A 56,452-nucleotide genomic window follows, 5' to 3' on the forward strand; every position below is an offset into this window, starting at 1 on the left:
GCCCCGGGGGGGGGGGGGGCGTGGGGGGGCGCGTGGGGGGGGGTGGGGGGGGGGGGGTTGTCGGGGGGGGGGGGGGGGGGGTGGGGGGGCGCGCCCCCCCCCCCCCGCCCCAGGTTTCGCACTCTCCCGCGCTTCGCGCCCTCTCAGCGAGCCTCGAGCAACCCGGTGAGCCGCTCCGCCAGCATGTCCCAGCGCCAAGCGTCGTAGACCCACTTGCGGCCGGCCTCACCCATCTCGCGTCGCAGCTCCGCGTCCCCGAGGAGTCGCACCAGCCGCTCCGCGAGCACCGTCTCCCCGTTCTTCCCGGGCACCACGAACCCGGTCTCCCCCTCGCGGACCGCGTCCGGCGCACCCCCGGAGTCCCCGGCGACGACGGGCAGCCCGGTCGCCGAAGCCTCCAGGTAGACGATCCCGAGCCCCTCCACGTCCAGCCCCCCGCGCCGCGTCCGGCACGGCATCGCGAAGACGTCCCCGGCCCCGTAGTGGGCGGGGAGTTCCTCCCACGGCACGGCGCCGGTGAACACCACCGACGAGCGCACCCCGACCTGGTCCACGAGCTTCTCCAGGTCCGCCCGGTACGGCCCGCCCCCGACGATCAGCAGCACGGCATCAGGATGCGCGGCGAGGACCCGCGGGAAGGAGCGGATCAGCGTGTCCTGCCCCTTCCGCGGCACCAGCCGCGACACGCACACCACGACCGGCCGTTCGGTGAGCCCGAGCCGCGCCCGGACCGCGTCGCCGCCGGAGTCCGGCCGGAAGGTGGACTCGTCGACGCCGGGCGGCAGTTGGACCATCCGCGAGGCGACCCGAGGCCCGACGGCACGGGCGATCCGCGAACGCGTGTACTCGCCGAGGTACGTCAGCACATCGGTGTTGCCGCCGATCCGGCGCAGCAGCTGCGCGGAGCCGGGCAGTTGGGCCCACGCGGCCTCGTGGCCGTGGGTCATGCCGATCATCCGCTCGGCGCCGGCCCGGCGCAGGTGCGGGGCCATCAGGCCGAGCGGCGCGGCGGCACCGAACCAGACGGAGGTGCAGCTCTCGGCGCGCATGATCTCCGCGGCCCGCCGGGTGACCCGGGTGGTGGGGATCATCATTTTGGTGCGGTCGCGGATCACCGGAAAGGGCTGTTCCGCGTCGAACTTGGCGACTTCCCGGCCGTCCCGCCAGGTGGAGGCGTACACGACGATCGACCCGGTCGGCTGGCGCACCGCCATGTTGTGGACGAACGCCTGGATGCCGCCTGGCCTGGGCGGAAAGTCGTTGGTGACGATGAGGGTTCTGTTCATGTGCCGCGGCTCGCTCGGTCAGGGGGTGCTCGGAGTACCCGTGAGTGGTCCGTACGATAGGTCACCGCACCAGTCCGCCGGGAACGCGGCCCGTGCCGCCCGCGGTGGCGGTGCGCGCGGGCCCGGACGGTTCGGACACGGTTCGGAGAAGTTGGAGGACACCGCCGCAACTGATGCTGTGTGCTGGTGGTCCTTACCGGTACCCCGGCGCGCAAGCCCGGTCCCGGTGCGTACGCGACGACCCGAAGGAGCGTAGTGGAGTCAGCCCAGGCCGAACGGCCCGGCAGCTCGGAGGCCCCGGCGCTGCCTGCCCCGTCCGGTTCCGCACCGAGTCGTCGTCCGCTGTGGGCCCTGGCGGCCGGCTGGACGGTCTCCCGGACCCTGCTGGTCCTGGTGGTCGCGGGGGTGCTGCGGATCGCCAACACGGACGTGACAGCGGACGTCTCGGTGATCTACCACAGCTGGTACGAGGTGCTGCGCACCGGCACCTTCCCGCTGGACGACGTGACCTGGCAGTACCCGCCGGGCGCGGCGCTGGTGATCCTGCTGCCGGGCCTGTTGCCGTGGTCGTACCTGGTGTCGTTCTTCGTGATCTGCGTCGTGGTGGACGCGGCGGCGATGGCGCTGCTGATGCGCGCGGGTGTCCGCAAGGGCCGCAGCTATCTGGGTGCCTGGTACTGGGTGGTGGGCGTTCCGCTGCTCGGGCCGACGGTGTACTGCCGGTACGACATCATCGTGACGGCGCTGGCGGTGGCGGGTCTGCTGGTGGTGCTGCGCCGCCCGGCGCTGGGCGGGGTGCTGCTGGGGCTGGGCGGGCTGTTGAAGATCTGGCCGCTGCTGGCGCTGATCGGCACGCCGCGCGGCCGGCGCACCCGGCGGGCCTGGACCTCGGCGGCGACGTTCGCGGGGGCGCTGGGTTTCCTGCTGACGGCGGGCATGAACGGGGCGTTCGAGTTCCTGAAGTTCCAGTCGGAGCGGGGCATCGAGATCGAGTCGCTGGGTGCGCTGCCGCTGCACTTCGCGAAGCTGGCGGGGTCGTGGCACGGCACCGTGACGATGAACTACGGCTCGGTGGAGTTCCTCGGCCCGTGGGTGCCGGTGATCTCCAAGGTGATGGTGGGCATGACGGTGGCCGGTTTCGGCTGGCTGCTCATCTGGCGTCTGCGGGCGACCCGTTGGACTTCGGCGACCACCTTCGACGCGGCGCTGTGCGCGCTGCTGATCTTCACCGCGACCAGTCGGGTGATCAGCCCGCAGTACATGATCTGGGTGGTCGGCCTGGCGGCGGTGTGCCTGACGGTGCGGGGCAGCAGCCAGCGTCCGGTGGCGGTGGTGGTGCTGGTGGCCACGGTGCTGACCACGATCGAGTTCCCGGTGATGTTCGGCACCGTGAACCGCAGCGAGCTATCCGGCGTGCTGGTGCTGACGGCCCGCAACCTGGTGCTGCTGGCGGCCACCGTGCTGTCGGCGTACCGGCTCTGGCGCTCCACCCGGCGGCGCGAGGTGCTGACCACGCTGGTGCTGCCGGCCGGTCAGCTGGGCCCGCAGTACCCGGTGCGGCCGGGTATCGCCTACGAGCAGGATCTGCTGGACGACCTCACTCCGGCGGACCGCGCCTGACGCCCCGTCGCCGCCCTGCAAGTTTCTGAAAGCGCTTGCAGGGCAAGGCTTTTCGCTGCCACCATCGCCGAATGATCGACTACGACATCCTGATCGTCGGCGGCGTCGGCGTGGACACCATCGTCCGGGTGGACCGCCTGGAGATCCCGCCCGGCGTCGACTCGGTGCACGTCCACCCGGTGCGGGACTACCCGGCGCACACCGGGAACGGCGTCGCGCTGGCCTGCCACGCGCTGGGCCTGCGCACCAAGCTCGCCGACTTCCTCGGCGAGGACCCGCAGGGCGCCCTGGTGCTGGCCGAATACGCCCGCCGCGGCCTGGACTTCAGCCACCTGCCCGCCCCCGCCGGCACCCCGCGCAGCGTCAACCTGGTGGACGCGGACGGCCTGCGGTTCTCCTTCTACGACGGCCGCCACCCGGCGGACGCCCGGCTGCCGCGCGAGTTCTGGCTGCCGCTGCTGGAGCGCTCGCAGCACGTCCACCTGTCGATCACGGGCGTCAACCGCGACATGTACCCGGACGTGGAACGGCTGGGCCGCCCCAGCTCCACCGACCTGCACGCCTGGGACGGCGAGAACGAGCACCACCGGTTCTACGCACTCCGCTCGGACGTGGTGTTCCTGTCCGCGGCCGGCCTCGGCAACCGCCCGGAGGCGGCGATGCGTTCGATCCTGGCGCAGGGCCGGGCCGAGCTGGTGGTGGCCACCGCGGGCCCGCACGGCGCGTTCCTGCTCACCCGCGAGGACGAGGCGCCCCGGCACTTCCCGGCGGTGGACCCGGGCGCGCCGATCGTGGACAGCAACGGCGCGGGCGACGCGTTCGTCTCCGGCTTCCTGCAGCGGCGGCTGGCGGGCCGCCCGGTCGAGGAGTGCATGCGGGCCGGTGCGGCGGCCGGCGCGTTCGCCTGCACCACGGCGGGCACCCACACCGCGTTCCTGGACGCGGCCGGCCTGGAGCGGGCACTGGCCGGCTGAGGTCAGTCCCGCAGGGTGGCCACCGCGGCCGTCCAGTCCTTGGTGAACTCGGCGACGCCGAGGCCGAGTTCGGCCCGGAAGGCGCGTTCCAGGCCGCCGGCGCCGTTCTGCCCGACGGCCCGGTAGAGCGCCACCAGCCGGTCCGGCCCGTACCGGTGGGCGATCAAGTCGCAGGCCAGCCAGGACAGTTCGTAGGCCTGCGAGATGCCGGCCGAGCCGGCGGTGAACGCGTCGTCGGTGGGCAGCCCGGTGGGCATCCGCCCGGCCCGGACGTCCTTGGCGAGTTCGGGGACGATCTGCCGGGTGGTCCGCCCGGTGCCCTGGTAGCCGGTGTAGTCGGCGACGCCCTCGGACAGCCACAGCGGGGTGCACGCTTTGGTGTCGGCCCGGGTGGCGACGTGGGTGGCCTCGTGGGTCACCACCACCCGGCGGCCGAGCTCGCTGAGCTGCCGGTACGCGTCGGGGTTGACCACGATCCGGTCCGCGGGGGTGTGCGTCGGCGCGCCGCCGACCGCCAGGGTGACTGCGGCTATCCCCTGGTACGCGTCCGCGGATACGTCCATCCGGCGGGCGAACTGCTGGACGGTGAGCGGCAGTTCGAGCAGCAGCCGGCCGGGCTTCCAGGGACCCCAGACGCCTTCGACGGTGGGCACCGCACGGTCGGCGAGGGCGGCCAGGTCGGCGAGTTCGCCGTCCTCGCCGAGGCCCAGCGCCAGGCTGTGCCGCCCGGTCGCGGTCCGGACGGTGCCCAGGTCCCAGGGCGCCACCGCGCCGGTGGGCACCTCCCGGAGCACTCGCCAGCCGGCCGGCTCGCGCTGCAGGTCGATCTGCCGTTCCAGCAGCGCCGGGTAGTCGTCCACGCCGGAGATCCGGTAGCCGAGTTCGGCGCCGACGGTCAACCGTTCGGCGCCGGGCGCGGGTTCGGTGAAGGTGGTCAGCCGCAGCGTGTACTCGGTGAACCGGATCGCGGCGGTGCGGGTGAGCAGGTCCCGGTCGGCCTCCTCGGCGCCCGCCGCCGTCGGCAGCCCCGCGGGGTCGCGCCGCAGGATCGCGCCCGCCCGCCGCGACAGCACCTGCGCGACGGCGTCCCGGGCCCCGGACGGCGCGCCCGGCCCGGGCGGGGCGGCGGCCGGTCCGGCGGGCCCGGCGGGGAGCACCCGGGGCAGCGAGAGCTGGGCCGCGCACCCGGCGGCGACCAGCAGTGCGGCCCGCCGGGACGGCGAAGCACCGGCCTGCCGCGGCGCCGGCGCCTGCGGCAGGTCGGTGACCAGGGGCTCGTGCTGACTCAGACCCGCACCACCGAGTTGACCGGCATCGCGCTGACGCTCTCGTAGCGGACCCGGGCGCCGGGGTGCGGCGCGTGCACGACGACACCGCCGCCGGCGTACATGCCGACGTGGTGCCTGTCCTTGAAGAAGATCACCAGGTCTCCGGGCCGGGCTTCGGCGAGGCTCACCCGCCGGCCGGCCGAGGCCTGCCCCTGCGAGGTCCGCGGCAGGGTCACTCCGGCCTGCCGCCACGCCCAGTACATCAGACCGGAGCAGTCGAACGTGCTGGGCCCGGTGGATCCGTACACGTACGAGGAGCCGATCTTCGAGACGGCCGCGTTCAGCGCGGCGGCGGCGCGGTCGGACGCGGCGGGCTCGTTGCCGAGGTCGAAGCGGTCGGCGCCGCGGGCGGCCCGGGCGTCGTCGTCGTAGGCGAGCCGGTCGCGCTCGGCGGCGGTGAGGTCGCCGAGCAGCTGCCGGGCCCGGGCGAGGCGGGTGCGGACTTCGTCCTTGGCGGCGGCCAGGCGGTGCCGGGCCTGTTCCAGTTCGTCGAGTTTGGCCGCGGTCTCCTGACGGCGCTGGTCCAGCCGGCGTTGTCGTTCGCGCAGGTCGCGCAGGGTCTCGTTCTGCCGGGCGGTGGCCTGGCCGAGCGAGCGGGCGCCGGCCAGGTAGGACGCCGGGTCGTTGTCGAGCATCAGCCGCAGCGTGGGGTCGAGGCCCTGGGCGCGGTACTGGGCGGCGACCACCGCCCCGAGGTCGGCGCGCAGCCGGTTGAGGTCGTCCTGCCCGGCGGCGACCTGGGTCAGCAGGACGCCGGCCTCGCGCTGCAGCCGTTTCTGCTGTTCCTGGGCGGCGTTGTACTTCTCGGAGGCCTGCTCGGCCTCGTCGTACAGCTGGTCGACCTGCGCCTTGACGTCGGCGCGGTCCGGCGGGTCGGCCGGAGTGGCGGCGGCCGGGGCGACGCCGAGATGGATCACGCCCGTCGCGGCGGCGGTGAGCGCCAGGGCTCGGGCGAGGCGTTGGACACCGGGCAGTGGGGGGCGACGGTGCACTGGCACGTGCGACGACTCCGTTCCTGCGCTCCGGCCTCCGCCGCCGCCCGCGGATCGGACGGCCGTCCGCACGGGGGGCCGGGGCAGAGGTTAGCGAGTCGGACGGATCCAGTCCAAACCCTGACAACTTCGAATATTCGACCGCGAATCGGACACCGGAACGAGAGCGGCCCGGCACCCCCTGTGCGGGGTGCCGAGCCGAAGGCTCCGCGCGGCCGTCAGATCCGGACGATCTTGGTGATCGGCATGACGGTCGCCGACTCGTAGCGGACCTGCGCGCCGGTGTGCGGGGCGTGCACGATCTGCCCGTTTCCGACGTACATGCCGACGTGGTGCTGGTCGCCGTAGTAGATGATCAGGTCACCCGGACGGGCGTTGGCGATGTTGGTGCCGATGCTGGTGCCGGCGCCCGCCTGGGCCTGCGAGGTGCGCGGGATGGAGACACCCGCCTGGGCGTACGCCCACTGCATCAGACCGGAGCAGTCGAAGGTGCTCGGGCCGGCCGCGCCGTAGGAGTACCAGCTGCCCAGCTTGGACAGCGCGGCGTTCATCGCGGCACCCGCGTAGCCGGCCGGTGCCTGCGCCGGCGGGGCGCCGAGGTCGGTGCGGGTGTTGTCGCGGGAGGCGCGCTCGGCCTGGGTGCGGGAGTCGCTGGCGGCCTTGGCCTCGGCCGCCGCGAGATCGTCGCGCTCCTTCTGGGTGAGCGTGTTGAGCAGCTCCTGCGCCTTGGCCAGCTTGGACTGGACGTCTTCCTTGTCGGCCTTGAGGGCCTTCGTGGTGGTGTCCAGTTCGGCGAGCTTCTGCGCGGCCTCCTCGCGCTGCCCGTCGAGCTTGGCCTGCTCGGCCTTGAAGCTCTTGAGCAGGTCGGCCTGGGTGGCGCCGACCGTGTTCAGCGTTCCGGCCTGCCCGAGGAAGCTGTCCGGGTTGCTGGAGAGCATCAGCTGCATGGTCTGCGGCATGCCGCCGTTGCGGTACTGCTCGGCGGCGATCGTCGCCAGGCTGTCCTGAACGGTGGTCACCTGCTCCTGCTGGCGGGCCAGCTGGTCCTGCAGTTGGGTGACCTGCTTCTGCAGGTTCTGCTGCTTCTCGACGGAGGCGTTGAGCGCCTCGGTCTTCACCTCGGCCTGCTCGTTGAGCTGGTCGACCTGCGCCTTGACCTGGTCCTTGGTGGGCGCCGGGTCGGCGTGCGCGCCGGTCTGGGCGGACAGCGCGACGGCGGTGGCGGCAGCGGCAGTGAGAATCGAGACCCGGGCACGGCCGACGGGCTTGGGACGGCGATGGGACGCCACGAAGGCGGACTCCTTCTTCCTCACACCGCCTACCGGGTGAGCTGACGGGTTCGGGCCGGAAGAGACGCCCTACAGCGCCTCACCGGCCGCTCTCGCGGCCGACCTGGCGCCGATTCACCCCGGGGGAACGTGGTTCCCCGGCTCCGTTCGACAGCAACCCCCACAGGGGTATCCCCGTCGGCGGATCTCGTTCTGACGATCCACCCGCTGTGTCACGGACTCGGCGGCGACCTCCGCCGTCGCCCCCCTTGGGCGATCGACTCTGCGGTGGTCGAACTATGACCCTAGTAACCGATCCGTGATCCGTTCAAATCCTTGTCGGAAAAAAATCTGAATCTGAGTCAATTTCGATTACGAAACTGACCGAACGTAAGGGATCCGTTGCGCAGTGCGTAGCATTTCCCGCCGTTCGCCAGGGAAACGCGACGCCCGGACGTGTTCGAGATCACAGCAGGATCTCGACCCGCCCGGGCGTGTCACGGCGTGTCAATTGTCGCCCTGGCGGGCGTATGTCCGGTTTGCCGGACTGTCAGACCCGACGGATGGTCGAGATCGGCATCGCGTCGACCTTCATGGTCTTCACCACGTCACCGGTGTGCGGCGCGTGCACCACCATGCCGTTGCCGATGTACATGCCGACGTGGTGCCGGTCGCCGTAGTAGACCACCAGGTCACCGGGCTGGGCGTTGTGCCAGTCGGTGCCGACGCTGGCGCCGTAGCTGCCCTGCGCCTGCGAGGTGCGCGGCAGCGAGACGCCGGCCTGCGCGTACGCCCACACCATCAGGCCGGAGCAGTCGAAGGTGCTCGGGCCGGTCGCACCCCACACGTACGGCGCACCGCGCTTGTCGAGCGCCCGCTGCACCGCGACCCCGGCGTAGCCGGCGGCCTTCGGCAGGGTGGCCGGGTCGACCCGGTCGGCACTGCGCGAGGCGGCGCCGTCGCCGCGCACGATCGAGGCACGGTCGGCGGCGGAGAGCTGGTTGAGCAGGTTCTGCGCCTGCTCCAGCTTGGTCCTGACCTCGTTCTTGGCGTCGTTGAGCGCCTGGGTGGAGTTGTCCAGCTCCTTCAGGACGTCCGCCGCTTCCTGCTTCTGCTGGTTCAGCCGGCGCTGCTGGTCCTGCAGTGACTTCAGGGTCTCGGCCTGGGTGCTGGCCGCCTGGTCGAAGGAGGACGCCTTGTCCAGGTACTTGTCCGGGTCGGCGGAGAGCATCAGCTGCATCGACGGGTCGACGCCCGCGTGCCGGTACTGGTCGCCGGCCACCGCCGCGAGCCCGGAGGACAGCTCGTTCAGCTGGTCCTGGCTGCGGGCCAGCTGGTCCTGCAGCTGGTCGGCCTGCTTGCGGAGCTGGTCGGCCTGCTCCTTGGCGCCGTTGTACTTCTCGGCCGCCTGCTCCTGCTCCTCCATGAGCTTGTCGACCTGCGCCTTGACTTCGTCCTTGTTCGGCTGAGCCGGCGCGGCGTGCGCACTCACCTGGGCCGACAGGGCGACCGCGGTCGCGGCGGCAGCGGTGAGCACGGTCACCCGGGCGCGACTCGGCTGCTTGGGACGGCGGTGGGAGGCCAAGGCGGTGCTCCTTCTTCCTCTGGACTCACCCGTTAGAGCGATAGTCCGGAATATAGGTTTGACGCCAGACCCTAGTGAAGTCCCTGCCTCCGCGTCCACTCCCGGGGGGCTCCCGGATTCACTTCTCCGCCCCTCTTCACCACACCGACACACTCCGGACGCCCCAACACCGCTGAGTGCCCGTCAACTGCGCGACAGGCGGTTCAGCAGCAGAACCGAGGCCACCGGGCGGGCGCCGGCCTTGCGCACCCCGTCCGCGACCTCCTTGTCGGCGGACACCACCACCACCGGCCGGCCCTGCGGCTCGGCCCGCACCAGGCGGCGGATCAGCTCGTCCGCGGTCTCCCCGGTCCGGCTGAACCGGACCCGGACGCCACGCGGCGGGGCCATGATCACCGGCACGTCCAGGTCCTGGCCGTCGAACACGCAGGTCACCTCGGCCTGGGTCCGCTGGGCCAGCATCGCCAGACCGCCCAGCAGCCTCAACCGCTGCTGCTCCAGCGGCAGTTGCGGGTAGCCGGTCTTGGTCACGTTGTAGCCGTCCACCACCAGGTGGACCTGCGGGATGGCCAGCAGCTGGTCCAGCAGCGCCGGGTCGTCCTCGGCCAGCCCGCGTCGGGCCACGTCGTGCGGCGAGGCCGAACCGGGCTCCACCGCCTCCACCAGGTCGGCCGGGCGCAGCGCCGTCACCGGCAGCGCCAGCTCCCGCTGCAGGCCCTGCGCGGACTGCAGCACGGTGTCCAGCAGCAGCCGCAGCCGCATGTCCTCGACGCTGCGGCCCTCCCGGGCGGTGCGCCGGCCGGTCTCCACGGCCGCCTCCAGTTCGGCGACCCGGTGCCGCAGCCGGCGGGCCTCGATCTCGGCGGCGCCGCGCTCGGCGGCGGCGGCGGCCCGGGCGGCCTCCAGTTCGGCGGCCAGTCGGCGGCTCTCGGCCTGCGCGCGGCGGGTGTCGGCCTCCAGCGAGCGGACCTTCTTGCGCAGCGAGTCCGCCTCCCGGCGCACCCCTTCGGACTCGGCGCGGTGGCGCTCCAGTTCGGCGCGGGCGGTGGTGCGGGCCTCGGCCAGCTCCTCGTGGAGCTTCTCGGCCAGCCGGGCGGCCTCGGCGGCGACGCCCTCGGCGTCGACCCGTTCGGCCTGTTCGCCGGCCTCCTCGACCAGCCGGGCCCAGCCGGTGGGCCGCACCAGGTAGGCGGCGGCGGCCACGTCCATCGGGTCGGCGGCGGCCGGCACGGTGCCCGCCTCCAGGGCACGCACCAGGTCCGGCTGGCCGAGCCGCAGCCGCTCGGCTATCCGCACCCGGAACGCGGGGTCGGACTCCAGCGCGGCGGCCAGCGCGGTGGCCGCGTACTTGGCCCGCCGGGCGGCGGTGAACTTGGCGTACGGGCGCAGCGCGGCGGGCAGTTCGCCGGCGGCGATGCCGCCGAGCGCGTCGGAGGCGATGCCCACCACCCGGCGGCGCACTCCCTCGGGCAGCGCCCGGCCGGCCATGTCGCCGCCGGCCTCGGTGACCGAACCGGCCTCGGTGACCGACCCTGCCTCGACCGGGCCGATTTCCTCATGGACCGGAGCGTGCGCGGTCCCGTCCGTGCCCGCGGGCGCGTTCGCTGCCTCCGCCACTGTTCTCGGCTCCGATCCTGATCCGGGCGGGCCCCGGCGGGTGCCGGGGGCGTTGGTGTCCGCCGCTGCTTGCAATTGTCCCGTCTACCGTGCCGCACCGACAGCACCCCGCCGACGAGTCCGCCCCGCGCCCCGGTCCGGGGCGCGGACGGGGACGCGGGGCGGTGGAAGCGTGTCAGCCCTGCGCGGGGCCGCCGTCCTCGGGCTCCTCGGCGCCCGGGCGGGCGACCAGCTCGACCTGGTCCACGGCGTTGCACCAGCGGCAGCGCACCGACTCGATGGTCTCGGAGAGCACCTGGGTCTCCTCCACCTTGGAGTCGCCGGACAGGTCGAAGTGCACGAAGTCGATCACGCGGGAGGACCGGGTGACGTCGAAGCGGGTGAGGTTGCCGCACAGGGTGCAGCGCCAGCGGGTCTCGGCGGTCGGCGCGGCAATGGTCATCAGTGGTCCCTCTCGGCTGGTCCCCGTTTACGGGCCTCCACCCTATTGCCTGTGCCGCGGCGGCCGGATCACCGGTCCACAGCCCGGACGCTCACCCGTCCGGAGCAGCGCCCGGTGTCGCGAGTGCGCCCCCGAGGAATGCTCACCGGCATGGTGCTCTCCGCCCCCGCCCGGGCCGGTTCGCCGACGGCCGGGGGAACCGCCCGCACCCCGGTCGTCGCCCACCTGCTGATCGCGCTGTCCGCGCTGGTCCTGGTGGCCGGCCCGGCCGGTCTGAACCCGGCGTACGGCAGCGGCGACGCCCGGATCTGCGCCGAGCAGCGCTACGAGCACCGCTGGGGCGCGGTGCCCGCCGAGCTGCTGAGCAGCCACCCCCTGACGGCCTCCCAGCTGTCCTCACTCGCCCCGGCGACCCCGGGCTGCACGCTGCCGCCGACCCCCTCCAAGATCCCCGAACTCTCCGTCCTCACTTCACTGTTCGTCCACGCGGGGTGGCTGCACCTGCTGGGCAACCTGCTGTTCCTGTTCGTCTTCGGCCCGGCCGTGGAGGCCCGGCTGGGCCGGGTGCGCTTCCTGGTCGGCTACCTGGCGATCGGCTACCTGGCCACCTACGGCTACGCGGTGGCCGAGGCGCACACCGCGGACGGGATGCGCGCCCTGGTCGGCGCGTCCGGCGCGATCGCGGGGGTGCTGGGCGCGTACCTGCGGCTGTGGCCGAGAGCCCGCGTGACGGTGCTGGTGCCGGTCCTGCTGTTCCTGCCACTGCGTTTCCCGGCCTGGCTGGTGCTCGGCCTGTGGTTCGCGCTGCAGGGCTGGTCCGTCAGTTCGGGCGGCAGCGGGGTGGCCTATCTGGTGCATGTGATCGGCTTCGTGACGGGCTGGCTGTTCGCCTGGGCCGCCCGTCCGGCGGGCGATACCCTTGGCGCACCTTCTCGAACAGGAGTTGCTCAGTGATCACCGCGATCGTCCTCATCAACACCAGCGTCGACCGGATCCCCGAGATCGCCGAGGCGATCGCGGCCATCGAGGGCGTCAGCGAGGTCTACTCCGTCACCGGCACCTACGACCTGGTCGCGATGGTGCGGGTCCGGGGCCACGAGGATCTGGCCGACGTGATCCCCGGCCGTCTCAACAAGGTCCCGGGCGTCTCCAACACCGAGACCCACATCGCCTTCCGCACCTACTCGCAGCACGACCTGGAGGCCGCGTTCTCGCTCGGCCTGGGCGAGTAGCCGCTCAGCGCTGCCGCGTGTCCGCGACGCAGCGCCCGCCCTCGTTGCGGTAGCTCCACCGCGCGCCGTCGGTCACCAGGTCCCGAACGGCCGTCAGGAACCGGTCCAGGTGCTCGACGGGGGTGCCGGCGCCGAAGCTGACCCGGATCGCGTTCAGGCTGCGCTCCCCGGGCAGCGACGGCTCGGGCGCCCCGCACTGGCTGGGCGCGGCGTCCTCCCCGCCCAGCAGCGTCCGCACCAGCGGGTGCGCGCAGAACAGCCCGTCCCGCACGCCGATGCCGTACTCGGCGGACAGCGCGGCCGAGAAGTGCGAGCTGTTCCAGCCGCGCACCACGAAGGACACCACGCCGACCCGGTCGGAGCCCTCACCGAACAGGCTGAGCACCCGCACCTCGGGGATCGCCGCCAGGCCCTCGGTCAGCTTCGCCACCAGCGCCCGCTCCCGGGCCTCCAGCTCCTCGAAGCCCGCCTCGGTGAGCGCCCGGCAGGCCGAGGCGATCGCGTACGCGCCGATCACGTTCGGCGAACCGGCCTCGTGCCGGGCCGGGCCGGTGTGCCACTCCACCGCCACCGAACCGTCCAGCTCCCGGGCCACCGTCCGGCTCGCCCCGCCACCGGCCAGGTACGGCTCCGCCGCGTCCAGCCAGTCCGACCGCCCGGCCAGCACGCCGGCACCGAACGGCGCGTACAGCTTGTGGCCGGAGAACGCGATCCAGTCGACGTCCAGCTCCCGTACCGAGACCCGGTGGTGCGGCGCCAGCTGGGCCGCGTCCAGCACCACCCGGGCGCCGTACCGGTGCGCGACCTCGGTCAGCTCCTTGACCGGCCACAGCTCGCCGGTGACGTTCGACGCCCCGGTCACGCAGAACAGCTTCGGCCCCCCGGCCGCCCCCAGCAGCGCCTCCTCCAGCGCGGCCACCGCCTCGCCGTGCGAACGCGGCGCCCGCAGGTAACGCACCGTCAATCCCTCACGCCGCCACGGCAGCAGCGAAGCGTGGTGCTCGGTCTCGAACGCGAACACCTCGGTCCCGACGGGCACCGCACCGGCCAGCAGGTTCAACGAGTCGGTGGTCGCCCGGGTGAACACCACCTGGTCGCCGTCCCGCAGGTCCAGGAACTCCTCGACGGTCCGGCGGCTCTGCTCGAACAGGTCCGTCGACAGCTGCGACAGGTATCCGGCCCCCCGGTGCACCGACCCGTAGTACGGCGCGTACGCCGCCACGTCCTCCCACACCCGGGCCAGCGCCGGCGCGCTCGCCGCGTAGTCCAGCGCCGCGTACCCGACCTTCTCGCCCGACGCCAACGGCACCTCGACGTCCTGGCCCAGCACGGCCAGCGGCTCACAGATCTCGGCGGTCACAGACATGGATGCACTCCTCCACAGGGTAAGGACCCCGGGGTGCATCAACCGGAAGTCCGCGCTTGCCGCGCAGACGGATCGCCACGCAGCCCGGTCCTCACCCAGGGCACCCCGCCACGGACGGAGGGTTGCCGGACAGCAAGCTGGGGCTTGGCGCTGCCACTCATGACCTGCGCAAGACCATACACGAGCAGCCCACGACCTCAACCCCCGTCCAGAACGTGGACGCCCCACCTCTGACACCCAGTCACATTGGCCCCATCAGGGGCGCGGGGAACTGCGCGACCAGCCCCCCACAAGCGGAAAGATCCGCCCGGGCAGGAGCAACTCCCCTCCCCGGACGGACCGTTGGTTCAAGGCCCCGCTACTGCGTAGCCTCCGCCCACCGCTTCAGCAACTCCCCCGCCGCCCCGGAATCAATCGCCGCAGCCGTCCGCACCATCCCCGCCGCGAGCTGCTCACTCAGCGGCGCGTCCGTCAGCTCCAGCGCCACCAGCGCGGCCGCGCTGTTGAGCAGCACCGCGTCCCGCACCGGCCCGCGCTCCCCGTTCAGCACCCGCCGCGCGACCGCCGCGTTGAACTCCGCGTCGGCGCCTCGCAGCGCCTCGATCCCGACCAGCTCGATCCCGACCTCGCGCGGGTCGAACTGGGTCTCCGTCACCTGCCCGTCCCGGATCACCCAGACGTGCGACGTGGTGGTGATCGTCAGCTCGTCGAGCCCGTCGTCACCCCGGAACACCAGTCCCTGCCCGCCGCGCCGGGCCAGCACGCCGGCGATCAGTCCGGCCAGCCGGGTGTCGAAGCAGCCGACCGCGTGGGCGCCGACCTTGGCGGGGTTGGTGAGCGGGCCGAGGATGTTGAACACCGTGGGGACGGCGAGTTCGGCGCGGGCCTGCGCGGTGTGCCGCATCGAGGGGTGGAACTTGGCGGCGAAGCAGAAGGTCAGCCCGACCTCCTCGGCCACTGCCGCGACCCGCGGGGCCGACAGGTCCAGGTTGATGCCGAGCCGTCCGAGCACGTCCGAGGAGCCGGACGCCGAGGAGGAGGCCCGGTTGCCGTGCTTGACCACCTTCGCGCCGGCCGCCGCGGCGACCACCGCCGACATGGTGGAGATGTTGACGGTCTTGGCGCGGTCGCCGCCGGTGCCGACGATGTCGACGGCCGGCCCGGGGATGTCCAGCGGCACGGCGTGCGCGTACATCGCCTCGACCAGGCCGGAGATCTCCTCGACCGTCTCGCCCTTGCCGCGCAGCGCGATCAGGAAGCCGGCCACCTGCACGGGGCTGGCCTCGCCGCTCATGATCCGGTCCATCGCCCAGGCGGTGTCGGCCTGCGCGAGGTCCTCGCCGCGCATCAGGGCCATCAGGAGGTCGGGCCAGGAGCGAACCACCTGCGCGGGGTCGCTACCGCCGTTCGCAGAGTGCACGTTCACCATGGCCGTCTCCAGCTCTCGTCTTGTCGCAGAGGAATGGAGTCAGCCTATCGAGCGCGCGGGGACGGCCGCCCTTACTTGCCGTCCCCTTCTCTCCAGTTGAGACGCCGGCTGAGACAGCTGCCGGAAAGCGTCAGCGCGCGGCCGGTGCCCGCCGGGCCACCCGAGCCCGCAGCAGCGTGGTCGCGGCGTCGGCCAGCGCCACCGGGTCGACGGGGTGCGAGATCGCCGCGTCGGCCCGGGACCAGGCGGCCAGCCAGGAGTCCTGCGGGCGGCCGATCAGCACCAGCACCGGCGGGCAGCCGTAGATCTCGTCCTTCAGCTGCCGGGTGAGGCCGAGTCCGCCCGCGGGCACCGCCTCGCCGTCCAGCACGCACAGGTCGACGCCGCCCTTCTCCAGGGCCCGGAGCACCGCGGGGGCGGTGGCGCACTCCACGTACTCCAGGGCGGGGACGTCCCCGGCGGGGCGGGGGCCGAGAGCGAGGGTCACCTGCTCACGGGTGTTGCGGTCGTCGCTGTAGACGAGAACGGTGAGCGTCTCGTCGGAGTGCTGCGCCATGTCCCCTGCTTCCTGGTGCTCGTCCTCTTATATGTGTCCACTGTGTTCGCGCGGACCGCGACTGCGCGCGGCCCCCGGCCGAACGGCCCAGTGTGACCCGGACCACGTCCTGGGACGGATGCTACTCCGGCGGGCCCGTCCTGAAGAGACCCCGACGCGATCTCGCTCAAGCCGCCGCGCCACCGGCTCACCCCGGCAGCCCAGTTCGCTCACCCGGCCCGAACAACCATCAGAAAACGGACCGGGGTCGAGGCGGGCATACCGCACGCACCGGACACTCCGAGGGAGACCCCCCGGCGTGAAGACGGAATAAGGGACCGACATAATGTCCGTCGTGGCGACAGCAACAGCAACAGAAACCGGACACGCGCACGGAGCGGTCAACAGGCCGAACCTGGTCAGCGTGGGAACCATTGTCTGGCTGAGCTCGGAGCTGATGTTCTTCGCGGCCCTGTTCGCGATGTACTTCACCCTCCGCTCGGTCAAGGGCGCCGAGTTCTGGCACGAGAAGGCCCATGCCCTCAACGTGCCCTTCTCCTCGGTCAACACCACGATCCTGGTGCTCTCCTCGCTCACCTGCCAGCTCGGCGTGTTCGCCGCCGAGCGCGGTGACGTGAAGAAGCTGCGTTCCTGGTTCGTGGTCACCTTCGTGATGGGCGCCATCTTCATCGGCGGCCAGATCTTCGAGTACACCGAGCTGGTCAAGAAGGACGGCCTTTCGCTGTCCTCCGACCCGTACGGCACGGTGTTCTACCTGACCACCGGCTTCCACGGACTCCACGTGACGGGTGGTCTGATCGCCTTCCTGCTGGTCCTCGGCCGGACCTACGCGGCGCGGCGCTTCACCCACGAGCAGGCCACTGCGGCGATCGTGGTGTCGTACTACTGGCACTTCGTCGACGTTGTGTGGATCGGCCTGTTCGCGACCATCTACCTGATCAAGTAACAGCCGCCCCGCCCCTGACCCGGCGTCGTTCCGACGCATGGGAGTCGGGGGCAGGCTGCTGCCGACCAGATCCTGACACCGGGGTTATTCCGTGAAAAAGCTCTCCGCACGACGGCGCCACCCACTGGCGGCGGTCGTCGTTCTACTTCTCGCCCTGGCGGCCACCGGGGGGCTGTACGCCGCTTTCGCGCCCGCCGAGAAGGCGCAGGCCGACAGCTCCTCGCAGTCGCTCGCCATCGACGAGGGCAAGAAGCTCTTCGCCGTCGGCTGCTCCTCCTGCCACGGCCTGAACGGCCAGGGCACTTCTGACGGTCCGTCGCTGGTCGGCGTCGGCTCTGCTGCTGTCGACTTCCAGGTCGGCACCGGCCGCATGCCGGCCCAGCAGCCGGGCGCGCAGGTCCCGCGCAAGAAGACCGTCTACGCCCAGTCCGAGATCGACCAGCTGGCCGCCTACGTGGCCTCGCTGGGCCCGGGCCCGGTCACTCCGACCACGGAGCAGTACCAGCCGTCCGAGGACAAGGTCACCAACGCCGAGCAGGTCGCCAAGGGTGGCGAGCTGTTCCGCACCAACTGCGCCCAGTGCCACAACTTCGCCGGCAAGGGCGGCGCGCTGAGCGAGGGCAAGTACGCCCCGTCCCTTGAGGGCGTGGACTCCAAGCACATCTACGAGGCCATGCAGACCGGCCCGCAGAACATGCCTTCGTTCCCCGACACCACCATGCCGGAGGAGCAGAAGCGCGAGATCATCGCGTACGTCCAGAACACCAACAACGCGCCGAACCCCGGTGGTCTGGCCCTGGGTAGCCTCGGCCCCTTCACCGAGGGCCTGTTCGCCTGGATCTTCGGTATCGGCGTGCTGATCGCGATCGCGATCTGGGTCGCCGCCCACACCACCAAGGCCAAGAAGTCATGAGCCACGACATGTCAGAGAACCTGCCGGAGGCGCACGACGCCTCCCACGGCGCTGAGGTCGTCTCCCACGACGACCCGTTCGCCGACCCGGGCCTGCCGGCCCACGAGCCGCGTCGGACCGACATCGACGAGCGGGCCGCCAAGCGGGCCGAGCGCCAGGTGTCGCTGATGTTCGTGGTGTCGATGCTGGCGACCATCGGCTTCATCGCGTCCTACGCCGCGATCGACGCCGACAAGCTCGTCTACATCTTCCCGCTGGGTCACGTCAGCGCCCTCAACTTCGCCCTGGGCATGACCCTCGGCGTGGCGCTGTTCTGCATCGGCGCGGGCGCGGTCCACTGGGCCCGCACCCTGATGTCGGACCACGAGCTGCCGGCCGAGCGTCACCCGATCGAGGCCTCCGACGAGGTCCGCAACGACGTCATCGAGCAGTTCAAGACCGGTGCCGCGGAGTCCGGCTTCGGCCGCCGCAAGATGATCCGCAACACCCTGATCGGCTCGATGGCCCTGGTGCCGCTGTCCGGTGTGGTGCTGCTGCGCGACCTCGGCCCGCTGCCGGAGAAGAAGCTCCTCGACACCGGCTGGGTCGAGGCGACCCCGGCCAAGCCGATCCGCCTGGTCAACATGAACACCGACCAGCCGATGAAGCCCGAGGACATCATTCAGGGCTCGCTGACCTTCGCCAAGCCGCACGGCCTGGAGGAGTCGGACGAGGCCTTCCAGCAGCAGATCGCCAAGGACGCCCTGATGCTCGTCCGGATCGCTCCGGAGGACATCAAGGACGCCAAGTCCGCCGGCCTGGGCTTCGAGGGCATCCTCGCCTACTCGAAGATCTGCACCCACGTCGGCTGCCCGATCTCGCTGTACGAGCAGCAGACCCACCACGCGCTCTGCCCCTGCCACCAGTCGACCTTCGACCTGGCGGACGGCGCTCGCGTCATCTTCGGCCCGGCCGGCCACCCGCTGCCCCAGCTGAAGATCACCACCGATGAGCAGGGCTTCCTGATCGCCACCGGCGACTTCGACGAGCCCGTCGGCCCGAGTTACTGGGAGCGCAAGCGATGAGCACCGCGAGCGGCACCACCACTGGTGCCTCCAAGCCGGCCAGCACGCGCGCCAAGCCCGCCAACAAGGCCGAGGCGACCGCGGACTGGGTCGACGGCCGGCTGGGGATCTACTCCCTGGCCAAGGCCAACCTGCGCAAGATCTTCCCGGACCACTGGTCCTTCATGCTCGGTGAGATCTGCCTCTACAGCTTCATCATCATCATCCTCACGGGTGTGTACCTGACGCTGTTCTTCAAGCCGAGCATGGCGGAGACCGTCTACCACGGTTCCTACCTGCCGCTGAACGGCATCCGGATGTCGGAGGCCTACGCCTCCACGGTCGACATCAGCTTCGAGATCCGCGGCGGTCTGCTGATCCGCCAGATCCACCACTGGGCCGCGCTGGTCTTCGTCGCCGCGATGTTCGTGCACATGATGCGCGTCTTCTTCACCGGCGCGTTCCGCAAGCCCCGCGAGATCAACTGGCTGTTCGGCTTCCTGCTGCTGTGCCTGGGCTTCTTCGACGGCTTCTTCGGCTACTCGCTGCCGGACGACCTGCTGTCGGGTACCGGTATCCGCTTCATGGAAGGCGCGATCCTGGCGGTGCCGATCGTCGGCACCTACATCCAGATGTTCCTGTTCGGCGGCGAGTTCCCGGGCACCGACATCATCCCGCGCTTCTTCACCATCCACGTGCTGCTCATCCCGGGCATCATGCTGGGCCTGCTGGTCGCGCACCTGATCCTGGTCTTCTACCACAAGCACACCCAGTGGGCGGGCCCGGGCAAGACCGAGAAGAACGTCGTCGGCATGCCGCTGATGCCGGTCTACATGGCCAAGGCCGGTGGCTTCTTCTTCCTGGTGTTCGGCATCATCGCGGTGATGTCGGCGGTCGCCACCATCAACCCGGTGTGGGCGTACGGCCCGTACCGTCCGGACCAGGTGTCGACCGACGCCCAGCCCGACTGGTACATGGGCTTCGCCGAAGGCCTGATCCGCTTCATGCCGGGCTGGGAGATCTCCGTCTGGGGCGGCCACACCCTGAACCTGGGTGTGTTCATCCCGCTGATGATCTTCCCGCTGGTCCTGGTCGCGATCGCGGTCTACCCGTTCATCGAGTCCTGGATCACCGGCGACAAGCGCGAGCACCACATCCTGGACCGCCCGCGCAACGCTCCGGTCCGTACCGGGCTCGGCGCGGCCTGGATCTCGCTGTACCTGGTCCTGCTGGTCGGCGGTGGCAACGACCTGTTCGCCACGCACCTGCACATGTCGATCAACACGATCACCTACATGGTCCGTGTCGGCTTCTTCGTGGTGCCGGTCATCACCTTCTTCGTCACCAAGCGCTGGTGCCTCGGCCTGCAGCGCCGCGACAAGGAGAAGGTGCTGCACGGCCGCGAGTCGGGCATCATCAAGCGCCTGCCGCACGGTGAGTTCGTCGAGGTCCACACGCCGCTGTCGCAGAAGGACCTGCACACCCTCACCTCGCACGAGCAGCCCCAGCCGCTGGAGCTGCCCGCCGAGACCGACGAGAACGGTGTGGCCCGCAAGGCCGGCCTGGTCGCCAAGACCCGGACGAAGCTCTCCGAGGGCTACTACGGCGAGGGCAACCAGATCGCCAAGCCCACCTCCGAGGAGTACCTGGAGATCACCAGCGGCCACGGCCACCACTGATCCCTAGCTGTCACGCCACGTCAGAACCCCCATCGGCTTCGGCCGGTGGGGGTTCTGGCATATTTCTCCGGCACCGGCCCGGCGCCCTGTTATGTTGACCGGGTGCACGTGGCGATCGACCCTCTCTCCTCCACGCCGCCCTACGAGCAGGTGCGCTCGCAGATCGCGGCCCAGGCCCGTACGGGTGAACTCCCGACCGGTCTGAAGCTCCCCACCGTCCGCGCGCTGGCCGAGCAACTCGGCCTGGCCGCCAACACGGTGGCCCGCGCCTACCGCGAACTCGAGGCGGACGGCGTGGTCGAGACCCGCGGCCGGGCCGGCACCACCATCGCCCCCACCGGCGACACCTCGCACCGCCTGGCGGCCGACGCCGCCGCCGAGTACGCCGCCCGCACCGCCCGCCTCGGCCTCACCCGCGACGAGGCGCTGGCCGCCGTCCTGACCGCGCTGGACGCCGTCCACCGCTGACGGGCACAACGAGGTCCGCCCGGCAGGAGCCTGTGCTCCTGCCGGGCGGACCTCGCCGCGGTGCCGCTACCGCCCCGCGCCCGGGGCGCTGAGGTCGGGGACGGGTGCGGTGTTCGTCCCGCCCGCCGGCTCCGCCGTGTTCACCGGCTTGCCGAGGGCGCTGTGCTTGACCCACTCGTCCCAGTCCACGTTCCAGTCGCCGAAGCCGTTGCCGAACGGCTCCATCTCATGGCCCATGCTGTTGACCACCTGTACGAGGTCGCCGACCCGGGTGTTGTCGAAGAACCACTTCGCGTCGTCGGTGCTCATGCCGGTGCAGCCGTGGCTGACGTTCTCCCGGCCCTGCGCCCAGGTCGACCAGGGCGCCGCGTGGACGTACTCACCGCTCCAGGTGACCCGGGTCGCCCACTTCACGTCCAGGTCGTAGGACTCGCTGCTGCCGTTCGGTATGCCTATGGTCTCGCCGCTCATTCGGACGTCGGCCTCCTGTCCGAGCACGACCTTGACGCCGTTGCGGGTGTCGAAGCCCGGCTTGCCGGTGGTGACCGGGATGGTCCTGACCACCTCGCCGTTGCGCTTGTACGTCAGCTCGTCGCTGTCCGCGTCGATGACCGCCTCGATCCGGTCGCCGGTCCGCAGCGCCAGACTCTTCTCCTCGCCGCCGTAGATGCCGTCGGCTATCCGGATGCCGGGCAGGTCGTAGGCGAGCTTGACGGTGGTGTTGGACGGCCAGTAGTCCTCCGGGCGGAAGTGCAGGTTCTGGTCGTCCACCCAGTACCAGGCGCCGGTCACGGCGGGCTGCGAGGTGACGGTCAGACCGCGTTCTATCTGCTGCCGGGCCGCCGGGTCGGTGACCTTCTCGGACAGCGTCACGGTGAGCGGCTGGCCGACGCCGTAGACGCCGCTGCCGGAGCTGTCGGGGCCGAGTTCGGCGCTGACGACGTGCTCCGCGGGCGTGGTGGTGAAGGTGGAGTCCGCCTCGCCGTGGCCACCCTTGCCGTCCTCGGCGGTCACCTTGACGGTGTATCCGGCGCCGGCCCGGAGCGGATCGGTGGTCTCCCAGTGCTGCTGGTCGGCCGAGAGCTGTCCGGCGACGGGCTTTCCGTCGGGGCCGGTGACGGTGATCTCGCCGAGCTTGGCGGCGCCCTCCGTGGTGATGCTGAACGCCTTCGCAGGGTCGGCCTTCTCCCCGGCGGCCGACGTGTGGATCAGCGGTGCCACGTCGATCTGGTGGGGCGAGTGCTTCGCGGACGAGCCGCTGGTGGAACAGGCCGCGGCCGGTGTGATCATCAGCAGGGCGACCAGCGTGGTCCGGGTACTGACTATCCGAGAGCCCTTCAACGGAACCTCCCAGGTTGGAACCTGCCTCGAAGCGTAGGAAGGCGTCACCCCGGCGGCACTCCGGGTAACCCGCGCGGGGGAATTTCAGGAAGGACGCCCCAACGCCGGCGGGCCGGGCACTCCCCGAGGGGAGTACCCGGCCCGCCGTACGGCTTGCTCGATCCGGAACCCTTACTGGTTCTGGTTCTCGCCGCGGTAGAACTCGAAGACCCAGCCGAACAGGCCGATCAGGATGACCGGGATCGACCAGAACAGCAGCCACCAGCCGAAGATGACGCCCAGGAAGGCCAGCGCGCCACCGAGGGCCAGGGAGAGCGGCTGCCAGCTGTGCGGGGCGAAGAAGCCCAGCTCGCCGGCGTCGTCCGAGACCTCGGCCTCGGGGTTGTCACCCGCACCGGTGTCCACCCGCTTGGCGGTGAACGCCAGGTAGAAGCCGATGAAGGCGCACAGGCCGAAGGCCAGGAACAGCGCGGTCGTACCGGCGGCCTCCAGGCCGTGGTCCGACTTGGTCGTCCACACGAAGTACGTGATGGCGATGGCCAGCGTGAAGACGGCCAGACCCGCGAAGATCTTTCCCTGTTCCTTCATCGGGCGTCACTCTCCTTGCCCTTGCCCAGGGACGGGCGGTCGTACTGCGCGGGCGTGACACCCTCGAAGTGCTTCGCCGTCTCGCCGTGGTTCTCGAGGTAGTCCAGCGCGGCGATCTCCGGGTGGTGCAGGTCGAACGCCGGGGATTCCGAGCGGACACGCGGCAGCGTGGTGAAGTTGTGCCGCGGCGGCGGGCAGGAGGTCGCCCACTCCAGCGAACGGCCGTAGCCCCACGGGTCGTCGGTGGTGACCTTCTCGCCGTACTTGGCGGTCTTCCACACGTTGTAGAGGAACGGCAGCATCGACAGGCCGAGCAGGAACGAGCCGACGGTCGACACCGTGTTCAGCGTGGTGAAGCCGTCCGAGGCCAGGTAGTCGGCGTAGCGGCGGGGCATGCCCTCCGCGCCGAGCCAGTGCTGGACCAGGAAGGTGGTGTGGAAGCCGAAGAACAGCGTCCAGAAGGTGATCTTGCCGAGGCGCTCGTCCAGCATCTTGCCGGTCATCTTCGGCCACCAGAAGTGGAAGCCGGCGAACATCGCGAAGACGACGGTGCCGAACACCACGTAGTGGAAGTGCGCGACGACGAAGTACGAGTCCGAGACGTGGAAGTCGATCGGCGGGGAGGCGAGCAGCACACCCGTCAGACCACCGAACAGGAAGGTGACCAGGAAGCCGACCGTCCAGAGCATCGGGGTCTCGAAGCTCAGCGAGCCCTTCCACATGGTGCCGACCCAGTTGAAGAACTTCACACCGGTCGGGACCGCGATCAGGAAGGTCATGAACGAGAAGAACGGCAACAGAACCTGGCCGGTCACGTACATGTGGTGCGCCCACACCGTCACCGAGAGGCCGGCGATGGCGATGGTCGCGGCGATCAGGCCGGAGTAGCCGAACATCGGCTTGCGGCTGAAGACCGGAATGATCTCCGAGACGATGCCGAAGAACGGCAGCGCGATGATGTAGACCTCGGGGTGACCGAAGAACCAGAACAGGTGCTGCCACAGCATGGCGCCACCGTTGGTCGGGTCGAAGACATGTGCCCCGAACTTGCGGTCCGCCTCCAGGGCGAACAGCGCGGCGGCCAGCACCGGGAAGGCCAGCAGGATCAGCACGGCGGTCAGCAGGGTGTTCCAGACGAAGATCGACATCCGGAACATCGTCATGCCGGGGGCGCGCATGCAGATGATGGTGGTGATGAAGTTGACCGCACCGAGGATGGTGCCGAAGCCGGAGAAGGCCAGGCCCATGATCCACATGTCGGCGCCGATGCCGGGCGAGCGGACGGCGTCCGACAGCGGCGAGTAGGCGAACCAGCCGAAGTCGGCGGCACCCTGCGGGGTCAGGAAGCCCGCCACCGCGATGATCGAGCCGAACAGGTACAGCCAGTAGGCGAACATGTTCAGACGCGGGAACGCGACGTCGGGGGCACCGATCTGGAGCGGCATGATCCAGTTGGCGAAGCCCGAGAACAGCGGGGTGGCGAACATCAGCAGCATGATCGTGCCATGCATGGTGAACGCCTGGTTGAACTGCTCGTTCGACAGGATCTGGGTACCCGGCCGGGCGAGCTCGGCGCGCATGATCAGGGCGAGCACGCCACCGATCAGGAAGAACGCGAACGAGGTCAGCAGGTACAGGCTGCCGATCGTCTTGTGGTCAGTGGTGGTGAGCCACTTGATGATCGTGTTGCCCGGCTTGCGCACACGCGGAGTCCCCGAGGTGACTGCCCCGGCTCCCCCAGCTGCCGCGGCGGGCTCGTTGAGGATGGTCACTTCACTTCACTACTTCCCGTGGGGAGGATGCCTGCGGGAACCGCGCCGGCCTGGCCCTTGTCGCGGAGTTCCTTCAGGTGCGCCTCGTACGCGTCGTGCGAGACGACCTTCACGTTGAAGAGCATCCGCGAGTGGTCGACACCACAGAGCTCGGCGCACTTGCCGCGGTAGGTGCCGTACGCGGTCGGGGTCACCTCGAACTCGTTGACCACACCCGGGACGACGTCCATCTTCATCAAGAAGTTGACGGGCCAGAAGTCGTGGATGACGTCGTTGGAGGTCAGCTTGAACTTCACCGACTCGTTGATCGGCAGGTAGAGGGTCGGAGCCTCCTTGGTGCTGCCGACCTCGTACGCCGCCGTGGTGCTCGACGGGTCAGGGATCTCGCTGTTCTCGTAGTTGAACGCCCAACTCCACTGGAAGCCCACCACGTTGATGGTGTGCTGGGGCTTCTCGGAGACCTTCGTCAGGGTGGACTCGTCGCGCGCGACGAAGTAGAACAGCACCGAGACGATGACGAGGGGGACCGCGGTGTACAGCGCCTCGATGGGCACGTTGTACCGGGTCTGAGCAGGGACCTCCACCTTGGTGCGGCTGCGCCGGTGGAAGATCACGCTCCAGAGGATCAGACCCCACATCAATGCACCAACAACCAGAGCCGCGATCCACGAGCCCTGCCACATGTGAAGGACCAGCGGGCCTTCCTTGGTGACGGGACTGGGGAGGCCAAGCCTGGGCAGGTCGTTGGCCGAGCAGCCGGTGGCGGTCGCGATGACGAGGCCCAGTGCCAGCGCCTGAGGCAGCTTCCGCCGCATCGTGCGCCGCGGCGAGCGGTCGGAGCCGTTGGGACTCACGTAGCGCCTTCCCGAAGTCTCGCCCGCGAACGCACCACCCTCAGGAGTCCTTGTCTGGTCTCCCCGGCGGTCCGGCCACGGGCACGGTTTGAATGCTTATGCGGGCCAAACGCTACTCCATCCTTATGCGGCACTCACGGGCAGCCCCCGCTAACGCGCCGCCCGGCTACCCGATCAGCCCCCGAGGGGTGAAGCGCCCCGGAAGGGCGGACGGAGTCGCAGGTCATGGCGGACTTCTGAGCCTCCCACGACCGAACGGGCGACCGCACTGCGACACGCGGGTGACGGGCCGTCGGCTCCCTCGGAAGCCGGGAGGAATCCCCCCGTATGGGGCGTCGTCTACGGTGGCCCCGTGCCCTACTTCGACGCCGCTTCCACCGCTCCGCCGCACCCCGTCGCCCGGCAGGCGCTGCTCGCCGCCCTCGACGAAGGCTGGGCCGACCCGGCCCGGCTGCACCGCTCCGGCCGGCAGGCCCGCATGCTGCTCGACGCCGCCCGGGAGACCGTCGCCGAGGTCCTCGGCGCCCGGGCCGACGAGATCGTCTTCACCGCATCCGGCACCCAGGCCGTCCAGTTGGGCATCCTCGGGACCCTGCGCGGCAACCGCCGTCGCGGCGCCCACCTGGTGCACTCCGCGGTCGAGCACTCCGCCGTGCTGCACACCGCCGAACGCTGGGAGGCCGACGGCGGCAGCGCCACTGCCGTCCCGGTCGACCGTCACGGCCGCGTCGACGCAGCCGAGTTCGCCGCCGCGCTGCGGCCGGACACCGCGCTGGCCGTCCTGCAGTCCGCCAACCACGAGGTCGGCACCCTGCAGCCGGTCGCCGAGACCGCCGCACTCAGCGGGGACGTCCCGCTGCTGGTGGACGCCGCGCAGAGCGCCGGCCGGCTGCCGGTGCCCGCCGGCTGGTCGGTGCTGACGGCCAGCGCCCACAAGTGGGGCGGCCCGGCCGGCGTCGGGGTGCTGGCCGTCCGCAAGGGCGTCCGGTACGTCTCGCCGCTGCCCGCCGACGACCGGGAGAACGGCCGGGTGCCGGGCTACGTCAACGTCCCCGCGATCGTGGCCGCCGCCGCGTCGCTGCGGGCGGTCCGGGCCGAGGCCGAGGCCGAGAACGCCCGGCTGCGCGCCCTGGTCGAACTGATCCGGCACCGGGTCCCGCAGCTGATCCCCGAGGTCGAGGTGGTCGGCCACCCCGAACTCCGCCTCCCCCACCTGGTCACCTTCTCCTGCCTGTACGTGGACGGCGAGGTGCTGCTCGGCGAACTCGACAGGGCCGGCTTCGCCGTCAACTCCGGCTCCTCCTGCACCTCGAGCACGCTGACGCCCAGCCACGTCCTGGCCGCGATGGGCGTCCTCACCGAAGGCAACGTCCGCGTCTCGCTCCCGCCCGGCACCGCCACCGCGGACGTGGAGCACTTCCTCGACGTACTCCCCCGCGTCGTCGCCGACATCCGCGCCCCGCTCGGCCTGGACCTCCCCGCCCCGGCCACCACCAGCGACGCGCTGGTCCTCGACACCCTCGGCAAGCGCTGCCCGCTGCCGATCATCGAACTCGCCAAGCGCATCCCCGCCGTCGCCCCCGGCGGCCGCATCGCCGTCCTCTCCGACGACGAAGCGGCCCGCCACGACATCCCCGCCTGGTGCGACATGTGTGGCCACACCTACGAGGGCGAAACCCCGGCCACCGAATACGGTGCCGACCACGGCACCGCATACCTGGTGGTCAAAGCGACGGAGGCATAAAAAGGGGCTCGGGGAACGGCGAGGCCATGACTGCTGGCGGTCGGAGCCCATCGGGAGGTCGTGCTGCGTCGGGTCAAAGACAGGAACCCGAAACAACCCGACGCTCTACGCCCCGTTGCTCACCAGCAGTCTCGGCCCCGCCGTTCCCCGGGCCCCTGAAAGACAGACTTACAGGTTGCCGCGGATCTCGGCCGCCGCGTCCGCCCCGTAGGCCGCCTCGAAGCGCTCCAAGAAGTGGCCGCCGCGCAGCTCGTACTCCTGGGTGCCGACGGTCTCGATGACCAGGGTCGCCAGCATGCAGCCGACCTGCGCGGCGCGCTCGAGGCCGAGGCCCCAGGAGAGGCCCGCGAGGAAGCCGGCCCGGAAGCCGTCGCCGACGCCGGTGGGGTCGGCCTTGCGCTCCTCGGCGGCGCAGCCGACCACAATGTCGGGCTCGCCCTCGCGCTGGATGCGGACGCCCTTCGGGCCGAGGGTGGTGACCCGGGTGCCGACGCGGCTCAGGATCTCGTCCGAGGACCAGCCGGTCTTGGACTCGATCAGCGCAGCTTCGTACTCGTTCGTGAACAGGTAGGCCGCGCCGTTGACGATCTCCCGGATGTCGTCGCCCTCGAGGCGGGCGAGCTGCTGGGAGGGGTCGGCGGCGAAGGCGTAGCCGCGGGTGCGGCACTCCTGGGTGTGCCGCACCATCGCGGCGGGGTCGTCCGCGCCGATCAGGACCAGGTCGAGGCCGCCGACCCGGTCGGCGATCGGCTTGAGCTCGATGTTGCGGGCCTCGGCCATCGCGCCGGTGTAGAAGGACGCGATCTGGTTGTGGTCCTGGTCGGTGGTGCACATGAACCGGGCGGTGTGCCGGGTCTCGGAGATGTGCACGGACTCGGTGTCGACGCCGTGGCGGTCGAGCCAGCTGCGGTACTCGGTGAAGTCCGCGCCGGCCGCGCCGACCAGGATCGGGTGCAGGCCGAGGACGCCCATGCCGAAGGCGATGTTCGGGCCGACGCCGCCGCGCCGGATGTCCAGGGTGTCGACCAGGAACGACAGGGACACCGTGTGCAGCTGTTCGGGGACCAGCTGGTCGGAGAAGCGTCCGGGGAAGGTCGTCAGGTGGTCGGTGGCGATCGAGCCGGCGACGGCGATGCGCACGGGGTTCTCCTCGGGCTGCCCGGCGGTGGCCGGAGCGGCGGACATCAACTCACCTAAGGTACCCGCCCGATCCGGTACTACCCATGGGTAGGCCTGTTGCGGGTGGCCGGAGCGTCCTAGGGTCGCGAGTACGGGGGCCGGACGCGGCCCCCGTCCAGTCCGCGGTGCCGTGGCCGCGGCGCGGCGATCGGAGCTGGTTCCGCATGGTGATCGATCACTCCCCCCGCCAGCTGTTCACCGGCGCGTACGACGTCGATGCCGAGTCGCTGGCCGATCTGCTGGACTCCTCGCGCCGGCTGGGCCGGTTCTGGCCGGCCACCGGTCCGGGTCCGGTGCGGTCGGTGCCGACGGTGTTGGGCGTCGAGGTACCGGTGGAGGCCCGCCGGGTGGTGGCGGGGATGCCGGAGTTCGGCGAGTAGCGGGAACCGGTTTCCTCCCGGGCACGTCAAAGCGACGCGGTGCCGCTCCAGCGGCGCCGCGTGACCCCCGGGAGGAACGCAGATCATGGACGACAGGACCGCAGCCGTCTCCGCCAAGCCCTCGCACGCGCGCCGGACCGTCCTGGCGCTGGCCGCCGCGTCCCTCGCCGCCGGGCTGCTGACCGCGTGCGGCAGTTCCGGCACCCCGGCGATCGCGACCGGATCCGGCCCGACCGCGGCCACCGACGCGACTCCCGGCCCGGGCACCGCGGCCCCGGACTCGCCGTCCGCCACCCCGTCCGCCGGTACCGGCAGCAGCCCGCAGTCCTCGCCGACCAGCCCGGGGATCGCCGTCGGCGAGCACCCGCCGACCGCGGTGAAGATCCCCGTGACGGGTTACCGGCAGGACAGCCCCACCCAGTTGACGGTGTTCTACACCGCCGGGGTGTGCGACAAGTACGGGGTGCGTCTGGAGGAGGACGCCCCGCCGACCGTGAAGCTGCGGATCGTGGTCACCAAGACCGCCGAACCCGGCAAGGCCTGCCCGCAGCTGATGAAGGAGCAGGAGGCGACGGTCACCCTGCCCCGGCCGATGAACGGCGGCGGCGTGGTGGACACCGCGACCGGCGACCAGGTGCCGCCGCAGACCGGCGGGGTGGGAGCCGGCGGCCCGCGCTGACCCCGGAAAGCCCCGAGGGCGGCCCCCCTGGTGGGGAGCCGCCCTCGTCGTTCGCGCCGTAATAGGGCTTAGCTGAACGAGTCGCCGCAGGCGCAGGAGCCGGTGGCGTTCGGGTTGTCGATGGTGAAGCCCTGCTTCTCGATGGTGTCGACGAAGTCGACGGTGGCGCCGCCCAGGTACGGGGCGCTCATCCGGTCGGTGACGACCTTGACACCGTTGAAGTCCTTGACGACGTCGCCGTCCAGCGAACGCTCGTCGAAGAACAGCTGGTAACGCAGGCCCGAGCAGCCGCCGGGCTGCACGGCGACGCGCAGAGCGAGGTCCTCGCGGCCCTCCTGCTCCAGCAGGCCCTTGACCTTGGCCGCGGCGGCATCGGTGAGGAGGATGCCACTCTCGACGGTGGTCTCGTCCTGGACGGTCATGCTTACTCCCGGTCTGTGACGACTGTGATCCGCCAGTGCCAACCAGCGGCCTCCCGGATTCATTTCCGGAAGGTGGTGCGTTCGGGGGACATTTTTCGTCGCCCACTCCCCCACGTATCCCATGCTCGCACACCGGGCGGGGGCGGTCACCGGTCGCTCGGCCAAACCGCTACCGCCCGCACGGCGGGCACAGCAGGATGTGACGGTGATCATTCGTCAGCTGAGAGACACCGCCGAGGACGCCGAAGCAGTGAACCGGGTCTCCCGGGCGGCGTTCCGCGACCTGGACGGCCGGCCGGCGGACGCCGAGCCGGAGCCGGCGGACGCGCCGTCCCGGATCCGCCGGCTCGCGCGTTCGCGGCACCTGGCCGTCACCGACCCGCAGGGGTGCTGGATCGCCGAGCAGGACGGTGAGCCGGTGGGGGCGGCGCTGTCGCTGCGCCGTGAGGGCGTGTGGGTGCTGGCGCTGTTCGTGGTGCTGCCGTCCGCGCAGGGGCAGGGCGTGGGGCGGCTGCTGCTGGAACGGGCCGCCGCGTACGGGCGGGGCTGTCTGCGCGGGATGCTGTGCGCCTCGCCGTCGCCCGCGGCCGCGCGCCGCTACCGGGCGGCCGGGTTCACGCTGCACCCGACGATGCGGCTGACCGGCCGGGTGGACCGGGAGCGGCTGCTGGACCCGGGGGACATTCCGGTGCACGCGGGCAACGCCTCGCACCTGCACCTGCTGGACTCGGTGGACCGGCGGCTGCGGGGCGCGGCGCACGGCCCGGACCACGCGTTCATGCTGGCGCACTTCGAGGAGCTGCTGATCGCGGACACCCTGGCCGGCACCGGCTACTGCTACCGGGACGGCGGCACCGTCCAGCTGGTGGCCGCCACCTCGAAGCGGATCGCCGCCCGGCTGCTGCGGGAGGCACTGGCCCGGGTGCCGGAGGGCACCGACGCGGACGTGGAGTTCCTGACCGCCGAGCAGGAGTGGGCGGTGGACGTGGGCCTGGACCTGGGGCTGTCGCTGACCACCCGCGGCTACCTGGCGGTCCGCGGGATGCGCCCACCGGCCCCGTACATCCCGAACGGCGGCTACCTGTAGCCGCCGTTCGGTCCGCCGACCGGTCAGCGCATGGTGTCGAGGATCTCCTGGACCATCTCCATGGTGGTGCCGGGGTGCAGGAAGGCGAACCGGGCGACCGTCTCGCCGTCCCAGCCGGTGGGGGTGACGAAGCCGATCTGGTCGGCGAGCAGCTGCCGGGACCAGCGGTAGTAGTCGTCGTGGGTCCAGCCGGTGCGGCGGAAGCAGACCGCGGACAGCTGCGGGTCGTGGAGCAGTTCGAGGTGCTCGGTGTCGCGGATCAGCTGCGCGGTGTCCTGGGCCAGCCGCAGGCCGGTCTCGATGGCGTCGGTGTATGCCTGGACGCCGTGGACGGCGAGCGAGAACCAGAGCGGGAGGCCGCGGGCGCGCCGGGTGAGGTGGTAGGCGTAGTCGGTGGGGTTCCACTCGTCGCCCTCGGTGTGCAGGACGTCCAGGTAGCCGGCGTCCTGGGTGTGCACGGCGCGGGCCAGGCGCGGGTCGCGGTAGAGCAGCGCGGCGCAGTCGAACGGGGCGAACAGCCACTTGTGCGGGTCGACCACGAAGGAGTCGGCGTGCTCGATGCCGTTGTAGCGCTCGCGCACCGAGGGGGCGAACAGTCCGGCGCCGCCGTACGCGCCGTCCACGTGGAACCAGAGCTCGCGTTCGCGGGCGACCTCGGCGATGCCCTCGAGGTCGTCGATGATGCCTTCGTTGGTGGTGCCGGCGGTGCCGACCACGGCGATGACGGTCTCGGGGTGCGGGTCGGCGTCGAGGGCGGCGCGCAGGGCGGCGCCGGTGAGGCGGCGGTCGACGGCGGGGACGGGGAAGGCCTCGACGCCGATGATGTTGAAGGTGTTCTTGACCGAGGAGTGCACCTGGTCGGCGACGGCAATCCGCAGCCGGGCGTCCGGACCGACGCCCAAGCGGCGGCGGGCGGTGTCGCGGGCGACCACCAGCGCGGACAGGTTGCCGGCCGAGCCGCCGGAGACGAAGACGCCACCGGCGGTGGCGGGCAGGCCGGCCCGGTCGGCTATCAGCCGCAGCACCTGGTTCTCGGCGGCGATCGCGCCGGCCGCCTCCAGCCAGGAGATGCCCTGCAGGGAGGCGCAGGAGACCACCATGTCGAACAGCAGGGCGGCCTTGGTGGGGGCGCACGGGATGAAGGACAGGTAGCGCGGGCTGTCGGCGGAGATGACGGCGCGGGACAGCTCGTGGTCGTACAGCTTGAGCACGTCGGCGGGGTTGTTGCCGTGGTCGTTGAGCAGTCCGGCAAGGACTTCCCGCAGGTGGGCGCCGTCGCCGGGGTGGTCGAGCGGCACGGGGTCGTACTGCAGCCGTTCGCGCATGTAGTCGAAGACCAGCTCGACCAGTTCGGCGTCCGGCTTGTGCATGCGGTCGGGGGCTGCGTACACGGGTGTCCTCTTCGCTGCTGCGGTGCGTGGGGGTCATGATCAGCGTAGGCAGCGGTGCCGGGCGGGCGCGCGTCGGAACGGGGCCGGTCAGGGCCGGTTTCGTGCGTGTTCGAGGGGGGCCGCGCAGGATTCCTGCGTCAGATCAACTGAGAGAGCACGACCGAGGAACGGCTGCGCTGGACGCCGGGCTCCTTGCGGATGCGTTCGATGACGGCTTCCAGGTGGCGGGTGTCGGCGGCCCGCAGGTGGACCAGGGCGTCGGGGTCGCCGGTGACCGTCCAGGCGGCGGCGACCTCGGGAAACTGGCGCAGCGAGGCGAGCAGTTCCTCGGGCGAGGTGCGGGCCCGGCAGTAGACCTCGACGAACGCCTCGGTGCCCCAGCCGAGCAGCGCGGGGTCGAGCACCACGGTGAAGCCGCGGACCACGCCGCGCGCCCGCAGCCGGTCGATGCGGCGGCGGACGGCGGTGGCGGACAGGTTGGTGAGCAGCCCGATCTCGGCGTAGGAGGCGCGGCCGTCGCGGCTGAGGTGCTCCAGCAGCAGGCGGTCGGTGTCGTCGAAACCCGCCTGGCCGAGGTCGGGCGGCCGGTGGGTGCTCATGGCGGGGCTCCACGGGTGGTACGGGTGTGAGGGTGGGTCGAGCCGCGGCCCCCGCACAGGGGCGGACTCTGCGGGCCCATTCTCGCCGACGCCGGGTGTCCGTTCAGTCCACCAGCAGAACGATCTTGCCGCGGGTGCGCCCTTCCGCGTTGAGGGCCTGGGCGGAGGCGGCCTGGCCGAGCGGGAAGGTGGAGGCGACCGGGACGGTGAGCAGCCCGTCGTCGGCGAGCCGGGCGACGGCGGCGAGGTCGTCGGGGTCGGGGCGGGTCCAGATGTAGTGGCCGCCGAGCCCGGTGACCCGGTAGTCGACGGTGGAGGCGATCCGGGCCGGGTCCTTGACCAGGGCGGTGGAGACGTCGAGGGCGTCGCCGCCGACCAGGTCGAGCACCGCGTCCACCCCGTCGGGGGCGAGGGCGCGGACGCGTTCGGCCAGGCCCTGGCCGTACTCGACGGGTTCGGCGCCGAGGCCGCGCAGGTAGGTGTGGTTGTGCGGCCCGGCGGTGCCGATCACCCGGGCCCCGAGGGCGGTGGCGATCTGGACGGCGAGCGAGCCGACGCCGCCCGCCGCGGCGTGGATCAGCACGCTCTCGCCGCGGCGCAGCCGCAGTGCGTTCACCAGCGCCTGTTGCGCGGTGAGCCCGGCGGTGGGCAGGCCGCCGGCCTCGGCCCAGCCGAGCGCGGCGGGTTTGCGGGCCAGCGTGCGGACGGGGGCGGCGACGAGTTCGGCGTAGGTGCCGTAGCCGATGACGTCCTTGCGGACGTAGCCGATCACCTCGTCCCCGGGCCGGAACTCGGTGACGGCCCCGCCGACCGCCTGCACCACGCCGGCCAGGTCGAAGCCCATGATCAGCGGGAAGCACACGTCGAGGATGCCGTCGAGGTGCCCTTCGCGGATCTTCCAGTCGACGGGGTTGACGCCGACCGCGCGGGTGCGGACGAGTACGGAGTCGGGGCCGACCTTGGGGTCCGGGAGCTCGGTGTACTCGACCACGTCGGGTCCGCCGTAGCGGTTGATCGCGATTGCCTTCATGGGTCCAGCCAACCGGGGGCACGGCAGGTTCTCGCGCGGGAAGCATCCATCCCGGTGAGCGGTTCTCGTCACATCGACAGAATGGCCATCGTCAGGCTGACGAGAACCGGTTATCATAGATAGCGTCAGATAGACGAGAAGGCTGTGTTCGGGAACGATCCGGCCGCATCAGGAGGGCAGCCGCCCGTGACCACCACCACCGAGACCTACGGCGTCGACCCCACCGCCTCGCCGCTCGCCCTGCTGCTGCTCGGCCGGGAGGCCGACCCGAACAGCGAGCGCGGCGTGGAGTGCCCCGGCGATCTGCCCGCCGCCTCCGACCCGGACCTGGTGGCGCGCGCCCGCGCCGCCAAGGAGAAGCTGGGCGACCGGGTCTTCATCCTGGGCCACCACTACCAGCGCGACGAGGTCATCGAGTTCGCCGACGTCACCGGCGACTCCTTCAAGCTGGCCCGGGACGCCGCGGCCCGCCCGGAGGCCGAGTACATCGTCTTCTGCGGCGTGCACTTCATGGCCGAGTCCGCCGACATCCTCACCTCCGAGCGCCAGCAGGTCGTGCTGCCGGACCTCGCCGCGGGCTGCTCGATGGCCGACATGGCCACCGCCGAGCAGGTCGCCGAGTGCTGGGACGTGCTCACCGACGCGGGCATCGCGGACGTCACCGTCCCGGTCTCGTACATGAACTCCTCCGCCGACATCAAGGCCTTCACCGGCAAGCACGGCGGCACCATCTGCACCTCCTCCAACGCCAAGCGGGCGCTGGAGTGGGCGTTCGAGCAGGGAGAGAAGGTGCTGTTCCTGCCGGACCAGCACCTGGGCCGCAACACCGCGGTGCTGGAGATGGGCTTCGCGCTGGAGGACTGCGTCCTCTACAACCCGCACAAGCCGAACGGCGGCCTGACCGCCGAGCAGCTGCGGGACGCGAAGATGATCCTGTGGCGCGGCCACTGCTCGGTGCACGGCCGGTTCAACCTGGACTCGGTCAACGAGGTCCGCGAGCGGATCCCCGGCGTCAACGTCCTGGTGCACCCCGAGTGCCGGCACGAGGTGGTCACCGCCGCCGACCAGGTCGGCTCGACCGAGTACATCATCAAGGCGCTGGACGCCGCCGAGCCCGGCTCCAAGTGGGCCATCGGCACCGAGCTGAACCTGGTCCGCCGCCTGGCCAAGGCGCACCCGGACAAGGAGGTCGTCTTCCTCGACCGCACCGTGTGCTTCTGCTCCACCATGAACCGGATCGACCTGCCGCACCTGGTGTGGGCGCTGGAGTCGCTCGCCGAGGGCCGGGTCCCGAACGTGATCACGGTGGACGCGGAGACCGAGAAGTACGCCAAGGCCGCGCTGGACCGCATGCTGGCCCTGCCGTAACGGTTCGCCGCAAGCCGGCTTCGGGCACGCGAGAGGGCGGGCACCCCCTGGGGGGTGCCCGCCCTCTCGTCACGAACGGCGCCCGAACTACTCCGGGATGCCCGGGATCAGACCGTCACCCTCGGCACGCAGCAGCTCGCGAACCTGCTCCAGGGACGCCTCGGCGTCCGGCAGGATCAGGTCCGACGGCTCCAACGACTCCGCCGGCACCGGCGTACCGACCTCCCGGACGGCCGCCAGCAGGCTGCCGAGAGCGGCCTTGAAGGCCTCCTCGTCGCCCGCCTCGACGGCCTGAAGCAGATCGTCGTCCAGCTGGTTCAGCCGGTTCAGGTCGCCCTCCGCGACCTCGAACTGCCCCTCACCCAAGACCCGCATGATCATGCTGGTGCGTCTCCCCTGCTCGCGGGCTTACTTGCGGTAGTTGATGGTGGGCGGCGGCGGGGTGTCGTTCTTCCCCTGCTCGATCGCCTGCGGCTGCGAGGCGGGGGTGCCGCCCGTCAGCTCGGCCTTCATCCGGGCCAGCTCCAGCTCGACGTCGCTGCCGCCGGCCACCCGCTCCAGCTCGGCCTCGATGTCGTCCTTGCGGCCGAGGCCGCTGGCGTCGTCGAGCGCGCCGGAGGCCAGCAGCTCGTCGATCGCGCCCGCGCGGGCCTGCATCTGCGCGGTCTTGTCCTCGGCCCGCTGGATCGCCAGGCCGACATCGCCCATCTCCTCCGAGATGCCGGAGAAGGACTCGGCGATCCGGGTCTGCGCCTGGGCGGCGGTGTAGGTGGCCTTGATGGTCTCCTTCTTGGTGCGGAAGGCGTCCACCTTGGCCTGGAGGCGCTGGGAGGCGAGCGTGAGCTTCTCCTCCTCGGCCTGCAGGGCCTGGTACTGCGTCTCCAGGTCGGTGATCTGGGACTGCAGGTTGGCCTTGCGGCTGAGCGCCTCGCGCGCCAGGTCCTCACGGCCGAGGGACAGCGCCTTGCGGCCCTGGTCCTCGTACTTGGAGGACTGCTGCTGCAGCTGCGTCAGCTGGAGCTCCAGGCGCTTGCGGGAGGTGGCCACGTCGGCGACGCCCCTGCGCACCTTCTGCAGCAGTTCCAGCTGCTTCTGGTAGGAGTAGTCGAGCGTTTCGCGCGGGTCCTCCGCCCGGTCCAAGGCCTTGTTCGCCTTGGAGCGGAAGATCAGCCCCATACGCTTCATGATTCCGTCGCTCATGGGCCTCGATAGCCCCCTTCTTCGGGCCTGGGTTTGCGTCTCGTGACAGGTCGAGTGTATGCGCGACGGGGTCCCCGGCGCAGTCCACCAGCCAGCAACAATGCTGCTACAGCGAGCGGCCGTTCGGCATCGTCCTCACGATCGATATCGGTTCGCATCCGGGGCCGGGCCGGAAAGCGGCCGGTCAACCCGTACGCTGGGAGTGTGTTTCGACGCCGCTCCGATGACTCCGCCGCCTCCTCGTCCGTCACGTTGACGAAGGAGGAAGAGCGGCTGCCCCGCGACCCGCAGGCCCCGAAGGGCCGGCCCACGCCCAAGCGCAGTGAGGCCGAGGCCCACCGGAAGACCCGGGTCTCCGTTCCCAAGGACCGCAAGGAGGCCGCCAGGCAGGCCCGCGAGCGGATGCGCGCCGAGCGCGAGAAGCAGCGCACCGCGCTGCTCGAGGGTGACGAGCGCGCCCTGCCGGCCCGCGACAAGGGCCCGGTGCGGCGCTACGTCCGCGACTTCGTGGACTCCCGCTGGGCCGCGGCCGAGTTCTTCCTGCCGTACGCCGTCGTGGTGCTGGTGCTCAGCATCACCAAGGTGCAGTCCCTGCAGCTGATGTCCACGCTGCTGTTCATGATCTTCTTCGTGGTGGTCATCCTCGACTTCGTCCGGCTCGGCTTCACGCTGCGCAAGGGCCTCGCCGAGCGCTTCCCGAACGACAACACCCGCGGCGCCGTGATGTACGGCCTGATGCGCACCCTGCAGATGCGCCGCCTGCGGCTGCCCAAGCCCATGGTCAAGCGGGGCGAGCGGCCCTGACCGCGGAAGCGGTTCCGCCGTACTGGGCCCCGCCGGCGCAGCAGCCGGTCGGGGCCTTCGGCACGCCGGGCATCCCCGCCCAGCACGGGCTGCCGCGCGGCCGGCACGGCCGGCTGCCCGCCCGCGGCGGGCCGTACCACAGCGGGGCCGGCGAATGGCTGGAGCGGCACGGCGGACTGCACAACCTGGTCCGCCAGGAACTGGTGACCCGTCAGCTCGCCGAACAGCTCACCCGCGGCACCGCGCTGCGAGTGCTGGACGTCGGCTGCGCCGAGGGCACCCAGGCGCTGCGCCTGGCCCGCGCCGGGCACTTCGTCACCGGCATCGACCCGGACCCGGAGATGCTCGCCGTCGTCCACGAGGCGCTGGCCGCCGAACCGCCCGAGGTCCGCGACCGGGTCCAGCTGCTCACCGGCGACGGCCACCAGGTCGGCCGCTGGTTCGGACCGCGCAGCTTCGACCTGGTGCTCTGCCACGGCACCCTGATGTACCTGCCCGACCCGGACCCGATGCTCGCCTCGGTGGCCCGCATCCTGGCCCCCGGCGGGCTGCTCTCCCTGTTGGTCCGCAACGGCGACGCGCTGGCCATGCGGGCCGGGCTGACCGGCGACTGGCGGGCCTGCCAGGAAGCCTTCGACAGCACCCGCTACACCAACCGCCTCGGCCTGCCCGCCCGCGCCGACCGGCTCGCCGAACTCTCCACCACGCTCGCCGAGTTCGCCGTCCCCGTCCGCCACTGGTACGGGGTGCGGGTGTTCACCGACACCATGCCGGACGAGGCCGCCCCGGTGGACGGCCGCCAGCTCGGCCAGCTGCTCGACGCCGAGGAACGGGCCGGCAAGCAGGACCCGTACCGGCACGTCGCGGCGCTGCTGCACGTGGTCGGCGCCAAGTAGCGCGACGGGCGTCAGCCTTCGTGCAGGCTCATCGGGTAGATGTCGCGGCCGTCCTCGACCAGCACCACCCGGTCGACGCCGTCGTCCAGCAGCGTCTTCCACTCCTCGCCGATCCAGGTCTCCGCGTCGCCCTGGCTGGAGAACTCCTCGGCGCCGTCCTGGGCCACCACGGCGCCGTCGCTCTTCTCGTACCGCCAGGTCCACACCATGCCGGGCTCCTCTGGGTCAACGCTGCTGCTGAAGGGTTGCGACAGTAGCGTGCCCAGCTGGGATACGGGCATGCGCCGTCCGGCAGGATGATCGCATGGCACTCCCCCGCACCCTGCTGCTCGGCGGCGCCCGCTCCGGCAAGTCCACCCACGCCGAACAGCTGCTCGCCCCGCATCCCGACGTCCTGTACGTCGCCACCTCCGGCACCCGCGACGGCGACACCGACTGGGCACACCGCGTCGCACTGCACCGCTCCCGCCGACCCGACGGCTGGCGCACCGCGGAGACCTGCGAGCTGGAAGCCGTGCTCGCCGACGACACCGACCCCGCACCGGTACTGATCGACTGCCTGGCGCTGTGGCTGACCGCCGTGATGGACGAGCACGACGCCTGGGACGACGAACGGTGGACGGCCGGCGGCCGGGAGGCCGTCGAAACGCGCTGCGCGGCACTGGCCGCGGCCTGGGCCGCCACCCGGCGAACCGTCGTCGCGGTCTCCAACGAGGTCGGCATGGGCGTCGTCCCCGCCACCGCCTCCGGGCGGCGCTTCCGGGACACCCTCGGACGACTCAACATGGCCGTCGCCGACGCCTCCGAGCAGGTGCTGCTGGTGGTCGCCGGACAGGTGCTGACCATCAAAGCGGTGGCCGTGTAGATTGCCGAGCGATGGACACCACCGTGGATCTCGACACTTTCTCCTCGCTCGTCGAACGGCCTGACGAGAGTGCGCGGCGCGGCGCCGAGGAGCGCTGGCAGCAGTTGGCCATGCCGCGCGGCGGCCTGGGCCGGCTCCAGGAGCTGGCGGCCTGGCTGGCGTCCGCGCAGGGCGAGGCACCGACCCGCCCGCTGCGCAACAGCCGGGTCCTGCTGTTCGCCGCCGACCACGGCGTCGCCTCGCTCGGCATCTCCACCCTCGACGCCCGCGGCGGCACCGCCGACCGGGTCCGCGCCGTGCTCGACGGCACCGCGCCGGTCGCCGTACTGGCCCGCCGCTACGGCGCGGACGTCCGGGTGGTCGACATCGCGGTGGACGCCGACCCCGCCGAGTTCCCCGAAGAGGTCGTCCGCCACCGCGTCCGGCGCGGCTCCGGCCGGATCGACATCGAGAACGCGCTCAGCCTCGACGAAGCCACCCGGGCCTTCCGGGCCGGCATGGCCGTCGCCGACGAAGAGGCCGACGCCGGAACCGACCTGGTCCTGCTCGGCGACCTCGGCGTCGGCTCCACCACCGTCGCCGCCGTCCTGATCGGCGCCCTCTGCGGCACCGACGCCGCCGCCGTCACCGGCCGCGGCTCCGGCATCGACGACCGGGTCTGGATGGTCAAGTGCGCCACCATCCGCGACGCGCTGCGCCGGGCCCGCCCCGTACTCGGCGACCAGCTCGCGCTGCTCGCCGCGACCGGCGGCGCGGACTTCGCGGCGATCACCGGGTTCCTGCTGCAGGCCGCCGTTCGCAAGCTCCCCGTCGTCCTCGACGGGGTGGTCACCGCGGCCTGCGCGCTGGTCGCCCAGCGGATCGCCTTCCGCGCCCCCGAGTGGTGGCAGGCCGCCGCGCTCACGGGCGAGCCCGCCCAGGCCAAGGCGTACGACCGCCTCACCCTGACCCCGCTCCAGGACACCGGCGTCACCATGGGCGAGGGCATCTCCGCGGTGCTGGCACTGCCGCTCCTGCAGGCCGCGACCGACACCCTCGCCGAGCCGACGGCCGTCCCGAGCGCGAAGCCGCTGCCGCCGCGGGCACCGGCGAAGCTGCCTACGGCGGCGGAGCTGCTGGGCCGGTACTAGCGCAGGCGGGCGCGAGAACAGGGGCGCGTGGGGGTACCTCCCGGCCCGCCAGGGCTGGGGGAGAACTGCGCGAAGCGGGAGAGAGCCGTCGAAGAGCCCTTCGCCGATGAGAACTTGCACGTGAGAGGCCCTGGCTGGTGAGCAACGAGAACGCGCAGCCGGGGGCCGAGCGCGCAGAGAGCCTCTCGGCGGGGCGTGTGGGGGCAGTTGACGGGCTCAGGTTCGCGTTCGGGACGTTGACGGTGTTTCGGGTGCGGGTGCACCGGTGGGACCGGGCGGCCGGTGGGGTGGCCATGGTGGTGGCGCCGGTGGTCGGGGTTGTGGTCGGGGTGTTGGCGGGCGCGGTGGGGGCGCTGGTCGCGTGGCGGGGCGGGGCGTTGTCGGGGGCGGTCGCGGTGGTGGCTGTCGGGGCGGTGGTGACGCGGGGGCTCCATCTGGACGGGGTCGCGGATGTCGCGGACGGGCTGGGGAGTGGCAAGCCTGCCGAGGACGCGTTGCGGATCATGAAGCAGTCGGACATCGGCCCGTTCGGCGTGCTGACGCTGGTGCTGCTGATGTTCGCTCAAGTCGCTGTGCTAGCAGGCCAGTTCGGGGTCTCGCTGTGGCGCGGGGCGCTCGCCGCGGCCGTCGCGGCGACGGCGGGGCGGGTCGCGTTGGCGTGGGGGTGTCTGCGGTCGGTTCCGGCCGCCCGGCCCGGGGGGCTGGGGGCGATGGTGGCCGGCACGGTGCGTCCGGTGTCGGCGGTCGTGGTGACGCTGCTGGTGGCGGGTGCGGCGGCGGCGTTGCGGTGGCAGTGCGGGGTGGCCGTGCTGCTCGGATCGGTGGTCGCGGCGGGCCTGTTGCGGCGGTGTGTGCGGCGCTTCGGCGGGGTGACGGGTGACGTGCTGGGGGCGCTGGTGGAGACCTCGGCGACGGCGGCGCTGGTGGCACTCGCGCTGGCATGACGGCGCGTCCGCGCGGGAACTCACGCACCGTCACGAGTTGCGGCGGTTCGTGCACGGGGGTAGGCGGGGCGGCGAGATCCCAATATGCGGACTACCATGCGGTGAGCACCCTGGCCCCATGCCCCGTTTTGCCGCGGAGTCTGCCTGGGTTTGCCGGTCGGCAATGGAGCCGTCACCGGCCGTGGACCGCGAAAGAACAGGACGCATTTGCCGTGACTGCACTGTCTGTGAGCACCTCCTCCGCCGCGAGCCTGCGCGCGGATGCCCTGGTGATCGGTGTCGCGAAGGGCCCCAAGGGCCTGATCGTGGCAGCCGGCGCCGAGGCGGTCGTCGAGGCGTTCGAGGGCAAGCTGGCCGAGGTCCTCACCACCCTGGGCGCCACCGGCGCCGAGGGTGAGGCGGTCAAGCTTGCCGCTCCGGCCGGGCTGAAGGCGCCGCTGGTGCTGGCCGTCGGCCTGGGCGACGCCGCCGACGGCGCGTTCGGCGCCGAGGAGCTGCGCAAGGCCGCCGGTACGGCCGCCCGCACCCTGGCCGGTTCGAAGAAGGTCGCGCTGGCGCTGCCGGCCGCCTCCGCCGAGGACGTCGAGGCGGTCGCGCTGGGCGCCCTGCTCGGCTCGTACGCGTTCGGCACCTACAAGGCCGAGGTGGCGAAGGCCCCCGTCGCCGAGCTGGTCGTGCTGGCCGACCGCAAGGGCTCGAAGGACGCCAAGGCCGCCGTCGAGCGCGCCACGGCGCTCGGCGAGGAGATGAACCGGGCCCGTGACCTGGTCAACACCGCCCCGAACGACCTGAACCCGAAGTCCTTCGCCGCGATCGCCCAGGCGGCCGGCAAGGAGCACGGCCTGAAGGTCGAGGTGCTGGACGAGAAGGCGCTGACCAAGGGCGGCTTCGGCGGCATCCTCGGCGTCGGCACCGGCTCGGCCAACCCGCCGCGGCTGGTGAAGGTGGCCTACACCCACCCGAAGGCGCAGGCCTCGCTGGCGTTCGTCGGCAAGGGCATCACCTACGACTCGGGCGGCATCTCGCTGAAGCCGGCCGGTCACAACGAGACCATGAAGTGCGACATGGCCGGTGCCGCCGCGGTGTTCGCCGCCGTGGTCGCCGCCAAGCGCCTGGGTCTGCAGGTCAACGTGACGGCGTGGCTGGCGCTGGCGGAGAACATGCCGTCCGGCACCGCGACCCGCCCCGGCGACGTGCTGCGGATGTACGGCGGCAAGACCGTCGAGGTGCTGAACACCGACGCCGAGGGCCGCCTGGTGCTGGCCGACGCGATCGTCCGGGCCGGCGAGGAGCAGCCCGACGTGATCATCGACGTGGCGACCCTGACCGGCGCCATGATGGTGGCGCTGGGCAGCCGCACCTTCGGTGTGATGGCCAACGACGACGAGCTGCGCACCAAGCTGCACGAGACCGCGGGCGCGGTGGGCGAGGCCTCCTGGCCGATGCCGCTGCCGGCCGACCTGCGCAAGGGCATGGTCGAGTCGACCGTCGCGGACCTGGCGAACATGGGCGAGCGGATGGGCGGCGGCCTGGTGGCCGGTCTGTTCCTGAAGGAGTTCGTCGCCGAGGGCATCGACTGGGCGCACCTGGACATCGCCGGCCCGGCGTTCAACGAGGGTGCCGCGTCCGGCTACACCCCGAAGGGCGGCACCGCCAGCGCGGTGCGCACCCTGGTCCGCTTCGCGGAGGACACCGCCGCGGGCAAGTGACCCGTTGATCGACGCGTGGGGCCCGGCACCGATGGTGCCGGGCCCCACGTGCATTACCAGCCAGTAGCAGCCGCGCCAACCCGGCCGACTGTTCGCCTCCGGCGAAACTTGATTCCGCAGAGCGGAACTGCTACGGCGAAGCCCCCCGAACGGACTACCTCCGATTGCCGATTTCACGCCCGTGAGCTGGGACGATACCTCCGGGAGCGGGTCACCCCACCGCTCCGCGCGCCGCACCGGGCCCGGGCCGGGGCACCCTCCGACGCCACCCGCCGCCAACAAGTGCAAAGATGTATTTCCGGCACGACTGGGCGCCCTTACAAGGGCTCTCACCCACCGGACCGCGACCGGCCCGGCGATCCGCACCTTTTGCATGGAGGACGTGACGTGGCGAACGACGCCAGCACCGTTTTCGACGTAGTCATTCTCGGCGGCGGAAGCGGCGGCTACGCCGCGGCCCTCCGCGGCGCTCAGCTGGGCCTGAGCGTCGCGCTGATCGAGAAGGGTGAGCTGGGCGGCACCTGCCTGCACCGCGGCTGCATCCCGACCAAGGCGCTGCTGCACGCCGCCGAGGTCGCCGACGAGACCCGCGAGGCCGCCGACTTCGGCGTCCTGGCCACCTTCCAGGGCATCGACATCAAGGGCGTCCACAAGTACAAGGACGACGTCGTCGCCGGCCTGTACAAGGGCCTGCAGGGCCTGGTCGCCTCCCGCAAGGTCACCTTCATCCAGGGCGAGGGCCGGCTGTCCTCGCAGACCTCGGTGGACGTCAACGGCCAGCGCATCGAGGGCCGCCACATCGTCCTCGCCACCGGCTCCGTGCCGCGCTCGATCCCGGGCCTGGACATCGACGGCGACCGGATCATCTCGTCCGACCACGCGCTGAAGCTGGACTACATCCCGAAGTCGGCGATCATCCTCGGCGGCGGCGTCATCGGCTGCGAGTTCGCCTCGGTCTGGAAGTCCTTCGGCGTCGACGTCACCATCGTCGAGGGCCTGCCGCACCTGGTGCCGCTGGAGGACGAGAACTCCTCCAAGCTGCTGGAGCGCGCGTTCCGCAAGCGTGGCATCAAGTTCGAGCTGAAGTCCCGCTTCTCCGGCGTGGAGTACACCGCCGAGGGCGTCAAGGTCTCCACCGAGAACGGCAAGACCATCGAGGCCGACGTGCTGCTCGTCGCCATCGGCCGCGGCCCGGTCTCGACCGGCCTGGGCTACGAGGAGCAGGGCGTCGCGATGGACCGCGGCTACGTCCTGGTCGACGAGTACCTGCGCACCAACGTGCCGACCATCTCCGCCGTCGGCGACCTGGTCCCGACCCTGCAGCTGGCCCACGTCGGCTTCGCCGAGGGCATCCTGGTGGCCGAGCGGATCGCCGGCCTCAAGGTCGTCCCGATCGACTACGACGGCATCCCGCGGGTGACGTACTCCAACCCGGAGGTCGCCTCCGTCGGCCTGACCGAGGCCAAGGCCGTCGAGCAGTACGGCAAGGAGAAGGTCGTCACCCTCAAGTACAACCTGGCGGGCAACGGCAAGAGCAAGATCCTCAAGACCGCCGGCGAGATCAAGCTGGTCCAGGTCAAGGACGGCGCCGTCGTGGGTGTCCACATGGTCGGCGCCCGCATGGGCGAGCAGGTCGGCGAAGCCCAGCTGATCTACAACTGGGAGGCCCTGCCCGCCGAGGTCGCGCAGCTGATCCACGCGCACCCGAGCCAGTCCGAGGCCCTGGGCGAGGCCCACCTCGCGCTGGCCGGCAAGCCGCTGCACGCGCACGACTGATCGCGCCCCCGTCCCCCTTCATTCCTGAACGCAAGACTTGATAGGAGTCGCTGGAACCATGGCGGTCTCAGTAACACTGCCCGCGCTGGGCGAGAGCGTGACCGAAGGCACCGTCACCCGCTGGCTGAAGGCCGAGGGTGAGCGCGTGGAGATGGACGAGCCGCTGCTCGAGGTCTCCACCGACAAGGTCGACACCGAGATCCCGGCGCCGGCCTCCGGCATCCTGGCCTCGATCAAGGTCGGCGAGGACGAGACCGTCGAGGTGGGCGCCGAGCTGGCGGTCATCGACGACGGCTCCGGCGCCCCGGCTGCCGCTCCGGCCCCGGCCGCCGCCGAGGCCCCGGCCGCGCCGGTTGCCGAGGCCGCTCCGGTTGCTCCGGTTGCGGAGGCCCCCGCGGCTCCCGCGCCGGTCGCCGAGGCCCCGGCCGCCGCTCCGGTTGCCGCCGCTCCGGCCGCCGACGCCACCCCGGTGGTGCTGCCCGCGCTGGGCGAGTCGGTCACCGAGGGCACCGTCACCCGCTGGCTGAAGGCCGAGGGTGACACCGTCGAGGTCGACGAGCCGCTGCTCGAGGTCTCCACCGACAAGGTCGACACCGAGATCCCCTCCCCCGTGGCGGGCACCCTGGTGAAGATCCTGGTCGGCGAGGACGAGACCGCCGAGGTCGGCGCCCAGCTGGCGCTGATCGGCGCCGCGGGTGCGGTCGCCGCTGCCCCGGCCGCCGCTCCGGCCGCTCCCGCTGCCCCGGCCCCGGCCGCCGCTCCGGCCGCTCCGGCTCCGGTGGCTGCTGCTCCGGCTCCGGTCGCTGCCCCGGCCCCCGCGCCGGTCGCGCCCGCCGCCCCGGTCGCCCCGGCTCCGGCCGCTCCGGTCGCCGCTCCGGCTCCGGTTGCCGCCGCCCCGGCCGCTGCCGCTCCGGTCGCGGACGCCGGTGACGCCTACGTCACCCCGCTGGTGCGCAAGCTCGCCGCCGAGCACGGTGTCGCGCTGGCCTCGGTCGCCGGTACCGGCGTCGGTGGCCGCATCCGCAAGCAGGACGTGATCGCCGCCGCCGAGGCCGCGAAGGCCGCGCCGGCTCCGGTCGCCGCCGCCCCCGCTGCCGCCGCTGCCCCGGCGAAGGCCGCCGCCGCGCCGTCCGCGCTGCGTGGCCAGACCGTCAAGATGACCCGCATGCGCAAGGTCATCGGCGACAACATGATGAAGGCCCTGCACGAGCAGGCGCAGCTGACCAGCGTGGTCGAGGTGGACGTCACCAAGATCATGTCGCTGCGCGCGAAGGCGAAGGACTCTTTCCTGGCCCGCGAGGGCGTGAAGCTGTCCCCGATGCCGTTCTTCGTGAAGGCCGCCGCCCAGGCGCTGAAGGCCCACGCGGGCATCAACGCCCGGATCAACGAGGCCGAGGGCACCATCACCTACTTCGACACCGAGAACATCGGTATCGCGGTGGACTCCGAGAAGGGTCTGATGACCCCGGTCATCAAGGGTGCGGGCGACCTGAACATCGCCGGTATCTCGAAGAAGACCGCGGAGCTGGCGTCGAAGGTCCGCGGCAACAAGATCACCCCGGACGAGCTGTCCGGTGCGACCTTCACCATCTCCAACACCGGTTCGCGCGGTGCGCTGTTCGACACCGTCATCGTTCCGCCGAACCAGGCCGCCATCCTGGGCATCGGCGCGACCGTGAAGCGCCCCGTGGTGATCGAGGCCGACGGCGGCACCGCCATCGGCATCCGCGACATGACCTACCTGTCGCTCTCCTACGACCACCGCCTGGTGGACGGCGCGGACGCCGCCCGCTACCTGGTCGCGGTCAAGGAGATCCTGGAGGCCGGCGAGTTCGAGGTCGAGCTCGGCCTGTAAGGCATCCCCGGTTTCGTCCGGAAGCCCCGCACCGTCCCCGGACGGTGCGGGGCTTCGGCGTGTCCGGGCACTTGTCGGGCTGTGCCGTCAGCGGTGCGATCGGGTGCGGGCGCGGTGCGGATTGTGGATGCTGGAGCGGTGATGGACGAGACGGCATTCTGGCAGCTGATCGACGACTCCCGGGACGCGGCCGGGGGTGACCCGGACGAGCAGGCGCAGTCCCTGGTGGAGCGGCTGATGGGGCTGACCCCGGACGATGTGCTGGACTTCGCCCGGCAGTTCGAGGCGCGGTTCCAGCGGGCGTACACGGTTGAGCTGTGGGGCGCCGCGTACCTGCTGCTGGGCGGGGCCTCCGAGGACAGCTTCGACTACTTCCGCTGCTGGCTGATCGGCCAGGGCCGGGAGGTGTTCGAGGGCGGGGTGCACGAGCCGGACCAACTCGCGGGCCTGCTACCGGACTTCGACGACGAGGAGGACGGCGACGCGGAGGAGCTCGGGTACGCCGCCGACGAGGCGTACGAGCGGCTGACCGGGCTGCCGCTGCCGGACCTGGGGGTGCGTCAGCCCCCCGCGCCGCAGGGCGTCCCGTTCGACTTCGCGGACAAGGCGGCGATGGCGGCCCGTTACCCGCGGCTGTGGGAGCTGTACGGGGACTGACGGCCTGTTGGGCGGGGCGGGTGGCGGCCGTCCGGGTGCGGGCCCGCCACCGGCTCCGTGCCGTCAGTGCAGGGCGCGGCCCATCCAGACGTCGTCCACGTAGGCGCCGTCCAGCAGGAAGTGCTCGGGCAGCACGCCGAGCACCTGGAAGCCGTTGCGCTCGTACAGGCGGCGGGCGGGCGCGTTGTGGCTGAGCACCCGCAGGGTCATCCGGCGGGCGCCTGCGGTGCGGGCGGCGTCGCAGGCGGCGGTGATCAGGGCGTCGCCGATGCCCCGGCCGCGGGCCTCCGGGTGCACCGCCAGGCCCTGGATCTGGCGGACGTGGGCGCTGGAGGCCAGCGGGATCTCCTGCAACTGACGGATGTAGCCGACGATGCGGCCGTCGAGTTCGGCGAGCAGGTACTGCTCGGGCGGGTGCTGCTGGTCGAAGACCGGCGCGTCGGCGGCGCCCTTCGGGGCGACCTCGCTGAGCGTGGACCAGGTGGCGTGGTCGAGGGCGCGGATCGCCTGCTCGTCCTGCTCCGCAGCGGGTCGGATGATCGGATTGGTCGATGGCATGGCGGCCATGCTAGGCGCTCGCCCGCGGATCCTGCCGGGAATTGTCGCCCCGCTCGCGGGCGGGCGGCCCGGCTGCCCGGGCGGGCCGGTAAGGGCTGCGAGGATGGCCGGTATGCGTATCGCGGTGACAGGTTCCACGGGGTTGATCGGGTCCGCGCTGGTGGGCTCCTTGGTCGGGGACGGGCACGAGGTGCTGCGGCTGGTGCGGCGGCGTTCGCGCACCGGCCCGCAGCCGGACGGGACGGTCGGGGTGGGGTGGAACCCGCTCCTGATGCAGATCGACGACGCCGCGCTGGAGGGCGTCGACGCGGTGGTGCACCTGGCCGGGGCGGGCGTCGGGGACCGGCGCTGGTCGGACGCCTACCGGCGGGAGATCCGGGACAGCCGGGTGCTCGGCACCGAGACGCTGGCCGCCGCGCTGGCCCGGCTGAAGACCCCGCCGAAGGTGCTGGTCAGCGCCTCCGCGGTCGGCTGGTACGGGCAGACCGGGGACCAGCTGATCGACGAACAGGCGCCCAGCGGCAGCGACTTCCTGTCCGAGGTGTGCCAGGAGTGGGAGCGGGCCGCGCAGCCCGCCGCGGCGGCCGGGATCCGGGTGGTGCACCCGCGCACCGGGCTGGTGCTCGACCCGAAGGGCGGCGCGGGGGCCCGGCTGCTGCCGCTGTTCAAACTCGGCCTGGGCGGTCGGCTCGGCAACGGCAAGCAGTACTGGAGCCTGATCTCGCTGGCCGACGAGGTGGCCGCGCTCCGTTTCCTGATCGACCACCAGGACATCAGCGGCCCTGTCAACCTTGCCGGGCCCGATCCCGTCACCAACGGTGAGCTGACCGCAGAGCTGGCCAGGCAACTGGGGCGACCCGCGGTGTTCGCGGTGCCGGAGTGGACACTGCGCGCAGTGCTCGGGGAGATGGCGGTCGAGGTGGTCGGCAGTCACCGGGTGGTACCGAAAGCCCTGGTGGAGGCGGGATTCGAGTTCCGTCACCCGGATCTGGCGTCGATCGTGGCGGCGGCGCTCGGGCGGCCCGGGCACTGACGGAGCGTCGAGGGGGCGCACGGGTGCACAGGGACGGCGCGTGGGGCGTGAACGGTGACCGTGCGCGCCCACTCCCGCCTCGCGCGCCCCGTTTGGCGCACGGTGGGTGACGGAGCCGCCCCACCGTGTCTCCCCCGCCAGTGGTATGAACCGATTGGGTGGCGGCCGGCGGTCTGGGTGGCCGGGTGACGGGGCATCACCTTCGACGGACCAAGTTGTCCTCGCTCCCCGCTGCCCGCCCCGGCACCCACCCGCTCACTCGCGGGCGCTGCCGCGCGCGGCGGCAGCGGAGGGCTCCGCCAGGGAGGGAGCACCCACTCGTGCCCGCACATGACTTCATCAGCCGTGTCCACGCCACCGACCCCGACGCGATCGTGGTCGGCGCCAGCGTCGCCGGGCTGACCGCCGCCACCGCGCTCACCGCCCAGGGCCTGCACGTCCAGGTCCTGGAGGCCACCGAACGCGTCGGCGGCCGCACGGCCACCCGGGAACTCGACGGCTTCCGCCTCGACCTCGGCGGCCACCTGTTGAACTCCGCGTTCCCCGAACTCGGCCGCCACCTGGACGTCGACCGGCTGGACCTGCGCCCGCTCGCCCCCGGCGTCCTGATGCACAGCAGCGGCCGCACCTACCGGGTCGGCGACCCCCAGCTCACCCCCGCCCGGCAGGCCGCCACCCGCAGCCCGCTCGGCACCCCACTGGACCGGGCCCGGCTGGCCGGCGCGCTCGCCCGGCTCGCCGCCACCCCCACCCCCCGGCTGCTGACCCGTCACGAGACCACCGCCGCCCGGGCGCTGGCCGACCGCGGCCTGCCCGGCCGCACCGTGGACGGCTTCCTGCGGCCGCTGCTCGCCGCGCTGCTCTCCGACCCGGCACTCGGCACCTCCAGCCGGGTCGCCGACCTGGTGCTCCGCGCCTACGCCCGCGGCCGGCTGTGCGTCCCCGCCGCCGGGATCGGCGCCGTCGCCACCGAGTTGGCGGCGAGGCTCCCGGAGGGCACCCTGCGTACCGGCGTCACCGTCACCTCGGTCGGCACGGACGGCGTGGAGACCGCCGCGCACGGCCGGATCCGGGCCCGCGCGGTGATCGTCGCCACCGACGCCGCGACCGCCACCACGTTCCTCCCCGGCCTGCGGCAGCCCGGGTTCCACCCCGTCACCACCTACTACCACGCCGCCAACCGCTCGCCGCTGGGCGAAGCACTGCTGCTTTTGGACGCCGAACGCACCGGCATCTCCCACTCACTGGTCCTCAGCGACGCCGACCCGTCCTACGCCCCCGACGGCCGGGCCCTGATCGCCACCACCGTCCTCGGCCGCCGCGCCTTCGACTCCGGCGGCCCGTCCGGCGACGAGCCGGTGGTGCGGCGGCGGCTGGCCGAGCTGTACGGCACCTCCACCGCCGGCTGGGAGTTCCTGACCGTCCGCCACGTCCCCGACGCGGTGGTCTCGATGCCCCCGCCGCACCACTTCCGCCGCTCAGTCCGGCTCCTGGCCGGCCTCTACGTGTGCGGCGACCACCGGGACACCGGGACCATCCAGGGCGCACTTGCCTCCGGCCGGCGGGCCGCGAGCGCGGTGCTGCGCGACCTGGGGGTACGGGCGGAACCCTCGGTGGTGGAGGCGGCAGCGTAGTCAGGGGCTCGGGGGACTGGAGGTCGAGGCGGGGACCAGAAACGGCGGAACGCTCAGCGCCCCGTTGCTCATCCGCAGACTCGGCCCCGCCGTTCCCCGGGCCCCTGGATTCGCACCCCCTCGAGTCAGATCACTCCCGCCTGCCGGGTTGCCTCCTCGAAGGCGCGCGCCGCAGGCGTAGTGCGGTACGGGGCCAGGCGGCGGTGGAAGTCGCGGAGGTATTCGACGGTGCGGGCGGAGCGCATTTCGCCGGCGGCGCGGAGGCTGTCGGTGGCCATCGAGCAGGATTCGTCGACGTCTCCCATGCCGAGGCGGGCGGAGGCGAGGACGAGGCGGCACAGGATGCGGCTGCGGGCGTAGGCGGGGGCGCGCAGGCGCAGGGACTTTTCGGCGTGCTGGGCGGCGGGGCGCCACTGCTGGAGGTCGCGGTAGCAGTGGGCGAACTCGTCGGCGAGTTGGGCGTCGTCGAAGTAGCGGGCCCAGGACGGGACGTCGTCGCCGCTGCGGGCGGTGGCGAGGGCCCGTTCGCAGCGGACCAGGGCGGTGGTGCAGGCACGGACGTCGCCGGCCAGGGCGTGGCCTCGGGCCTCGGCGGCGTGCATCAGGGCCTGGACGACGGGTGCGGCGGTGGTGCCGACGCCCTGTTGGGCGACCCGGGCGAGCTGGATGGCTTCCCGGGCGTGGCCGAGGTGGACGGCCTGCTGGCTCATGGTGGTCAGGACGAAGCCGCCGAGGATCCGGTCTCCGGCCGCCTGGGAGAGGCGCAGGGCCTGGACGAAGTAGCGCTGGGCGAGGCCGTGCGCGGCGATGTCGAAGGACGTCCAGCCGGCCAGCCTGGTCAGGTCGGCGACGGCACCGAACAGGGCGCGGCCGATCTGTTCGCCGTAGCGGCCGCGGAGCATGGGTTCGGCCTCGCTCTCCAGGTAGCGGACCAGCGCCTGCCGGGCGTGGCCGCCGCCGTAGGCGTGGTCGAGGGCCCGGAAGAGGTCTCCGACGGCGCGGATGGCGGCGATGTCGCCGCGGCCGACCCGGACGGGGGGACGGGCCTCGCGGGGGTCTGCGGCGGCGGGTTCGAGCGTGCCGCCGGTGGGGCGGCGGGCGCCCTGCTGGGGGACGCGGGGGCCCGGCGGGGGTGTGCGCAGTTCCTCGGCGCTGAGGGTGGTGCCGTCCCGGGCGACGCGTTCGTCGGTGCGGCCGATCAGCCAGTCGCGGCTGGGGACGACCAGTCCGGCGGGGGTGAAGGCGATCTTGCGCAGTTCGGCGTAGGGGCCGTTGTCCTTGCGCCACATGGAGGCGACGATGTCGACGGCCTCCTGCGGGGTCTCGGCGAACTCCAGCCCGGCGTAGACCGGGGCGCAGGCGTCCAGGCCGACGTCCTGGGCGGTGAGGCGGCGGCCGAGGCGGCGGGTGAAGACCTCGGCGATCAGCGCCGGGGTGGCGCCGCGCGGCTGCTGGCCGCGCAGCCAGCGCGTCACGGAGGTCTTGTCGTACCGCAGGTCGAGGCCGTGTTCCAGGCCGAGTTGGTCGACCCGGCGGGCGAGGCCGGCGTGCGAGAAGCCGGACTCCTCGATGAGTGCCGCGAGTTGGGGGTTCTGGGCGCGCCCGCCCGACGCTGCGTCGGCCGGCTCGGCGGCGCGCGAAGGGGTCTCGGCCGCTCCGGTTTGACGCGGGTCGAGCGGGTCGAGCGGTCGGTACGCCGGGCTGTCGATTACTGGCCGTTGGGGCATAGCAGTCCACACCTCTCAGGCACCGTTCCGGCCCCTCCTGCCCGGGACAGCGCCCCCTGATCGGGAATCGGCGCGAATGTAGCGAGCATTGGGGCGCTATGGGTGGATTCGGCCCATCGATCCTCCGAACGGGTGAACCAGGCCCGCCCGTTCTGAGGAAGCCCGGGTGCCGCGTGTTTGAGTTCGAGGGCCGTTGCCCGCGTTCGGACGGCATGGCGTGCGCCACCATGCATGGCAGGGATGCTGTGGTGTTCGCCCACATCGTTGCGGGGGCCGCGGATTCCTACCGTTCTCGGCCATGGACACCACTTCTGCCCCCCTCCCCCAGCCCCCGCTGCTCGGCCGCACCGCGCTGGTCACCGGCGCCGCCTCCGGCATCGGCAAGGCTTGCGCGGAGGCGTTCGCCGCGGCCGGCGCGCGCGTGTACGTCGTCGACCTGGCCGCCGCGCCCGCCGAGGAGCTGGCGGAGCGGATCGGCGGGGTCGCGCACGTGACCGACCTGTCGGACCCGGAGGCGGTGGACGCGCTGCCCGCCGACGCGGACATCGTGGTCAACAACGCCGGCCTGCAGCACGTCGCGCCGGTGCACGAGTTCCCGATGGAGCGGTTCACGCTGATCCAGCGGGTCATGGTGGAGGCCCCGTTCCGGATCCTGCGCCGCACCCTGCCGCACATGTACGCGCGCGAGTGGGGCCGGGTGGTCAACATCTCCTCGGTGCACGGCCTGCGCGCCAGCGCCTTCAAGTCGGCGTACGTGACGGCCAAGCACGGGCTGGAGGGCCTGAGCAAGACGGTCGCGCTGGAGGGCGCCCCGTACGGGGTGACCAGCAACTGCATCAACCCGGCGTACGTGCGCACCGCGCTGGTGGAGAAGCAGATCGCCGCGCAGGCGCTGGCGCACGGCATCCACGAGGACGAGGTGGTGGAGCAGATCATGCTCGACCGCACCGCCGTGAAGCGACTGATCGAACCGGAGGAGGTGGCGCAGCTGGCGGTGTGGCTGTGCACGCCGAACGCCTCCTACATCACCGGCGCGAGCCTGCCGGTGGACGGCGGCTGGACCGCGCACTGAGTCCGGCCGAAACGGGCCGATAGGGTCCTGACTCTCCCTCACCCCCCACCTCCTGCAAGGGGAAATCACTGATGGCTGCCTCTCCCGACGTCGCGAGACCCGCCTCCCTGCCCCGGGTGGTCGCCGCCTCGCTGATCGGCACCACGATCGAGTGGTACGACTACTTCTTGTACGGATCGGCGGCGGCGCTGGTCTTCGGGCACGTGTTCTTCCCGAAGTCGGATCCGCTGACGGGCACTCTGCTGTCCTTCCTCACCTACGCGATCGGGTTCGCCGCCCGGCCGCTGGGCGCGCTGGTGTTCGGGCACTTCGGCGACCGAATAGGCCGCAAGAAGCTGCTGGTGCTGTCCCTGCTGCTGATGGGCGGCGCGACCACCCTGATCGGCTGTCTGCCGACGTACAACCAGATCGGCGTGGCGGCGCCGGTGCTGTTGACGGTGCTGCGGCTGGTGCAGGGCTTCGCGCTGGGCGGCGAGTGGGGCGGGGCGGTGCTGCTGGTCTCCGAGCACGGCGACCAGAAGCGGCGCGGTTTCTGGGCGTCCTGGCCGCAGGGCGGCGCGCCGGCGGGCAACCTGCTGGCGGCCGGCGTGCTGTCGGTGATGACGTCCGTCCAGTCGGACGCGGCGTTCCTGGCCTGGGGCTGGCGGGTGCCGTTCCTGCTGTCGGCGGTGCTGGTGATGGTGGGCCTGTGGATCCGGCTGGCGGTGGACGAGTCGCCGCTGTTCAAGGCGGCGCTGGCGGCCGCCGAGCAGCGCGCCGAGAAGGAGAAGCCGCCGCTGGTGGCGGTGCTGCGCGACCACTGGCGGGACGTGCTGGTCGCGATGGGCGCCCGAATGGCGGAGAACATCTCGTACTACGTGATGACCACCTTCGTCCTGGCGTACGCCGTCGGCCACGCCCACCTGCCCAAGCAGACCGCGCTGAACGCCGTACTGATCGGCTCGGCGATCCAGTTCGCGCTGATCCCGCTGTTCGGGGCGCTCTCCGACCGGGTCGGCCGCAAGCCGGTCTACCTGGTCGGCGCGGTCGGCGTCGGCATCTGGGCCTTCGTGTTCTTCGGCATGGTCGACACGAAGAACTTCACCTCGCTGGTCACCGCCATCACCGTCGGCCTGTTCTTCCACAGCATGATGTACGCCCCGCAGGCCGCGTTCTTCGCCGAACTGTTCGCCACCCGCACCCGCTACTCCGGCGCATCCATCGGCGCCCAGTTCTCCTCCGTCGCGGCCGGCGCCCCTGCCCCGCTGATCGCCACCGCGCTGCTGAAGGACTACGACAGCGCCACCCCGATCGCCGTGTATGTGGCGATCGCCGCCGCGATCACCGTCCTCGCCGTGCTGTGCGGCCGGGAGACCCGCGGCGCCGACCTCGCCGAGGCGGACGACGCTCGGGTGGACTCCGTGAAGGCCGCTACGACGGCCTGAGCACTTCCGACAAAATCAGGGCCGCGTCACCGGGCAATCCGCCCGGCGGCGCGGCCCCGGCCCGTTTCGCGACAGCGCGACAGCACGACAGCGCGACAGGCCGCGGGCAACGGGGGCCACGGGGGGCACGAGTGACAGGGAAGACCGAATGGACCGCCACACCACCGCCGCACCGGCGCTGCGCCGACTCCTCGACCTGCTGGCGACCGGCGCCGCCACCGAGGACTTCGGCGAAGTCCTCGCCGACGCCCGCCGGCAGGGCGCACCCGCCCAGGTCCTGACCGAGATCGACGACGCCACCTGGCAGGCCCTGCGGGTGCACCGGACGATGCGTCAGCACCGCCGCCGCGAAGCCGAACTGACCGCGCTGTTCGACACCGCCGGCGACCTCGCCGCCTCCCGCGACCTCGACGCCGTACTGCAGGCCATCGTCCGCCGCGCCCGGATGCTGCTCGGCACCGACACCGCGTACCTCACGCTCCCCGACGAGCAGGCCGGTGACACCTACATGCGGGTCACCGACGGCTCCGTCTCGCCGCTCTTCCAAACCCTGCGGCTCAGCCTCGGCGACGGCCTCGGCGGCCTGGTCGCGCAGACCGCCCGCCCCTACGCCAGCCACGACTACCGCATCGACGAGCGCTTCCGGCACACCGGCCAGATCGACGCCGGCGTGCTCGACGAGGGCCTGGTCGCCATCATCGGCGTGCCGCTGCTGCTCGGCGGCACCGTGATCGGCGTGCTGTTCGCCGCCGACCGCACCCCCCGGGCCTTCTCCCCCGACGAGGTCGCGCTGCTGTGCACCCTCGCCGCGCACGCCGCGATCGCCCTGGACACCGCCAAGTCGCTGGCCGACACCCGCGCCGCGCTCGCCGAACTCGCCACCGCCAATGCCGTCATCCGCGCCCACGCGGGCTCCGTCCAGCGCGCCGAACAGGCCCACGACCGGCTCACCGACCTCGTCCTGCGCGGCGCGGAGGTCGGTGACGTGGCCGCCGAGGTCGCCGCGCTGCTCGACGGCGAGGCCTCCGTCCACGACGCGGAGGGCGCCCCGCTCACCGGCCCCGGCGGCGCCCCCGACGGCCTCTCCGACGCCGTCGCCGCCTCCCGGGCCGGCGGCCACGCCGTGCGGCACGGCGCCGAGTGGGTGTGCGCGGTGCTGGCCGGCCAGGAACTGCTCGGCTCGCTCGTCCTGCACGGCAGACCCGAACTCGACGACGCCGACCGGCGGGTGTTCGAACGCGCGAGCGTGGTCACCGCGCTGCTGCTCCTGCTGCGGCGCTCGGTCGCCGAGACCGAGAACCGCGTCCGCGGCGAACTGCTGGCCGACCTGCTCACCGCCCCCGACCGCGACCCGGCCGGCCTCACCGCCCGCGGCCGCCGTCTCGGCGTCGACCTGGGCCGCCCGCACCTGGTGCTGGTCGCGGTCGCCGCGGACGTCAGTGCCCGGGAACGGCTGGCCGGTGCCGCGGCCCGGTACCTGTTCGGCTCGCGCGGTATCAGCGCCGAGTTCGGCGACGGCGTGGTGCTGCTCGTCCCGCACGACGGCACCGGCGACGGCGCGGTCGCCGCCCTCGCCGCGGAACGCCTCGCCCGGCTGGTAGGGGTGCCCGTCACCGTCGGCACCGGCCGCGCCGCCAGCGGGCCCGTCCCGCTGGCCGCGGCCTACGCGGAGGGCGTGCGCTGCGTCCGGGCCCTGCGCGTGCTCGGCCGCGAGGGCGACGGCGCGTGCGCGACCGACCTCGGCTTCCTCGGCGTCCTGCTCGGCGACGGCCACGATGTCGAGGGCTTCGTCCGCGCGACGCTCGCCCCGCTCCTCGACTACGACGCCAAGCGCGGCACCGAACTCGTCCGCACCCTCCGCGCCTACTTCGACTGCGGCGGCAGCCTGACCCGGGCCAAGGACCTGCTGCACGTCCACGTGAACACGGTCGTCCAGCGGCTCGACCGGGTCGAGGTGCTGCTCGGCCGCGACTGGAACCAGCCGGAGCGG

At 72.0% G+C, this 56,452-nt stretch carries 51 protein-coding genes, 1 pseudogene and 2 riboswitches (1 of these 54 only partly in view); of the genes and pseudogenes, 28 read left to right on the forward strand and 24 right to left on the reverse strand.

The genetic code is table 11. The features are described from left to right. Positions 1–143: 143 nt before the first annotated feature. On the reverse strand, positions 144–1,286 hold the full coding sequence (locus ACFYST_RS09795; protein ID WP_387861173.1) for a glycosyltransferase family 4 protein: 1,143 nt from the start codon (positions 1,284–1,286) through the stop codon (positions 144–146). A gap of 255 nt (positions 1,287–1,541) precedes the next feature. Here ACFYST_RS09795 and ACFYST_RS09800 point away from each other — a divergent pair, with 255 nt between their 5' ends. Both ACFYST_RS09800 and ACFYST_RS09805 read left to right on the forward strand, forming a co-directional pair. Continuing rightward, the gene (locus ACFYST_RS09800) at positions 1,542–2,906 is read left to right on the forward strand and encodes a glycosyltransferase 87 family protein (RefSeq protein WP_387643678.1); all 1,365 of its coding nucleotides are present in this window, start codon (positions 1,542–1,544) and stop codon (positions 2,904–2,906) included. A 71-nt stretch (positions 2,907–2,977) separates the two neighbouring features. Then, positions 2,978–3,880, forward strand: a complete 903-nt coding sequence (locus tag ACFYST_RS09805; protein ID WP_387861175.1) for a carbohydrate kinase family protein — start codon at positions 2,978–2,980, stop codon at positions 3,878–3,880. 2 nt (positions 3,881–3,882) lie between these two features. Here the strand turns inward: ACFYST_RS09805 and ACFYST_RS09810 are convergent, their stop codons facing one another. The 6 genes from ACFYST_RS09810 to ACFYST_RS09835 all read right to left on the reverse strand — a co-directional run bounded on the left by ACFYST_RS09810 (position 3,883) and on the right by ACFYST_RS09835 (position 11,112). Continuing rightward, positions 3,883–5,037, reverse strand: a complete 1,155-nt coding sequence (locus tag ACFYST_RS09810) for a hypothetical protein (RefSeq protein ID WP_387643673.1) — start codon at positions 5,035–5,037, stop codon at positions 3,883–3,885. 128 nt (positions 5,038–5,165) lie between these two features. Beyond that, positions 5,166–6,206, reverse strand: coding sequence for an NlpC/P60 family protein (locus ACFYST_RS09815; RefSeq protein ID WP_387643671.1), 1,041 nt, complete (start codon positions 6,204–6,206; stop codon positions 5,166–5,168). A 212-nt stretch (positions 6,207–6,418) separates the two neighbouring features. Further along, positions 6,419–7,489 (reverse strand): NlpC/P60 family protein, encoded by a 1,071-nt coding sequence (locus tag ACFYST_RS09820; protein ID WP_387643670.1) that lies wholly within the window; start codon positions 7,487–7,489, stop codon positions 6,419–6,421. Between the two features lie 10 nt (positions 7,490–7,499). After that, positions 7,500–7,682, reverse strand: a riboswitch (cyclic di-AMP (ydaO/yuaA leader). Between the two features lie 336 nt (positions 7,683–8,018). Next, entirely contained in the window at positions 8,019–9,053 is a 1,035-nt protein-coding gene (locus ACFYST_RS09825; RefSeq protein WP_387643667.1) for an NlpC/P60 family protein, read from the reverse strand. A gap of 183 nt (positions 9,054–9,236) precedes the next feature. Beyond that, positions 9,237–10,541: an NYN domain-containing protein gene (locus tag ACFYST_RS09830; RefSeq protein ID WP_387643863.1), complete on the reverse strand. Its 1,305-nt coding sequence runs from the start codon at positions 10,539–10,541 to the stop codon at positions 9,237–9,239. A gap of 304 nt (positions 10,542–10,845) precedes the next feature. After that, the gene (locus tag ACFYST_RS09835; RefSeq protein WP_387643664.1) at positions 10,846–11,112 is read right to left on the reverse strand and encodes a hypothetical protein; all 267 of its coding nucleotides are present in this window, start codon (positions 11,110–11,112) and stop codon (positions 10,846–10,848) included. 150 nt (positions 11,113–11,262) lie between these two features. On the opposite strand from ACFYST_RS09835, the gene ACFYST_RS09840 reads away from it, so the two are divergent. Both ACFYST_RS09840 and ACFYST_RS09845 read left to right on the forward strand, forming a co-directional pair. Next, entirely contained in the window at positions 11,263–12,066 is an 804-nt protein-coding gene (locus ACFYST_RS09840; protein ID WP_387861177.1) for a rhomboid family intramembrane serine protease, read from the forward strand. Then, the gene (locus ACFYST_RS09845; protein ID WP_387643658.1) at positions 12,063–12,344 is read left to right on the forward strand and encodes an Lrp/AsnC ligand binding domain-containing protein; all 282 of its coding nucleotides are present in this window, start codon (positions 12,063–12,065) and stop codon (positions 12,342–12,344) included. Before ACFYST_RS09840 ends, ACFYST_RS09845 begins: the two co-directional genes overlap by 4 nt. Positions 12,345–12,348: 4 nt before the next feature. On the opposite strand, the gene ACFYST_RS09850 is transcribed toward ACFYST_RS09845, so the two are convergent. The 3 genes from ACFYST_RS09850 to ACFYST_RS09860 form a co-directional block, all read right to left on the reverse strand. Next, a complete protein-coding gene (locus ACFYST_RS09850; RefSeq protein WP_387643656.1) occupies positions 12,349–13,710 on the reverse strand; it encodes an aminotransferase class V-fold PLP-dependent enzyme in 1,362 nt (453 codons plus the stop codon). Positions 13,711–13,757: 47 nt separating this feature from the next. Further along, positions 13,758–13,875: riboswitch (SAM riboswitch) on the reverse strand. A gap of 193 nt (positions 13,876–14,068) precedes the next feature. Beyond that, a complete protein-coding gene (trpD, locus tag ACFYST_RS09855; RefSeq protein ID WP_387861179.1) occupies positions 14,069–15,139 on the reverse strand; it encodes an anthranilate phosphoribosyltransferase in 1,071 nt (356 codons plus the stop codon). 130 nt (positions 15,140–15,269) lie between these two features. Further along, positions 15,270–15,695, reverse strand: coding sequence for a hypothetical protein (locus ACFYST_RS09860; RefSeq protein ID WP_387643652.1), 426 nt, complete (start codon positions 15,693–15,695; stop codon positions 15,270–15,272). Between the two features lie 325 nt (positions 15,696–16,020). Here ACFYST_RS09860 and ACFYST_RS09865 point away from each other — a divergent pair, with 325 nt between their 5' ends. From ACFYST_RS09865 to ACFYST_RS09885, 5 genes are all read left to right on the forward strand, one after another. Then, positions 16,021–16,641 (forward strand): heme-copper oxidase subunit III, encoded by a 621-nt coding sequence (locus ACFYST_RS09865; RefSeq protein WP_380481106.1) that lies wholly within the window; start codon positions 16,021–16,023, stop codon positions 16,639–16,641. Between the two features lie 91 nt (positions 16,642–16,732). Beyond that, positions 16,733–17,554 (forward strand): c-type cytochrome, encoded by an 822-nt coding sequence (locus ACFYST_RS09870; RefSeq protein WP_387643649.1) that lies wholly within the window; start codon positions 16,733–16,735, stop codon positions 17,552–17,554. 8 nt (positions 17,555–17,562) lie between these two features. Continuing rightward, complete coding sequence (locus tag ACFYST_RS09875) at positions 17,563–18,618, forward strand: Rieske 2Fe-2S domain-containing protein (RefSeq protein WP_387643646.1); 1,056 nt, start codon at positions 17,563–17,565, stop codon at positions 18,616–18,618. Next, positions 18,615–20,276 carry a cytochrome bc complex cytochrome b subunit gene (locus tag ACFYST_RS09880; protein WP_387643643.1) on the forward strand — a complete coding sequence of 554 codons (1,662 nt, stop codon included), beginning with the start codon at positions 18,615–18,617 and terminating at the stop codon, positions 20,274–20,276. Before ACFYST_RS09875 ends, ACFYST_RS09880 begins: the two co-directional genes overlap by 4 nt. A 102-nt stretch (positions 20,277–20,378) precedes the next feature. Further along, positions 20,379–20,744 (forward strand): GntR family transcriptional regulator, encoded by a 366-nt coding sequence (locus ACFYST_RS09885; RefSeq protein ID WP_387643641.1) that lies wholly within the window; start codon positions 20,379–20,381, stop codon positions 20,742–20,744. Between the two features lie 66 nt (positions 20,745–20,810). Here ACFYST_RS09885 and ACFYST_RS09890 read toward each other — a convergent pair whose 3' ends face one another. From ACFYST_RS09890 to coxB, 4 genes are all read right to left on the reverse strand, one after another. Then, entirely contained in the window at positions 20,811–22,085 is a 1,275-nt protein-coding gene (locus ACFYST_RS09890; RefSeq protein WP_387861181.1) for an Ig-like domain-containing protein, read from the reverse strand. Positions 22,086–22,256: 171 nt separating this feature from the next. Beyond that, entirely contained in the window at positions 22,257–22,673 is a 417-nt protein-coding gene (locus tag ACFYST_RS09895; RefSeq protein ID WP_387643635.1) for a cytochrome c oxidase subunit 4, read from the reverse strand. Then, positions 22,670–24,445, reverse strand: coding sequence for a cytochrome c oxidase subunit I (gene ctaD, locus ACFYST_RS09900; RefSeq protein ID WP_387643632.1), 1,776 nt, complete (start codon positions 24,443–24,445; stop codon positions 22,670–22,672). Before ctaD ends, ACFYST_RS09895 begins: the two co-directional genes overlap by 4 nt. Beyond that, positions 24,442–25,299 (reverse strand): cytochrome c oxidase subunit II, encoded by an 858-nt coding sequence (coxB, locus tag ACFYST_RS09905; RefSeq protein WP_387643629.1) that lies wholly within the window; start codon positions 25,297–25,299, stop codon positions 24,442–24,444. Before coxB ends, ctaD begins: the two co-directional genes overlap by 4 nt. A 352-nt stretch (positions 25,300–25,651) precedes the next feature. Here coxB and ACFYST_RS09910 point away from each other — a divergent pair, with 352 nt between their 5' ends. After that, entirely contained in the window at positions 25,652–27,043 is a 1,392-nt protein-coding gene (locus ACFYST_RS09910; protein WP_387861183.1) for a cysteine desulfurase/sulfurtransferase TusA family protein, read from the forward strand. Between the two features lie 168 nt (positions 27,044–27,211). On the opposite strand, the gene ACFYST_RS09915 is transcribed toward ACFYST_RS09910, so the two are convergent. After that, positions 27,212–28,183 (reverse strand): carbohydrate kinase family protein, encoded by a 972-nt coding sequence (locus ACFYST_RS09915; protein WP_387643861.1) that lies wholly within the window; start codon positions 28,181–28,183, stop codon positions 27,212–27,214. A gap of 203 nt (positions 28,184–28,386) precedes the next feature. Here ACFYST_RS09915 and ACFYST_RS09920 point away from each other — a divergent pair, with 203 nt between their 5' ends. Together ACFYST_RS09920 and ACFYST_RS09925 are read left to right on the forward strand one after the other, a co-directional pair. Then, a complete protein-coding gene (locus ACFYST_RS09920; RefSeq protein WP_387643625.1) occupies positions 28,387–28,602 on the forward strand; it encodes a hypothetical protein in 216 nt (71 codons plus the stop codon). An 85-nt stretch (positions 28,603–28,687) separates the two neighbouring features. Continuing rightward, positions 28,688–29,281, forward strand: coding sequence for a hypothetical protein (locus tag ACFYST_RS09925; RefSeq protein WP_387861185.1), 594 nt, complete (start codon positions 28,688–28,690; stop codon positions 29,279–29,281). Positions 29,282–29,349: 68 nt separating this feature from the next. Here the strand turns inward: ACFYST_RS09925 and erpA are convergent, their stop codons facing one another. After that, positions 29,350–29,703, reverse strand: a complete 354-nt coding sequence (erpA, locus tag ACFYST_RS09930) for an iron-sulfur cluster insertion protein ErpA (RefSeq protein ID WP_387643620.1) — start codon at positions 29,701–29,703, stop codon at positions 29,350–29,352. 205 nt (positions 29,704–29,908) lie between these two features. Here erpA and ACFYST_RS09935 point away from each other — a divergent pair, with 205 nt between their 5' ends. Further along, entirely contained in the window at positions 29,909–30,790 is an 882-nt protein-coding gene (locus ACFYST_RS09935) for a GNAT family N-acetyltransferase (protein ID WP_387643617.1), read from the forward strand. Between the two features lie 23 nt (positions 30,791–30,813). Here the strand turns inward: ACFYST_RS09935 and ACFYST_RS09940 are convergent, their stop codons facing one another. The 3 genes from ACFYST_RS09940 to ACFYST_RS09950 form a co-directional block, all read right to left on the reverse strand. After that, positions 30,814–32,181 carry a pyridoxal phosphate-dependent decarboxylase family protein gene (locus ACFYST_RS09940; RefSeq protein WP_387643615.1) on the reverse strand — a complete coding sequence of 456 codons (1,368 nt, stop codon included), beginning with the start codon at positions 32,179–32,181 and terminating at the stop codon, positions 30,814–30,816. Positions 32,182–32,318: 137 nt separating this feature from the next. Next, the gene (locus ACFYST_RS09945) at positions 32,319–32,780 is read right to left on the reverse strand and encodes an Lrp/AsnC family transcriptional regulator (protein ID WP_387643612.1); all 462 of its coding nucleotides are present in this window, start codon (positions 32,778–32,780) and stop codon (positions 32,319–32,321) included. 103 nt (positions 32,781–32,883) lie between these two features. Further along, positions 32,884–33,810, reverse strand: a complete 927-nt coding sequence (locus ACFYST_RS09950; protein WP_387861187.1) for an NADP-dependent oxidoreductase — start codon at positions 33,808–33,810, stop codon at positions 32,884–32,886. Between the two features lie 186 nt (positions 33,811–33,996). On the opposite strand from ACFYST_RS09950, the gene nadA reads away from it, so the two are divergent. Continuing rightward, positions 33,997–35,178: a quinolinate synthase NadA gene (gene nadA, locus ACFYST_RS09955; protein WP_387643608.1), complete on the forward strand. Its 1,182-nt coding sequence runs from the start codon at positions 33,997–33,999 to the stop codon at positions 35,176–35,178. A gap of 87 nt (positions 35,179–35,265) precedes the next feature. Here the strand turns inward: nadA and ACFYST_RS09960 are convergent, their stop codons facing one another. Then, entirely contained in the window at positions 35,266–35,559 is a 294-nt protein-coding gene (locus ACFYST_RS09960; RefSeq protein ID WP_387643605.1) for a hypothetical protein, read from the reverse strand. 27 nt (positions 35,560–35,586) lie between these two features. After that, positions 35,587–36,363 (reverse strand): PspA/IM30 family protein, encoded by a 777-nt coding sequence (locus ACFYST_RS09965; RefSeq protein ID WP_387643602.1) that lies wholly within the window; start codon positions 36,361–36,363, stop codon positions 35,587–35,589. A 219-nt stretch (positions 36,364–36,582) separates the two neighbouring features. Here ACFYST_RS09965 and ACFYST_RS09970 point away from each other — a divergent pair, with 219 nt between their 5' ends. Beyond that, entirely contained in the window at positions 36,583–37,182 is a 600-nt protein-coding gene (locus ACFYST_RS09970; RefSeq protein WP_387861189.1) for a DUF3043 domain-containing protein, read from the forward strand. A 203-nt stretch (positions 37,183–37,385) separates the two neighbouring features. Next, a complete protein-coding gene (locus tag ACFYST_RS09975) occupies positions 37,386–38,078 on the forward strand; it encodes a class I SAM-dependent methyltransferase (protein WP_387643597.1) in 693 nt (230 codons plus the stop codon). Positions 38,079–38,089: 11 nt separating this feature from the next. Here ACFYST_RS09975 and ACFYST_RS09980 read toward each other — a convergent pair whose 3' ends face one another. After that, positions 38,090–38,287 (reverse strand): hypothetical protein, encoded by a 198-nt coding sequence (locus ACFYST_RS09980; RefSeq protein ID WP_387643594.1) that lies wholly within the window; start codon positions 38,285–38,287, stop codon positions 38,090–38,092. A 107-nt stretch (positions 38,288–38,394) separates the two neighbouring features. On the opposite strand from ACFYST_RS09980, the pseudogene cobU reads away from it, so the two are divergent. The 7 genes and pseudogenes from cobU to ACFYST_RS10015 form a co-directional block, all read left to right on the forward strand. Beyond that, positions 38,395–38,943: pseudogene (gene cobU, locus ACFYST_RS09985) on the forward strand (bifunctional adenosylcobinamide kinase/adenosylcobinamide-phosphate guanylyltransferase); the annotation flags it as partial. Positions 38,944–38,954: 11 nt separating this feature from the next. Next, the gene (locus tag ACFYST_RS09990; RefSeq protein WP_387861191.1) at positions 38,955–40,073 is read left to right on the forward strand and encodes a nicotinate-nucleotide--dimethylbenzimidazole phosphoribosyltransferase; all 1,119 of its coding nucleotides are present in this window, start codon (positions 38,955–38,957) and stop codon (positions 40,071–40,073) included. Between the two features lie 242 nt (positions 40,074–40,315). Next, positions 40,316–41,017, forward strand: a complete 702-nt coding sequence (locus tag ACFYST_RS09995) for an adenosylcobinamide-GDP ribazoletransferase (protein ID WP_387861569.1) — start codon at positions 40,316–40,318, stop codon at positions 41,015–41,017. 212 nt (positions 41,018–41,229) lie between these two features. Further along, the gene (locus tag ACFYST_RS10000; RefSeq protein WP_387643590.1) at positions 41,230–42,726 is read left to right on the forward strand and encodes a leucyl aminopeptidase; all 1,497 of its coding nucleotides are present in this window, start codon (positions 41,230–41,232) and stop codon (positions 42,724–42,726) included. A 387-nt stretch (positions 42,727–43,113) separates the two neighbouring features. Beyond that, positions 43,114–44,502, forward strand: a complete 1,389-nt coding sequence (lpdA, locus tag ACFYST_RS10005; RefSeq protein WP_387643588.1) for a dihydrolipoyl dehydrogenase — start codon at positions 43,114–43,116, stop codon at positions 44,500–44,502. A 58-nt stretch (positions 44,503–44,560) separates the two neighbouring features. Next, the gene (gene sucB, locus ACFYST_RS10010; RefSeq protein ID WP_387861193.1) at positions 44,561–46,357 is read left to right on the forward strand and encodes a 2-oxoglutarate dehydrogenase, E2 component, dihydrolipoamide succinyltransferase; all 1,797 of its coding nucleotides are present in this window, start codon (positions 44,561–44,563) and stop codon (positions 46,355–46,357) included. 141 nt (positions 46,358–46,498) lie between these two features. Continuing rightward, on the forward strand, positions 46,499–47,014 hold the full coding sequence (locus tag ACFYST_RS10015; protein WP_387643584.1) for a DUF4240 domain-containing protein: 516 nt from the start codon (positions 46,499–46,501) through the stop codon (positions 47,012–47,014). A gap of 63 nt (positions 47,015–47,077) precedes the next feature. On the opposite strand, the gene ACFYST_RS10020 is transcribed toward ACFYST_RS10015, so the two are convergent. After that, positions 47,078–47,581, reverse strand: a complete 504-nt coding sequence (locus ACFYST_RS10020) for a GNAT family N-acetyltransferase (protein ID WP_387643582.1) — start codon at positions 47,579–47,581, stop codon at positions 47,078–47,080. Positions 47,582–47,675: 94 nt separating this feature from the next. Between ACFYST_RS10020 and ACFYST_RS10025 the strand changes: the two genes are divergently transcribed. Then, positions 47,676–48,605 (forward strand): TIGR01777 family oxidoreductase, encoded by a 930-nt coding sequence (locus ACFYST_RS10025; protein ID WP_387643580.1) that lies wholly within the window; start codon positions 47,676–47,678, stop codon positions 48,603–48,605. A 320-nt stretch (positions 48,606–48,925) separates the two neighbouring features. Beyond that, positions 48,926–50,239 carry an NAD(P)/FAD-dependent oxidoreductase gene (locus ACFYST_RS10030; protein WP_387861195.1) on the forward strand — a complete coding sequence of 438 codons (1,314 nt, stop codon included), beginning with the start codon at positions 48,926–48,928 and terminating at the stop codon, positions 50,237–50,239. A gap of 125 nt (positions 50,240–50,364) precedes the next feature. Here the strand turns inward: ACFYST_RS10030 and ACFYST_RS10035 are convergent, their stop codons facing one another. Beyond that, on the reverse strand, positions 50,365–51,966 hold the full coding sequence (locus ACFYST_RS10035; RefSeq protein WP_387643576.1) for a regulator: 1,602 nt from the start codon (positions 51,964–51,966) through the stop codon (positions 50,365–50,367). 298 nt (positions 51,967–52,264) lie between these two features. On the opposite strand from ACFYST_RS10035, the gene ACFYST_RS10040 reads away from it, so the two are divergent. The 3 genes from ACFYST_RS10040 to ACFYST_RS10050 all read left to right on the forward strand — a co-directional run. After that, positions 52,265–53,038: a 3-hydroxybutyrate dehydrogenase gene (locus ACFYST_RS10040; protein ID WP_387861197.1), complete on the forward strand. Its 774-nt coding sequence runs from the start codon at positions 52,265–52,267 to the stop codon at positions 53,036–53,038. Between the two features lie 71 nt (positions 53,039–53,109). After that, positions 53,110–54,462 carry an MFS transporter gene (locus ACFYST_RS10045; protein WP_387861199.1) on the forward strand — a complete coding sequence of 451 codons (1,353 nt, stop codon included), beginning with the start codon at positions 53,110–53,112 and terminating at the stop codon, positions 54,460–54,462. A 148-nt stretch (positions 54,463–54,610) separates the two neighbouring features. After that, positions 54,611–56,452: the 5' portion of a helix-turn-helix domain-containing protein gene (locus ACFYST_RS10050; protein WP_387643570.1), read on the forward strand. Its footprint extends 51 nt past the window's final position; 1,842 of the gene's 1,893 nt are visible here — the first part of the coding sequence; its start codon is at positions 54,611–54,613; its stop codon lies beyond the right edge, outside the window.

The sequence above is a fragment of the Kitasatospora sp. NPDC004614 genome (assembly GCF_042873675.1).
GTDB lineage: Bacteria > Actinomycetota > Actinomycetes > Streptomycetales > Streptomycetaceae > Kitasatospora.

What these genes read in the sequence shown, in the direction of transcription:
- ACFYST_RS09795 (WP_387861173.1), bottom strand. Translation starts at nt 1,286, where the DNA reads ATGAACAGAACCCTCATCGTCACCAACGACTTTCCGCCCAGGCCAGGC.
- ACFYST_RS09805 (WP_387861175.1), top strand. Translation starts at nt 2,978, where the DNA reads ATGATCGACTACGACATCCTGATCGTCGGCGGCGTCGGCGTGGACACC.
- ACFYST_RS09830 (WP_387643863.1), bottom strand. Translation starts at nt 10,541, where the DNA reads ATGGCCGGCCGGGCGCTGCCCGAGGGAGTGCGCCGCCGGGTGGTGGGC.
- ACFYST_RS09835 (WP_387643664.1), bottom strand. Translation starts at nt 11,112, where the DNA reads ATGACCATTGCCGCGCCGACCGCCGAGACCCGCTGGCGCTGCACCCTG.
- ACFYST_RS09840 (WP_387861177.1), top strand. Translation starts at nt 11,263, where the DNA reads ATGGTGCTCTCCGCCCCCGCCCGGGCCGGTTCGCCGACGGCCGGGGGA.
- ACFYST_RS09850 (WP_387643656.1), bottom strand. Translation starts at nt 13,710, where the DNA reads ATGTCTGTGACCGCCGAGATCTGTGAGCCGCTGGCCGTGCTGGGCCAG.
- trpD (WP_387861179.1), bottom strand. Translation starts at nt 15,139, where the DNA reads ATGGTGAACGTGCACTCTGCGAACGGCGGTAGCGACCCCGCGCAGGTG.
- ACFYST_RS09860 (WP_387643652.1), bottom strand. Translation starts at nt 15,695, where the DNA reads ATGGCGCAGCACTCCGACGAGACGCTCACCGTTCTCGTCTACAGCGAC.
- ACFYST_RS09865 (WP_380481106.1), top strand. Translation starts at nt 16,021, where the DNA reads ATGTCCGTCGTGGCGACAGCAACAGCAACAGAAACCGGACACGCGCAC.
- ACFYST_RS09875 (WP_387643646.1), top strand. Translation starts at nt 17,563, where the DNA reads ATGTCAGAGAACCTGCCGGAGGCGCACGACGCCTCCCACGGCGCTGAG.
- ACFYST_RS09880 (WP_387643643.1), top strand. Translation starts at nt 18,615, where the DNA reads ATGAGCACCGCGAGCGGCACCACCACTGGTGCCTCCAAGCCGGCCAGC.
- ACFYST_RS09895 (WP_387643635.1), bottom strand. Translation starts at nt 22,673, where the DNA reads ATGAAGGAACAGGGAAAGATCTTCGCGGGTCTGGCCGTCTTCACGCTG.
- ACFYST_RS09920 (WP_387643625.1), top strand. Translation starts at nt 28,387, where the DNA reads ATGGTGATCGATCACTCCCCCCGCCAGCTGTTCACCGGCGCGTACGAC.
- ACFYST_RS09925 (WP_387861185.1), top strand. Translation starts at nt 28,688, where the DNA reads ATGGACGACAGGACCGCAGCCGTCTCCGCCAAGCCCTCGCACGCGCGC.
- erpA (WP_387643620.1), bottom strand. Translation starts at nt 29,703, where the DNA reads ATGACCGTCCAGGACGAGACCACCGTCGAGAGTGGCATCCTCCTCACC.
- ACFYST_RS09945 (WP_387643612.1), bottom strand. Translation starts at nt 32,780, where the DNA reads ATGAGCACCCACCGGCCGCCCGACCTCGGCCAGGCGGGTTTCGACGAC.
- ACFYST_RS09950 (WP_387861187.1), bottom strand. Translation starts at nt 33,810, where the DNA reads ATGAAGGCAATCGCGATCAACCGCTACGGCGGACCCGACGTGGTCGAG.
- ACFYST_RS09960 (WP_387643605.1), bottom strand. Translation starts at nt 35,559, where the DNA reads ATGATCATGCGGGTCTTGGGTGAGGGGCAGTTCGAGGTCGCGGAGGGC.
- ACFYST_RS09965 (WP_387643602.1), bottom strand. Translation starts at nt 36,363, where the DNA reads ATGAAGCGTATGGGGCTGATCTTCCGCTCCAAGGCGAACAAGGCCTTG.
- ACFYST_RS09980 (WP_387643594.1), bottom strand. Translation starts at nt 38,287, where the DNA reads ATGGTGTGGACCTGGCGGTACGAGAAGAGCGACGGCGCCGTGGTGGCC.
- ACFYST_RS09990 (WP_387861191.1), top strand. Translation starts at nt 38,955, where the DNA reads ATGGACACCACCGTGGATCTCGACACTTTCTCCTCGCTCGTCGAACGG.
- sucB (WP_387861193.1), top strand. Translation starts at nt 44,561, where the DNA reads ATGGCGGTCTCAGTAACACTGCCCGCGCTGGGCGAGAGCGTGACCGAA.
- ACFYST_RS10015 (WP_387643584.1), top strand. Translation starts at nt 46,499, where the DNA reads ATGGACGAGACGGCATTCTGGCAGCTGATCGACGACTCCCGGGACGCG.
- ACFYST_RS10020 (WP_387643582.1), bottom strand. Translation starts at nt 47,581, where the DNA reads ATGGCCGCCATGCCATCGACCAATCCGATCATCCGACCCGCTGCGGAG.
- ACFYST_RS10025 (WP_387643580.1), top strand. Translation starts at nt 47,676, where the DNA reads ATGGCCGGTATGCGTATCGCGGTGACAGGTTCCACGGGGTTGATCGGG.
- ACFYST_RS10035 (WP_387643576.1), bottom strand. Translation starts at nt 51,966, where the DNA reads ATGCCCCAACGGCCAGTAATCGACAGCCCGGCGTACCGACCGCTCGAC.
- ACFYST_RS10040 (WP_387861197.1), top strand. Translation starts at nt 52,265, where the DNA reads ATGGACACCACTTCTGCCCCCCTCCCCCAGCCCCCGCTGCTCGGCCGC.
- ACFYST_RS10045 (WP_387861199.1), top strand. Translation starts at nt 53,110, where the DNA reads ATGGCTGCCTCTCCCGACGTCGCGAGACCCGCCTCCCTGCCCCGGGTG.